The following is a 56810-nucleotide window of genomic DNA, read 5'->3' as shown; positions in this document are numbered from 1 at the left end:
CGCCTCCTCGTACCGCGAGGTGTGCACCAGCATGCGCGTCCAGGCGCTGCATGTCTGGCCCGAGTTGGACATGGCGTTGGCGACGCCGACGTTGACCGCCTTGGCGAGGTCGGCGCTCGGCAGGATGACGTTGGCGGACTTGCCGCCCAGTTCGAGGGTGACCTTTTTGACGGCCGCGCCCGCCGTCGCGCCGATCTGCCGGCCGACGGCGGTGGAGCCGGTGAAGGAGACCAGGTCGACGCCGGGGTGCTCGGCCAGGGCCTGTCCGGCGATCGGGCCGAGGCCGGTGACCAGGTTGAACACACCGGCGGGCAGGCCCGCCTCGTGGACCGCCTCGGCGAAGAGCTGGGCGACGAGCGGAGTGTCCTCGGCCGGCTTCACCACGATCGTGCAGCCCGCGGCGAGCGCCGGGGCGACCTTCGCGACGATCTGGTGGAGCGGGTAGTTCCACGGCGTGATCGCGCCGACCACGCCGATCGGCTCGTGCAGGACGGTGGAGTTGCCGACCTTCTCCTCGAACGCGTGCGTCGCCGCCAGTTCGGCGTACGAACCGGCGACCGCGATCGGCAGGCCCGCGTGCACCGCCTGCGCGAACGGCAGTGGTGCGCCCAGCTCGGCGGTGACGGTCTCGGCGATCTCGTCCTTGCGGGCCACGAGGACGTCCCGCAGGGCGGTCAGCCGCGCGGCCCGTTCGGCGGGCGGGGTCGCCGCCCAGCCTGGGAGGGCGGCGCGGGCGGCCCCTACGGCGGTGTCGACGTCCTGGGGTGTGCCGGCCGGGACCGTGGCGATCACCTGCTCGTCGACCGGGTTCACGACCTCGATGACGTCCGGGCCGGCGGCGGGCCGCCAGTCGCCGTCGATGTACATGCCGTCGTGTGCCTTCATCGCGTTCCTTCCGGCGTGACTCGTCGTCCGGCACACAAACTAACGGTGATAGTTTTCGGGCGCCAGACACTTCGGGGCAGCCTCACCCGGTCGTGGTGTGCCTCACTCCCCCAGGTCCGGCAGGTGGGTGGGGGCGGGGCAGATGCGTTCGCCGTGCTGGTCGAAGACGTAGAGGTGCGCGAGGTCGACCAGCAGCGGGACCTGCATGCCCTGGCGGAGCTCCATGTCGGGGGTGGTGCGCACGACGAGGTCGCCGGGCAGGCGGACCTCGGTGGACGTGGGTCCGCGGTCACCGCCGACGGGCTCGTCCAGCACCGCGACCGGGCCCCCGCGCAGCGCCCCGGCCCGTTCCCGGAGGCGGTCGATGACCGTGCCCTCGCGACGCCCGCGCCGGACGGCACGGGCCCCCGGCCGCGCGGCCTCCAGCTCGGGTACGACGGCGGGGCTGGACCCGGTGTTGAAGTGCACGATGACCTCGTGGCCCTGGAACTCCAGGTGTTCCACCAGGCCGGTGATCGCCACCTCGCCGGGCCGCGCGGAAGAGGGCCTGGCGATGCGCACGGCCTCCGAGCGCAGCCCGACGATGATCTCGCGGCCCTGCTGGACGCGCAGCAACTGGTGGTCCAGGGAGAGGGGCTCGGGCAGGCGCAGGAACTGCTTGCCGAGGCTGATGGTCATCGCTCCGTCCAGCGGCGCGCGGACCATGCCCCGGAGCAGGTTGATGCGCGGGGTGCCGATGAAGGCGGCGACGAAGACGTTGCGCGGGAGAGCGTAGACGGTGCGCGGGGTGTCGACCTGCTGGAGGACACCACCGCGCATGACGGCGACCCGGTCGCCCAGTGACATCGCCTCGGCCTGGTCGTGGGTGACGTAGACCGTGGTGACGCCCAGTTCGCGGGTGAGGCGGCCGATCTCGGCGCGCAGGTGGCCGCGGAGTTTGGCGTCGAGGTTGGACAGCGGCTCGTCCATCAGGAAGGCGGAGGGGTGGCGGGCGATGGCCCGGCCCATGGCGACGCGCTGGCGTTCGCCGCCGGAGAGCTGGGCGGGGAAGCGGTCCAGAAGGTCCTCGATGCCCAGCATGCGGGCGGTGGTGTCCACGCGCGGGCTCGGATCCTCGCCGGGGGCCTCGATGCGCAGGGGGAAGCTGATGTTGTCGCGGCTGGTCATGTTCGGATAGAGGGCGAAGTTCTGGAACACCATCGCGATGTCCCGGCCCGACGGGGGCAGATGGTTGGCGTACTCGCCGTCGAGCAGCAACTGGCCCTCGTCGATCTCCTCCAGGCCGGCGATCATCCGGAGCACGGTGGACTTGCCGCAGCCGGAGGGGCCGAGGAGGACCAGGAACTCCCCGGGCGTGATGTCCAACGACAGCCTGTCCACCACGCGGATGCCTCGCGTATAGGACTTGGTCACGTCGTGCAGGGAGATGGCGCGTGTCATGGCAGGTGCCCCCGGGGGCTCACTCGGCGCTTTGATGCTCCGCGGTTCGGAAGTCCCGTGCGGGTCGTACGGGACTCATGGGGTCACGGAAGTTAACGGACGGTGTGCGGCCGGGGGAAGAGATCGGGCAGGATAGGGCGCTCCGGTCCACCTGGTGAGAAAGGGGACGGTCGGATTCAGCGGGCGCGGGAGTGTTTGTCCGGTTCGCGGATCTCCTTCAGGTGAGCGAAGACGACGAGGTTCCCGGAGTAGCCGGTTCTGCGGTTGTAGTCGCCGCCGCAGGTGATGAGCCGCAGCTCGGGGCGGCCGCGGGCGCCGTAGACCTCCTTGTTGGGGAAGTGCGCCTTCTCGAACTTCTTGATCGCGTCGACGGTGTAGACGGCGGTCCGGCCGTCGGCCCTCCGCACCTCCACGAGGACGCCCCGCTTGAGCTCGGTGAGCCCCGCGAAGACGGCGGGCCCGGAATTCGTGTCCAGGTGCCCGACCGCCACCGCCGTCCCCCGCTCCCCCGGCGCCGGCCCGTCCGCGTTCCACCCCACGCGGTCCGCCTTGTCGTCGGGCGGCGCGGGCAGCCGACGCTGCCGGTCCAGCCGGAGGTCCATGACGGGTGCTTTGAGGCTCAGATAGGGAATGGTGAGCATGGTCGCCCGGGACCGCGGCAGGGTGCGGGGGTCGGGATTCGCGGGCGGACGGCGGTGGGTGGCCGGGGGCGTGGGTCGGGGCCGCTGCGCGCCGTTCCCTGGCCCGGGAGCGGGCCGCCGAGGCTGCGCCTTGCCGAGGTGCGCACCTGGCTGCTGGTGCCCCTTGTCAACGCCGACGCCGCCGCCCGCCTGCTGCGGCCGAGCCGCGCCGGCTCCTGGGCCCTGCTGCCGGGGGGGTGCACCGCCGGGGCCGGGGGGAGCATCGGGGGCCTGCGCGCCGCCGGCACCGGCACCGGACCTCGCGGCCCCGGGGCCCGTACCGGGTACGGCCCCGGGGCCCGTACCGGGCCCCGGCGGGCGGGAGTCGGGGCCTGGCGGGCGGGTGCCAAGTCCCGGGGGGCGGGGGTCGGGCCCCAGTGGGCGGGTGCCAGGCCCCGGCGGGCGTGGGTCGGGCCCCAGTGGGCGGGTGCCAGGCCCCGACGGGCGGGTGCCAGACCCCGACGGGCGGGTGCCAGACCCCGACGGGCGGGTGCCAGACCCCGACGGGCGGGTGCCAGGCCCCGACGGGCGGGTGCCAGGCCCCGACGGGCGGGTGTCAGGCCCGGTCTCGCCCGCACCGACTCCGGGCCGCTCCTGCCGAGCCACGCCCGGCGCCACACCGGGCTCCTGCCGCTGTGCGTCAGCGCCGGTCCGGCCCGCACCGACTCCGGGTCTCGGTGGCTGACCTCCGTGCACGTCGGCACGGGCCCCGGGCCGGTCAGGACGCGCGGCGCCCGCACCCGGCCGCACACCGCCCGGCTGCTGCGGCCGGACCGCGCCGGAGCAGGTCCCGGGCCGCCCCGACCCCGCGTCTCCCGACCGCGCCGACACCGCGGTTGCCGACCGCCCCGACCCCGCGTCTCCCGACCGCGCCGACACCGCGGTTGCCGACCGCCCTGGCACCGCGTCTCCCGTCCGCCCTGGCACCGCGCTGCCGCTCTGGACAGCGGGGGCGCCAGGCCCACGAGAGCGGGCCCCGGCCGTCACAGGGGAGGCGCCGGCCCCGCCTGCTACGGCGCGGGCACCAGGCCCACCGGGTCCAGCCCCGCCCTCACCCGCCCGGACGCCAGGCCCACTAGGCCCACCCCCGCCCTCACCCACGCGGACGCCAGGCCCAGCCTTGCCCGCCACGACGGAGGCGTCAGCTCCGCCCGCCACGACCGAGGCGCGGGCTCCGCCCGCCCGTACGCCTCGGGCCTCGCCCCGCCCGCCGGGGCATCCCGGCTCCGCGTTCCCCGTCCTCCCCGTGGCGGCCCCGGCCCGCGCGGTCTGCTCTTGTTCCCCGGTCCCGTCCGCCACCCGCTCCGACACCGCCCCCCGTGCGTCGAGGCGAGCGCCTGCGGTGGCCGGGGCGGGGGGCTCGTCGGTGTCGGCGCACCAGACGCCGCCTGCCGTCAGGGAGGCGGCCAGGACGGCCGTTCTCGTGAGGCGGTAGGCGCGCGTCCGGTACCAGGGCCTGCGGGTTCGCCTACGCGGCGCCATGCGGACGGCGCCGGAGCCGGAACCAGACCGCTCCGCCGACCGCGGCCACACCCACCGCGGCCGCGCCGGTGACCGGCGTGAACGCCTCGGCACGGGCGAGGCCGCCGCCGCCCGCGGGAGGACCGCCGTTGGGCACGCCGATCAAGTCCGGGCACTCGGACGTGAACGCCTTCTCCCTGGGCGCGCCCGTGCCGCCGACGACCGTCCACTCGAGCGTGTACTGCCCGGCGGGCAGGATCATGTTCTCGGTGACCCCTTCGCCGTTGGCGAGCGTGATGACGCCCGTGAGCGTGGCCCCGGCGCCCGCCTGTGCGGACCGTGGCTGGATGGTCCAGTTGACGCCCTGGGCGACGTCGAAGTTGAACGCGTCGAGGTAGAGCCGGCAAGCCTTGGGCTGGGTGGCCCGGGCCTCCGCGGCGGTGCCCGCCATGTGGATCCTGATGTCTCCGTTGTCCCCGGGGGCGGCCACCGCGGCCGGGGTTCCGAGGAGCAGGGCTCCGCCGACGGTGAGTGCCGTGAGTGCGGCGGCTCTGCGCGGACGGGACGAGGTCGGCATACGAGACCCTCCAAATCAGGTGATTTTCATACAAATCAGACTGCACCTGATTCGATGTCACATTCCGCGCGCGGAGTGTGGGAGGAGCGCCCCACACCCCGTCAGATATCGCTCTTCCGGCGCAACGGCGGCCGGGACCGCCGCTCACCCCCCGTCTCCCGAGAGCCATCGCCGGCGTCCGCGGGCTCCCCCGGTGACCGCAGCGCGATCCCGGACGACAGCAGCAACAGCGCACCGAGCATCACGAACGGAGCCGCCACCCCCGCGACCCCGGCGATCAGCCCCGCCGCGGCCGGCGCGGCGACCTGCCCGAGGCGGTTGCCGGTCAGCCGCAGCGCGAGCGCCGTCGAACGGGCCCCGTCGGGAGCCGCCTGGACCACCGTCGTCATGGACAGCGGCTGGCCGACCCCGAGACAGAAGCCGAGCATCGCGAGGATCACACCGAGCGCCCACACCGGCACCGGCACCGCGACGCCCGCGCACAGCAGCGCCGCCAGCAGACACGTCACCGTCAGCAGCCACGCCCGCCCCAGCAGCCGCAGCAGTGGCGTGAGCACCAGCCGGCAGGCGATGGTGGCCGCGGCCCGCAGGCTGAGCAGAAGGCCGATCACGGACGGCGCGATGCCGCGGTGTTCGCCGACCACCGGCAGGTAGGCGGTGAGGATGTCGGTCGCGGACAGTACGGCGAGGCTGATGAAGATGCCCGCCGGCACACCCCGGGCCCGCAGGATCCGCCGCACGGGGACCGGGGCGCCGCGCTCCGTACGGGACATGGACGCCGTACGGCTCTCTATGCGCCACAACGACGTGAACGCGACCGCCGCGCCCGCTCCCGCGACGACGAGGGCCAGTTCGCTGGTGCCCGCCATGTCGGGGCCGCCGATCAGGGCGCCGGCCGCGATCGGTCCGACCAGCTGGCCCAGGGAGGCGCCGATGGTGAAGTGGCCGAAGTTGCGGTCCTGTTCGTGCGGGGCGGACTGGCGGGCGACCAGCGACTGGGCGCCGATCACGAAGCAGAGGTGGCCGAGGCCCATCACTCCGCTCCACAGGGCCATCGCCCACAGGGACCCCGCCAGGCCGCTGAGCGCGCAGCCGCCGGATATCAGCACGACCCCGATGGGCAGCAGGGGCGCGCAGCGGCCGTGGTCGGTGCGGCGGCCCAGCGGGACGGCAGCGAAGAGGGGCAGCAGCGCGTACACGCCCGCGATGACACCGATCGCCCGCTCGTCCGCGCCCAGCGCGAGGGCCCGGTAGGAGACGGCGGGCCGGGCCATCGACACCGCCCCCTGCGCGAAGCCGAAGGCGATGACGAGGCGGAGCAGCCAGCCGCGGTTCCCACCGGGCCTCACGATGTTGTCCTCCACTGAGTTGTCAGGTTCGGGTTCAGATGATCCCGAAGAGCATGCCCGCGGCGAGGATCACCAGGCAGGTGAGCGCCGCCCACTTGACGACGAACTTGGTGTGGTCACCGAACTCGACCTTGGCCATGCCGACCAGGACGTACACGGCCGGGACGAGCGGGCTGGACATGTGCAGCGGCTGGCCGACCAGCGAGGCGCGGGCGATCTCCAGCGAAGAAACGCCGTGCGCCTGACCGGCCTCGGCGAGGACCGGCAGGATGCCGAAGTAGAAGCCGTCGTTGGACATGAAGTAGGTGAGCGGCAGGCTCAGCAGGCCGGTCACGAACGCCATGTGCGGGCCCATGGAGTTGGGGATGACGTCGACCAGCCACTTGGCCATGTGGTCGACCATGCCGGTGCCCTGGAGGACGCCGGTGAAGACCGCGGCGGCGAAGACCATGCCGGAGACGTTCAGGACGTTGTCGGCGTGGGCGGCGAGACGGGCCTTCTGGTCCGGGATGCGCGGGAAGTTGACGGTCAGCGCGAGCGCGGCACCGAGCAGGAAGAGCACCGGGATCGGCAGGTATTCCATGATCATCGCGGTGAGCAGGACCACCGTGAGCAGCGCGTTGAACCAGTAAAGCTTGGGCCGCAGCGTGGCGCGGTTCTGGTCCAGGCCCCGCATGTCGTCGTCGGACTCGTCGTCGCCGAGGGCGGCGTCGGTGCCGGCGCCGGAACCACCGGTGCGGGCGGCGCGCTGGTCGGAACCGGATCCGGCGCCGCCGGCGCCCACGAGCACCGTCTCGGTCTCCTTCTCCTCGACCTTCTCCTTGACCTCGGCGACGTGGCCCTCGACGAGCGCCTCGTCCAGCGTCAGCACGCCGAGCCGCTTGCGCTCTCGGCGGCCGAGGACGTACGACAGGGCGATCACGAACGCCAGGCCGACGGCGAGCGCCGGGATCATCGGGACGAAGATGTCGCTGGCGTCGAGCTTCAGCGCGGTGGCGGCGCGGGCGGTCGGGCCGCCCCACGGCAGGGTGTTCATCACGCCGTTGGCCATGGCGGCGACACCGGTCATCACGACCAGGCTCATCTTCAGGCGCTTGTACAGCGGGTACATCGCCGAGACCGTGATCATGAAGGTGGTCGAGCCGTCGCCGTCGAGCGAGACGATCGCCGCGAGCAGGGCCGTGCCGACGACGATGCGCATCGGGTCGGCCTTGCAGAACTTGAGGATGGCCCGGACGATCGGATCGAAGAGGCCGACGTCGATCATCACACCGAAGTAGACGATCGCGAACATGAGCATCGCCGCGGTGGGGGCGAGGCTGGTGACGCCGTCGATGACGTAGTCACCGAGCTTGGCGCCCTTGCCGACGAACACGCAGAAGAGCGCGGGGATCAGCACGAGCGCCGCGATCGGCGACATCTTCTTCATCATGATCAGGACCAGGAAGGTCGCGATCATGGCGAAGCCGAGGATGGTCAACATGAGTGGATACCTAACGTTCGCCCTTGAACTCCCACCAGGGCCGGCGGTGGCGACGACGTTAGGTCCGTTCGTTTGGCGTTAACAAGACGTTGACCTGCGAGCAATAAGCGCAAAACTGCTGGTCACAGCTTTGCGCCGGTCAGAGGCATGACCATTTCGGCCATCGGGGCCATCTTTTTCACGTCACCGGGGCCAGTTCGACGGGTACGCCGTTGAGCACCGCGTTGCCCGACAGCGGATCGAGCAGGCTGCCGTCGAGGAGCTGGTTGACGTTGACGCCGGGGTCGGTGGCCGCATGGCTCATCCGGGTGCCGGGCCGGTCGTGACCCCAGCCGTGCGGCAGGCTGACCACGCCCCTGCGCACGCCGTCGGTGACCTCGGCGGGGGCGGTCACCTCTCCCCCGGCTCCCTTCACCCGCACCGGCGCCCCGTCCCGCACACCGAGCCGTTCGGCGTCCTCGGGATGGATGTGCACGGTGCAGCGGTTGCTGCCGCCGGTGAGGGCGGGGACGTTGTGCATCCAGCTGTTGTTGGACCGCAGATGCCGGCGGCCGACGAGCACGAGCCCGTCCGGTCGCTGCGCCAACGCCTCACGCAGTCGCGGGAGATCGTCCGCGATCGGCCGCGGCAGCAGTTCCACCCTGCCGCTGCGGGTCTTGAGCGGCTGCGGCAGTCGGGGCCGCAGCGGTCCCAGGTCGATGCCGTGCGGGTGCGCGAGCAGCTTCCGCAGGCTCAGCCCGTCCGGTCGTACGCCGAACCCGTCGCCGTAGGGGCCGAGGCGCAGCATCATGTCGAGCCGCCGCTCGGGGCCGTTGTCGCCGGTGAGCAGGGTCGCCAGCTCACGGGGGTCGCGGCCGTGCACGGGCGAGTGGGGTTCCTTGACCGCCTTGCCGAGGGTCTGGTCGAGGACCAGGGTGTCGACGGCGGACGGGTCGGCGCCGTGCATGCCGGTCGCCGCGAGGACGAGCCGGGCGAAGATCTCGCTCTCGGCCATCCTGCCCGGCTCCAGCGGGACCGCGGGGCGGGTGTAGCGGACCTGGTTGCGTACGGCGAGGGTGTTGAAGGCGAAGTCGTGGTGCGGGCTCTGCGAGGGCGGGGGCGGCGGCAGGACGACGTCCGCGTGGCGCGAGGTCTCGTTGAGGTAGGGGTCGAGGCTGACCATGAAGTCCAGGGAGTCCAGCGCCTTGTCGAGGCGGTCGCCGTCGGGGGCGGACAGCACGGGGTTGGCGGCGACCGCGATCAGCGCCCGGATCGGCTCGCCCTCCTCGGTGGCGGTGTCGATCTCCTCGGCGAGCGCGGACAGCGGCAACTCACCCTTCGCCTCGGGATGTTCGCTCACCCTGGAGTGCCAGCGCGCGAGCGCGAAACCACGGCCGGGCCCCGCCGGGCGGGGCGTCTTGTCCGTCGCGGCCAGCGGGAAGAGGGCACCGCCGGGCCGGTCGAGGTTGCCGGTGAGGATGTTGAGGACGTCGACGAGCCAGCTGGCGAGGGTGCCGTGCGGGACGGTGCAGCTGCCGATGCGGCCGTATACGGCCGCGGTGGGGGCGGCGGCCAGTTCGCGGGCCAGGGCGCGGATCACCGGGGCCTCGACGTCACAGGCCTCGGCGACGGCATCCGGGGTGAAGTCCCGCAGCGCGGCGCGTACCTCCTCGACGCCCTCGACGTGCGGGCCGAGGTCGCCGAGGTCGACCAGGCCCTCCTCGAACAGGACGGACGTCATCGCCGCGAGCAGCAGCGCGTCGGTGCCGGGCCGGATCGAGACGTGCCGGTCGGCGAGCCGGGCCGTCCGGGTGCGGCGCGGGTCGATGACGGTGAGGGTGCCGCCGCGGGCCTTGAGCGCCTTGAGCTTGCCGGGGAAGTCGGGCGCGGTGCACAGACTCCCGTTGGACTCCAGGGGGTTGGCGCCGATGAGGAGGAGGTGGTCGGTGTGGTCCAGGTCCGGCACCGGGATGGCGTTGGCGTCGCCGAACAGCAGCCCGCTGGAAACGTGCTTGGGCATCTGGTCGACCGTGGAGGCGGTGAACAGGCTGCGGGTGCCGAGGCCGGCGACGAGGACCGCCGGGTAGAGGCCGCCGGCCACGGTGTGCACGTTGGGGTTGCCCAGGACGACGCCGACGGAGTGCGGCCCGTACCGCTCGACCACGGGCCGCAGGCCGGCCGCGACCGCGTCGAACGCCTCCTGCCAGCTCGCCTCCCGCAGCTCGCCGTCCTTGCGCACGAGCGGCGCGCGCAGCCGGTCGGGGTCACCGTCGACAGCGCCGAAGGAGGCCCCCTTGGGGCAGATGAAGCCCTTGCTGAACACGTCGTCCCGGTCGCCGCGGGCGCCGGTGACCTTGGTGCCCTCGACGGTGAGCGTCAGCCCGCAGGTGGCCTCGCACAGCGGACAGATACGGAGAGCGGTGCGGGACACGGGTCCTCCCGGAGGATGGCGGCGACGATGACGCACGGGCTGGGGCGAGCATACCGACCGGTACGGACGGAGGGGAGACCTTGTCGGACCCGGAGCCCCGGGGGCCCGGAGCCCGGGGACCCAGAGCCCGGAGCCCCTGGAGCCCGAAGCCCCTGGAGCTTGCGCCGCCCGAATTCAGTCCAGCACCCGCGCCAGATAAGCCCGCAGCAGCTCGCGTGTCTCGGCGATGATCTTCTCGTCGCCCTCAGGGGCCACCCGGAAGGACAGGTGCACGAGGGTGTCTGCGGTCTCGACGGCGATGAGGAAGGTGCGTCGCATGTCGTCGTCGGGGTCCCGGTCGAGATAGGCGGAGAGCAGGTCGGTCAGGCGGTCGGCGACGCGGTGGTTGGGTTCGCCGTCCCGGGCGCCGACCGGAATCTGGTTGCCGAAGTCGACGAGCGAGAACCCGGGCGCGGTGCGCTTCATCGCCAGGTACTCGTCGAGCACGGCGTCCACGGCCGCCCGCCAGTCCCCCGGCCGGGCCCCTCCCAGACGCTCGTTGACGCGCTCGGTGTAGCGCTCCAGGTTGCGCTGGGCCAGCGCGTCGGCCATCGCGCGCTTGTTGCCGAAGAAGCGGTACACCGAGCCGATGGGGACACCGGCCCGCAACGCCACCGCGCGGGTGCTCAGGGCGTCGTAGCCGACCTCGTCGAGGAGGTCCGCGCAGGCGTCGAGGATTCTGGTCAGGCGTTCGGCGCTGCGCCGCTGCACGGGCGCGCGGCGTAGCGATGTCGCGTGGGGCACGGGCTTCATGATGCCTCTCCGCCGCGGTCCGGGGAACCTCGCCCCCCAGTACGCGGCGAAGCGGCCTCGGTACTCACCGTGGGCGTCGGCTCGGGTGCCGACGCGGTGATGTCCGCCGTGCACTCGACGGGTTCGCCGTCCACGGCCCACGCCGTGTCGTCGTCGGCGTACAGGCGCACGGTGACGTGGTGGGTGCCGTGCGGGAGGTAGCCGGCCGCGAGGCGGTGGTCCGGTCCGCGCAGGGTGGCGACGGGGCGGCCGTCCACGAAGAGACCGACGACTCCCCGTCCGGCCACGGCCTCGGCCGCCGTACCGGCCGGTGAGAAGCGGAAGTCGGTGACGGTCAGCCGCACGTCCCAGCTGCCGTCGTTGTCGGGCTGGACCTCCATGGCCACGCGCGGGGCGCCCTTCTCGTCCACCTCCCGCAGCCGGTGCCCGTCCTGGTCGGTGTCGTCGAGCAGCTTGCCCGCCGGCACCGATGACTGCCCGTTGCCACTCTGCCCGTAGGCATCACTGGAAGCGCAGCCCGCGGATCCGGTCACCATCAGGACACAGACCGCGAGCGCGGCGACGAACCCCCGCGTCCTCGACATGCGGGGAGCCTAGAACACCTCTTCGGCCGCCCGGATCCCCCTGTGGTCGGGTTCTCACCGCGTCCCCGTCGTCCTCGGTGAGGAGATCACCCGCGCCTCTTGCGCCCGGGAAACCGCAATCCTACGGTGATGCATAGGAATCGGGACGGCAAGGGAGCCATCATGGGCAGCGGGGACGCGCGGAAGACGGCCGAGGGGCTGACGTACCTCTCCGGTTTCGGCAACGAGCACAGTTCCGAAGCCGTCCCGGGCGCCCTCCCCGAGAGCCGCAACTCACCCCAGCGCGCCCCCCTCGGCCTGTACGCGGAGCAGCTCAGCGGAACGGCGTTCACCGAGCCCCGCGCCCACAACCGCCGCTCCTGGCTGTACCGGATCCGCCCGTCGGCCGCGCACCCCGCGTTCACGCACACGCACCACGGCCGGGTCCGCACGGCGCCCTTCACGGAGTCGGTCCCGGACCCGAACCGGCTGCGCTGGAACCCCCTGCCCGAGCCGACGGCCGGCACGGACTTCCTCGCCGGGCTGTGGACCCTCGGCGGCAACGGCGACGCCACCCAGCGCACCGGGATGGCCGTGCACCTGTACCACGCCGACGCCTCCATGGACCGGGTCTTCAGCGACGCCGACGGCGAGCTGCTGATCGTGCCCGAACGCGGCGGACTGCTGCTGCGCACGGAGTTCGGCCTGCTGCACGCGGAGCCGGGCGAGGTGGCCCTCATCCCGCGCGGGGTCCGCTTCCGCGTCGACCTCCTGGACCGAACGGCCCGCGGCTACGTCTGCGAGAACTACGGCGCCCCCTTCCGCCTCCCCGACCTCGGCCCGATCGGCGCCAACGGTCTCGCGAGCGCCCGCGACTTCCGCGCGCCGGTCGCCGCGTACGAGGACGTGGAGGGGCCGGTGGAGGTGGTGAACAAGTTCTGCGGCAACCTTTGGTCGGCCCACTACGACCACTCCCCGCTGGACGTCGTCGCCTGGCACGGCAACCACGTCCCCTATGTGTACGACCTGCGCCGCTTCAACGTGATCGGGTCCATCTCCTACGACCATCCCGACCCGTCGATCTTCACGGTACTGACGTCGCCGTCGGACACTCCCGGTCTCGCGGGCGTGGACTTCGTGGTCTTCGCGCCGCGCTGGCTGGTGGGCGAGGACACCTTCCGGCCGCCGTACTTCCACCGGAACGTGATGAGTGAGTACATGGGCCTGATCGAGGGCGCCTACGACGCCAAGACGGCCGGAGAGGGCGGCTTCGTGCCGGGCGGCGGCTCGCTGCACAACATGATGTCGGCGCACGGCCCGGACCGGGAGACGTTCGACCGGGCGAGCGCCGCCGAGCTGAGGCCCCAGAAGGTCGACGACGGCCTGGCGTTCATGTTCGAGACCCGCTGGCCCATCGCCCTCACCCCGCACGCGGCCCGCGCGGACCACCTGCAACAGCACTACGACGACGTGTGGCAGGGCCTCGAACGGCACTTCCGCCTCTTGCCCTGAGGTATCCCTGCCGGTACGGATGGCCCGTGACCTCCTTCGCCCCGGACTCCATCGTCCTCAACCGCAAGCTGCCGCTCTGGTACCAGGTGTCGCAGTCGCTGCGCGCGTCGATACTCGGCCGCTCGCCCCGGGACCCGCTGCGGCTGCCCACCGAGGAGCAGTTGGCGGGTCACTACGGGGTGAGCGTGCTGACCATGCGGCAGGCCCTGAAGGAGTTGGAGGACGAGGGGCTGATCAGCCGGCACCGCAGGCGCGGCACGTTCATCGAGCCGGGGGTCCGGCGCGGGGCCCCGGTCCGCCTCCTGGGCTCGGTGGACGCGATCGTCGCCCAGCAGTCCGGCATGACGACGCGCCTCCTCGATCACGCCACGGCCCCCGTCCCGTCCGAACTCGCCGAGTACTTCCCGGACCTCGGCGAGGTGGCGACGTACCACCGGCTGCGCAGCGACGAGAAGACCGGCGAGCCGACCAACCACGCCCGCAACTACGTCCGCCCCGAGATCGCCGCCCGCGTCGACCTGGACGACCTGGCCCGCTGGCCGATGACGAAGGTGCTGCGGGACGTCGTCGGGGTGGACATCAGCCGCATCACGGACACGGTCGAGGCCCGTCTCGCCGACCCGGAGACGGCCCGGTTGCTCCAGGTCCCCCTGCTGAGCCCGATCCTGCACTACACGGGCGTCACGTACGACGCCGACGGGCGCCCGTTGGACGTGGCCGTCATCCACTACCGGGGCGACCGTTTCTCCTTCACGGTCACGCTCGACGCCACGTGACCCGCCGCTCCGGACCCCGTCGTACGATGCCCAGCGTGACGCACGACGACGCTCCGCCGCTGGCGGACCTCATGCCGTGGTCCGTCGCACCCCCACGGCTCGGCCGGGGCTGGCCGACGGGCCCCGAGCCGGCCTCCCTCAAGGCCCGCTGGGACGCCCTGTTGAAGGCCGAGGGCCCAGACCGCGAGACTCTCTTCGAGCCCTCACGCGCACGCACCCTGCACACCGCCGTGGCACAGCTGCCGGGCCGGTCCGCCGGCACGGAACGGCTGGCCCGCGCCTCGGGCCCCTGCCCCGACCCGGTACGGGTCCTGGCCGCCCCCTTCGACGAACAGTGGCTCATCCCCGACCACCGTCTGATCGACGCGGCCCGGCCCGAGCTGTGGCGGGTGGCGGACGAGCACCAGATCTTCGTACTGGAGGCGCCGGACGCGCCCCTCCTCGTCACCTCCCTGGTCCCCCTCCTGCGCCCGGCCCGTATCCGCCCCCTGTACCGCCGCCCCGGCGGCCAGGAACCGAACCTGGCCCCGGGTCTTCTGGAGCACCTGGGCCACTCCCCCGATCCGGTGGACTTCCTGGCCTGGACCCTGGCCGCCGCCCGCCCCGACACCACCGTGCCCCTCACCCGGGACCCCGGCCTGTGGGCGCGGGGGGTGGAGAGGGGCCGCCGCATCCTCTGGCTGCTGCGCCGCGACGGCGCCCGCCCCAAACTCCCCGGCGGCCGCCGCCCGTACGTCCGCGCTCCCCTGCCCGCCTTTCCCCACACCCTCCACTACGACCCCGAGGAGGAGGCCCTGCACCTCGACGAGGGCCGGATCTCGCCGGTGCCGCCTCAGGCGTGGGACTTCGCGGTGGGCGGTGCAAAAGTGCTGGAACAGTGGTTCGCGACCAGGACGGCCCCGGCGGAACCGGGCACGCTCCGGGCGATCCGGCCGACGACCTGGCCGCAGGCGTGGACGTCGGAACTCCTTGAGCTGATCACGGTGCTGGCCCTGCTGTCGGAACTGCGCCCGCAGCAGGAGGAGACGCCGCTGACCGACCCCGTCACGGCGGCGGACCTGCGCGAGGCGGGTGTGCTGCCGCCCCCGGACTCGGCGCGCCACCCTGCCACCGTCCTGGACCACCACGAGGAGGGCCCGGAGGGGCAGTTCGCCTTGCTCTAGGTGTACTCGGCCGTCACGCCCGTGGCTCGAACCCGTCGAGCACCCGCCCCAGCATCCGCTCGAAGACCGCCTCCAGATCGATGGGCCCCGCGTCCTCCATGAAGGCGGCGGCCAGCCTCGGGTACGCCCCCGAGGCGATCTGGGATCCCAGGTAGGCGATCCGCACCGCCTGCTCCTCCTCGTCCGACCACGGCAGTGACCGGGTGCGCTCGGCGACGGCCAGTTCGTTCGAGACGTACACCGTCACGCACCCGTTGACCATCGCCAGCAGCTCCATCTTCGTGCCGTGGGGCGCCTCCAACGGGTCGAGGCAGGCCATGCAGTGTTCGAGATAGCGCAGGGCGTTCGGGCTGAAGCCGTAGAGCGAGGACATCAGTCGGGACATCCAGGTGTGGCGGTGCATCAGCGCGCGTGTCTGGTGGGCGATCCGCATGACGTCAGCGCGCCAGTCCCCGCTCGGCTCCCACAGCTCGTGCTCGCCGCTGACGGCGTCCACCATCAGCTCGTACAGGTCCTCCTTGCGGGGGACGTAGTTGTACAGGGACATCGTTCCGCAGCCCAGTTCCGCCGCGACGTGCCGCATCGACACCGCGTCCAGGCCCTCCGCGTCGGCGATCCGCACGGCCGCCGCCGCGATGTCCGCCCGCGTGTACGCGGGCTTCGGCCCCCGGCCCGTCCGCTCGCGACGGGCCCAGATCACTTCGGGTACGGCCGCTCGGCCCGCCATCGATCATCACCTCGGCCTCCATCCTAGTTACGTACAGCGTACGTAGTGCGCTATGGTCGACCCATGACTTCTACGTACGCTGTACTTAGTGAAGGCCTGGAGAAGCGTTTCGGGGAGGTTCGCGCCCTGCGCGGCCTGGATCTCGCGGTTCAGCGGGGCACCGTCTGCGGGCTCCTCGGGCCGAACGGGGCGGGCAAGACCACGGCCGTACGCCTGCTGACGACACTGCTGCGGCCCGACGCGGGGTCGGCTCGGATCGCCGGGTACGACCTCGTCCGGGAGGCGGCAGCCGTCCGCGGGGCCATCGCTGTGACCGGGCAGTACGCATCGGTCGACGGCGACCTCACCGGCCGCCAGAACCTGCGCCTGTTCGCCCGTCTGCACCGGACCCGCGACCCCGGCGGGCGGGCCACGGAGCTGCTGGCGCGCTTCGGGCTCACCGAGGCCGCCGACCGGCCGGCATCCACCTACTCGGGCGGTATGCGGCGCCGCCTCGACCTCGCGGCGAGCCTGATCCGCCGCCCCGAGGTGCTCTTCCTCGACGAGCCCACGACCGGCCTCGACCCGGCCAGCCGCAGCGACATCTGGGACGCCGTCCGGGAGCTCAAGCAGGACGGCACCACGGTCCTGCTGACCACCCAGTACCTGGAGGAGGCCGACCAGCTCGCCGACGACATCGCCCTGGTGGACTCCGGCCGAGTCGCGCACACCGGATCGCCCCGTGAACTCAAGGCGCTCATCGGCTCCTACGCCGAGGTGGTCGTAGCGGACCCGGACGTCCTCACCCAGGCGGCGGGCGTGCTCGACCAGCTCACCGGCACCGAGCCGACGTTCGACCACGAGCGGGCGGCCGTCGGCGCGGTCACCCGGGACTCCACGCTCACCCTCCCCCGTCTGGTGCGCGAACTCGACGCCGCGGGCGTGCCGTTGCTGGACGCGACCCTGCGTCCCCCGACCCTCGACGAGGTGTTCCTGCGCCTCACCGCCGACCAGGAGGTCGCCGTATGAGCACCCTCGCCTTCGACGGCACGGCCATGCTGGGCCGCCAGCTGCTGCGCGTCCGCAACAACCCGGCCCTGGTGATCCTCACCCAGACCATGCCGATCACCATGCTGCTGTTCTTCGGCTACGTCTTCGGCAGCGCCCTCGCGATGCCCGGCGCCGAGTACCGCGCGTTCCTCGTCCCGGGGCTGCTGGTCGCGACCGCGGCCAACGGGATCATGACCGGGATGTTCCAGTCGGCGCAGGACGTCCACCGCGGGGTGACGGACCGGCTGCGCACCCTGCCGGTGAGCCGGGCGGCCGTGCCGCTCGGGCAGGCGGTCGCCGACACCATCGTCACGGCGGCCGGGATCGTGCCGTTCCTGCTGGTGGGGCTCGCGGTGGGCTGGCGCGTCGAAGGGTCGGCGACGGCGGCCCTGGGTGCCGTGGCCCTGCTGCTGCTGTTCCGGTTCGCCTGCACCTGGATCGGAATCTTCCTCGGCCTGCTGACGAAGAGCGAGGAGGCGGCCGGCCAGCTCGGCAGCGCGACCTTCATGCTGCCGCTGCTGTCCAACGCCTACATCCCCACGGACAACCTGCCCGGCTGGCTGCGCACGCTGGCGGAGTGGAACCCGCTCAGCGCGGTGGCCACGGCCCTGCGCGACCTCTTCGGCAACGCGCCGGTACCCGACGGCGCCTCCTGGCCGGTCGCGCACCCCGTCGCCGGTTCGCTGGCCTGGTGCGCCGTACTACTGGCGGTGTTCGCACCGCTCGCCGTACGCCGGTACGCCCGCGCATGACAGACCGGTACGCACGCCCTTGACCCATCGGTACACACGCCCATGACAGACGGGGGCGGCTCGGGTCATGATCCACCCCATGGATCTGCTCCCGCCGCCCCTCGAGGGCATCACCGTCGTCGCCGTCGAACAGGCCGTAGCGGCCCCCTTCGCCACCCGACAGCTCGCCGATCTCGGCGCCCGGGTCATCAAGGTGGAGCGGATCGACGGCGGCGACTTCGCGCGTGGCTACGACACCGCGGCCGGGGGCCTGGCCTCGCACTTCGTGTGGTGCAACCGGGGCAAGGAGTCCATCGCCCTCGACCTGAAGGACCCGCGCGGCCTGGACGTCGTGCGGCGGCTGGTCGCCGAGGCGGACGTGTTCGTGCAGAACCTGGCGCAGGGGGCCGCCGCCCGGCTCGGCCTGGACGCGGCCACCCTGTGCGCGACGCATCCGCGGCTGGTCGCCGTGGACGTCTCCGGCTACGGGGCGACGGGGCCGTACGCGGACAAGCGGGCGTACGACATGCTCGTGCAGTGCGAGGCGGGCCTGGTGTCGGTCACCGGGACGCCCGAACAGCCCGTCAAGGCGGGGATCCCGGCGGCCGACATCGCGGCCGGCATGTACGCGTTCTCCGGTGTGCTGGCGGCGTTGGTGCGGCGGGGCACGACGGGGCGGGGCGGGCCGGTGGAGGTGTCCATGCTGGACGCGCTGGCGGAGTGGATGGGACATCCGCTGCACCACACCCTGCACGGCGGGACCGCCCCGGCCCGTACCGGTCTTGCGCACGCGGTCATCGCGCCCTACGACGCCTACGCGACGGCGGACGGCGGGCGGGTGCTGCTGTCGGTGCAGAACGACCGGGAGTGGCGACGGCTGGCGGAACAGGTCGTGGGACGGCCCGAGCTGGGGACGGACCCGGCGTTCGCGACGAATGCCGCACGGGTGGCCAACCGGGAGCGCACGGACGCGTATGTGGCCGGGACGCTGGGTGCGCTGGACACCGAGGAGGCGCTGGCCCGACTGGAGGGCGCGGGGCTCGCCTGCGCACGGCTGCGGGACCTGCACGAGGTGGCGGAGCATCCGCAGCTGGCGGCTCGGGAGCGGTGGCGGGAGGTGGGGACGCCGGTCGGACCACTGCGGGCGCTCCTGCCGCCGATCACTCTGCCGGGCGGGGAGGAAGCGCGTATGGGGGACGTGCCCGCGCTCGGGGAGCACACCGAAGCCTTGCTGCGCGCCGTGGGGATGACGGACGGCGAGGTCGCAGCACTGCGCCGGGACGGTGTGGTCGCCTGAGCGCGGACGTCAGTTCCCGCCGAACAGCGAACGGCGCAGTCGGCGCAGAGGCGCGAAGAGGGAGACACGGCGGACCCGCGCACCCCTGTCACTGCGCCGCTGAGTGGTGTCACGAGCGGTGAGCTCGCGCATCAATGACGTCGCCTCGGCCGTCTCCCGCTGTGGCACGGCGGGACCCCCCAGCACCGAGAGGTGGCGGTCGAGGCGCGAACTGGTCGCGCTGCTGCCGCAGGTGATCGCAGGGACCCTCGCCCTGCGCGCTGTTATCTGTTCCATGTCACTCCCCACCCGTACGAGTCCACCCGGCCCGGGCAGGTTAACCCTATCGTCCCGCTCGGGCACCCGTGTATCCCGGTCACAGGATTCACCTTCCCCGTAAGGGGGTTGACGATTACTCTCCGAATCCAACAGTTTTTAGGGCGAGTTGGACAATTGGCTGCGTAGTGGGCTGGGCTGATCCCCCATCCGGTTCGACGGTCACGGCGAGTGACGTCCCCGCGGTGTCGAGACCGGTCGCGACCAGGGGCGTGTCGCCGTCGAAAAGCCCGAGGGAGCGTGGTTGCACGTCAGGGCGCATGAGCCACAGCTGGTGCACCCGTCCGCCGGGCAGGTCGTCGTATCCGCTCAGGGTCACGATCGCCTCCTTCTCCGAGGCGGAGGCGACCACTCCGATACTTCTGCCCTCGGCGTCCTTGCCGGTGGTCGCGCGCGCGTCCGGAGCTGACAGAACGTGGGCGATCTCACGTGACTGGGCCCGCTCGGCGTTCAACCGGTCCTGGGCTCGGTTGGCCTGGACGGCGAAGAGCGAGGCGATGACGAGGGCCGCGGCGGCCGTGGCGGTGGCGAACGGCACGAACAGCGGGCGGCGCGCGCGGGGAGCACGGGCGCGCGCCGGTGGCGGCTGGGCGCCCCAGACGTGCGGCGGCAGTTGCGGGGAGTGCTCCCGCACCGGCGCCCGCTCCTGCGGCGTGGCCCGTACGGCGGCCAGCACCCGGTCGCGCATCGCGGCCGGCGCCGGGACGGCCGTCGACCAGGCCAGCCGGACGGCGTCCTCGGACAGTGCCCGCACCTCGGCGGCGCAGCGGTCGCAGCCCTTGAGGTGTTTCTCGAAGCGGCGGCGCTCCTCGGGGTCGAGGGCGTCGAGTGCGTAGGGGGCGGCGAGCGAGTGCGGGTCGTCGCGGCCGAAGAGGCGGTCGAGGAGACTCATGCGGCACCTCCCAGGCATTCGCGCAGCCGCGTGAGTCCGTCGCGCATCCGCGTCTTGACGGTGCCGAGCGGCAGGGAGAGCCGTTGGGCCACTTCACGGTACGTGTAGCCGTCGTAGTAGGCGAGTGTGACGGACTGGCGTTGCAGGGTGGTGAGCCGGTCCAGGCAGCGGCGCACGTACTCGCGCTCAAGGCCGGCCTCGACCTCCTCGGACACCTGGTCGAAGGCGGGGTGGTGGGCACGCAGGGCCTCGCGCTGCTCGCGTTCGCCGGCCGCGCGGGCGCTGCGCACCCGGTCGACGGCGCGGCGGTGGGCGAGGGTCAGGATCCAGGACAGCGCGCTGCCGCGCCCGGGGTCGAAGCGGGCGGCGGAGCGCCAGAGTTCGAGCAGCACCTCCTGCGCCACCTCCTCCGACTGCGCCGGATCACGCACGACCCGCCTCACGAGTCCGAACACCGGCCCTGACACCAGTCCGTACAACCTCTCGAACGCCCTCTGGTCGCCACCGGCCACGAGCACCAGTAGCTCGTCCGCCTCCACGCGGTCCCCCTCTCCGCGGCCGCACCCGCCCCGTCCTCCCGTCACACCAGGCATCCGCAACAGACACACCTCCGGACGGGGTTACGGATCAGCGTGCCCCAAACGCGGGTGGGGCAACGAAAAAAAGTTTTTCGTCTCGGACCAATCCGAAAGGCGTTCTGCTGCGTATCACTGTCCGTCAGGCAAGTTGGCACTGAGGACGGACGGCATGACACCTACTTCCAAGCGCGGCCCGGGACGCCGGAGCGTCGCGACTCTCATCTCCGGAGCACTGGCCGCCGGAGGGCTCGCGGCCGCCGGCGTCTCCGCGCTGGAACCGCAGGCGGCCTCCGCCTCCAGCCACCGCGAGGCGCCGCTGATCTCGGGAACCCCCCAGTACGACAACACGGACGTGTACGCGTTCGTGAGCCCGGACAAGCCGGACTCGACGACGATCGTCGCGAACTGGATCCCCTTCGAGGAGCCGGCCGGCGGTCCGAACTTCTTCCCGTTCGCCGAGGACGCGCAGTACGACATCCACATCGACAACAACGGGGACGCCAAGGGCGACCTGCTGTTCCGGTACACCTTCAAGACGCACGTCAAGAACAAGAAGACGTTCCTGTACAACACGGGCGCGGTCGAGAGCCTGGACGACCCCGACCTGAACGTGACGCAGACGTACGACCTCGAGCTGATCAAGTTGAGGAAGGGGTACGAGGTCGCGAAGACGAAGGTCGCCTCCGACGTCCCGGTGGCGCCGTCGAACGTCGGCAAGGCGTCGATGCCGGACTACAAGAAGCTGCGCGACCAGGCGATCTACAAGCTGCACAACGGCACGCAGACCTTCGCCGGACAGGCCGACGACCCGTTCTTCCTGGACCTGCGCGTCTTCGACCTGCTGTACGGCGGGAACCTCTCCGAGGTCGGCAACGACACGCTCAAGGGCTACAACGTCAACTCGATCGCGCTGCAGATCCCGACCCAGCTGATCACCGAGTCGATGCACCAGCCGATCGTGGGCATCTGGTCGACGACGCAGCGGCAGAACGCCCGCGGTGAGTACAAGCAGGTCTCCCGCCTGGGCAACCCGCTGGTCAACGAGGTCGTCAACCCCATCAAGGACAAGGACAAGTTCAACGCGTCCGAGCCGAAGGACGACGGCCAGTTCCTGAAGAACGTCACCAACCCCGAGCTGCCCAAGCTCATCGAGGCGATCTACAAGATCAAGGCGCCGGCCGAGCCGCGCAACGACCTCGTCGACGTGTTCCTGAAGGGCGTCAAGGGCCTCAACCAGCCGCCGTACGTGACGCCGTCGGAGCAACTGCGCCTCAACACCTCGATCAAGCCGAGCGCCAGCCCCAAGCGGCTCGGCGTCCTCGACGGCGACAACGCGGGCTTCCCGAACGGCCGTCGCCTCACCGACGACGTGATCGACGCCTCGCTCCAGGTCGTCGAGGGTGAGCTGCTGGGCACCAAGAACGACCTGGGTGACGCGGTCGACAAGAACGACAAGGACTTCGAGAAGTACTTCCCGTACGTCGCCCTGCCGACGGAGGGTTCGCGTGGTCCGGTCGCCAAGGGCGCCGGCGGCAACGACGTCCGCAGCCAGCTCGGCGACGCGCTGACCCCGGCCGGCGAGGGCAACACCACGCTGATCGCCGCCTCGGCGGGCGCCGGCGCGGCCGGTGTGCTGCTGATCGGCACGGGCCTCATGTGGTGGCGCCGCCGGAACCGCGCGTACTGAGCCGGTTCCGCACGCCTCTCGACTGGCGCGGCCCGCACATCCCATCCCCCACGGTGCGGGCCGCGCCGCAGATCCCCCCACGCACACCGCAACCCAGCTCGTTGATCCACCCCAGGCGACCGAGGAGAGGGCATGCCCCCGCGCACCGACGACGACGCACAGAAGAGGCCGGACGGCACACAGCCGCCTGCCGCGGAGAGCGTCGACATGCCGTCTCCGGAAGACGCCCGTGAACACGACACCGAGCCCGCCCGGGAGGGGGCCGCCGCCAACCCTGCCGCGCAGGTCGACGAGCCCCCTGCCGGGCAGCCCGCCACGCCCCCGGGAACCACCGACGAGCGGGTCGTCGCCGTACGGCGGGTCGCCGCCGCCGGGCGGCGTTGGCGGCGGGCTCAACTGTTCGGGTGTGCGGCCATGCTGGCGGTGGGGCTCACCGCGGGGGCCATCGCTTTCGGGGCAGCGCGGGACGGCGGGAGCGCCGTACCGGTGTCCGCGGCCGGGGCCGTGTCGCCGGCGTTGCTGGGCAGCGGCGACCTGGACGCGAGCATCACCGCCCTGCAGAAGCACCTCAAGGGCCAGCCGAGGGACTTCGGCGGCTGGGCCACCCTCGGTCTCGCCTATGTCGAGCAGGCCCGCACCAAGGGCGACCCCTCCCGCTACCCCCAGGCGGAGAAGGCCCTGAAGCGTTCCCTGGAGCTGCGGCCCGACAACGACCAGGCCCTCGCCGGCCGGGCCGCGCTGGCCGCCGCCCGCCATGACTTCGACGGCGCCCTGAAGTACGCCGACCGAACCCTGAAGCAGAACACCTACAGCGAACGCGCCCTGTCCTCCCGTATCGACGCGCTCGTCGAGCTCGGCCGCTACGACGAGGCCGCGAGGGCCGCCGACACCGCCGACGAACGGCGCCCGGGTGTCCCGGTGTTCACCCGGTACGCGTACGTGCGGGAACTGCGCGGTGACGTGCAGACGGCCGAACGGGTCCTGAAGCAGGCGCTCTCCAGCTCCACCACCCGGGGCGACATCGCGTACGTCGCCGCCCAGCTCGGCCAGCTCGCCTGGAACCAGGGCGACTACGACGACGCGCTCACCTACTACGCGCGTGCCCTCGCCGCCGACGAGAACTACCTCCCCGCCCTGGAGGGCCGCGCCCGCGCACAGGCCGCGAGCGGCGACCGTGCCGCGGCGATCAAGGGCATGGAGCAGGTCGTCGCCCGCTACCCGCTGCCCGGCCCGCTCGTCGTCCTCGGTGAGCTCTACGAGGAGCGCGGCAAGGCCGGCGACAAGGACAGGGCACGCGACCAGTACGCCCTCGTCGACGCCTGGACGGCGCTCGCCCGCGCCAACGGCGTCAACGCCGACCTGGACACCGCGCTCGCCGCCGCCGACCACGGGGACCGGGCGACGGCCCTGCGGGCGGCCCGCGCCGACTGGGCCCGCCGCCACACCGTGCACACGGCGGACGCCCTCGCCTGGGCCCTGCACGTCAACGGCAAGGACAGCGAGGCCCTCCCCTACGCCCGGCAGGCCACGGCCACCGGCTACCGCAACGCCGCGTTCCTCTACCACCGCGGCATCATCGAACGCGCCACCGGTCACCCCGAGGACGCCCGCAGCCACCTCTCGGCGGCCCTGAAGCTGAACCCCGGCTTCTCGCCCCTGGGTGCCCGCGAGGCCCGCGGTGCGCTGAAGACGCTGGAGGTGGGCAAGTGAGCCCCCGTCGTCTGTTCACCTCCTGCGCGGCCGTCCTGACGGCCGGGTGCGCGCTCGTGCTCGTTCCTTCCACGACCGCGAGCGCGCACCCCCTGGGCAACTTCACCGTCAACCGCTACGACGGACTCGTCGCCGCCCCCGGACTGCTCCGCGTCCACCACGTCGAGGATCTCGCCGAGATCCCCGCCACCCAGGCCCAGCCGGACATCGAACGCCTGGGCATGAGCGAGTGGGCGAAGCAGCGGTGCGCGAGCGCCGCCCGAGGCAGCAAGGTCACCGTCGACGGCCGTACGGCCCCCCTCGCCGTCGCGAGCAGCAAGGCGCGGGTGCGTCCGGGCCAGGCCGGCCTCGACACCCTGCGCGTGGAGTGCCGGATGACGGCCCCGCTGCCCGGGAACGACACCGTCACCCTCGGCTTCCACGGCGCGGGCGCGTCCTCGGGGCCGGGGTGGCGGGAGATCACCGCGCGCGGCGACCGGATGACGCTCACCGGGTCGGACGTACCGACGAAGTCGGTCTCCCGCGAACTCACCTCGTATCCCGCGGAGTTGCTCTCCTCCCCCGCCGACACCGCGTCCGCGTCCCTGCGGCTGCGCCCCGGCGGCCCGGCCCTCGCCGAGGACAAGGGCGAGGGCGAGGCACCGGCCGCGTCCGTCCTGCCGCGCGGCGCCGACCGCTGGACCCGGGCCCTCGACGACCTGGTCTCCCGGCAGCGCCTCACCCTCGGCTTCGCCGCGCTGGCCCTGCTCATCGCGGTAGGACTGGGCGCGATGCACGCGCTCGCCCCGGGGCACGGCAAGACCCTCATGGCCGCCTCGGCGGCCGCCCGCGGCGGGCGGGCCCGCCTCAAGGACGTCCTGCCGATGGCCGCGTCGGTGACGGTCACCCACACCCTCGGCGTGGTGGCCCTCGGCGTGCTGGTCACGGCCGGCTCGGCGGCCGCCCCGTCGGTGATCGCGTGGCTGGGCCTCGCGAGCGGCGCGCTCGTCCTCGTGGCGGGCGCGACCCTGACCCGCCGGGCCTGGCGCAACCGTGCGCACGGGCAGGGACACGACCACGGCGACGGGCACGACCACACCCACGGGGACGACGGGCACGGACACGGCCATGGGCACACTCACGGGCACGGGCACACCCACGGGCATGGGCACGGGCATGGGCACGGGCACGGGCACGGGCACGGGCACACTCACGATGACGACCATGACCACCCGCACGACCACGCCCCCGCGCACCACCCCGCCGACGCCCCCGACCGTGACCTGGTCCTGGTAGGGGCCCACTCCCACCCGGCCCCCACCCTCACGGAAGCCCCCGCGCACACCCACGATCACGCGCCCGACCACCACCACGAGCACCCCCACCCCCACCCCCACACCCACACCGTCGAACACACTCACGGCGGCTTCACCCACACCCACGCCACCGCCCCCACCCTCCGCGGCACGATCCTCCTCGGCTTCGCCGGTGGTCTGGTGCCCAGCCCCTCCGCCGTGGTCGTGCTCGTCGGTGCCGCCGCGCTCGGCAAGGCGTGGTTCGGGCTGCTGCTCGTCCTCGCTTACGGCGTCGGTCTCGCCCTCACCCTCACCACGGCCGGAGTCGCGGTGGTGAAGCTGGGGACGGGCCTGAACCGCATGCTGGACCGGGGCTCGCGCTGGACCGCGAACCCGGCGGTGACGCTGTTGCGCAGAACCACACCCCTGGTGTCCGCGTTGGTAGTCGTGGCGCTCGGCGTCGGATTGGTGCTCAAGGGGGCGGCATCCGTACTCGGCTGAGCTACGTTTGTGAAGGTATCCGCCGGGATGCGAAATGGGGGCACCGGTGTCCGAAGAACCGGGCAGTGAACGTCTGATCGCGGGCCGCTACCGTCTCCTCGCGCCGCTCGGCGAGGGCGGCATGGGGACGGTGTGGCGGGCCCGCGACGAGGTGCTGCACCGCGAGGTCGCCGTCAAGGAGGTGCGGGCCCCGGCCGGGCTGCCGACCTCCGACGTGGAGCGGCTGTACGCCCGCCTGGAGCGTGAGGCGTGGGCCGCGGCCCGGGTCGCCAACCGCAACGTGGTGACGGTGTACGACGTGGCGACGGAGGACGGCCGCCCGTGGATCGTCATGGAGCTGGTGCGCGGCATCTCGCTGGCCGACCAGCTGGACGCCGAGGGACCGCTCACCCCGCAGCAGGCGGCGCACGTCGGCGCCGAGGTGCTGGCCGCGCTGCGCACCGCGCACGAGGCCGGGGTGCTGCACCGGGACGTGAAACCGGCCAACGTGCTGATCTCGAACGACGGCCGGGTGGTACTCACCGACTTCGGTATCGCGACCGTCGAGGGCACCTCCGCGCTGACCATGACCGGCGAGGTCATCGGCTCCCCCGAGTTCCTCGCGCCGGAGCGTGCGCTGGGCCGGACGCCGGGGCCGGAGTCGGACCTGTGGTCGCTCGGTGTGCTGCTGTACGCGGCGGTCGAGGGCAACTCGCCGTTCCGTCAGGACACTCCGCTCAGCACCCTGCGCGCGATCGTCGACGAGGAGTTGCCGCCGCCGCGCCTGGCCGGACCGCTGACGCCCGTCATCGAGGGGCTGTTGCGCAAGGATCCGGCCGAGCGCCTGCCCGCCGACCGGGCGGAACAGGAGCTGCGCGTCGTCGCGGCGGGCGGACAGCCGCGCGCGGACACGGCCCGGACGGTACCGGCGTACCCGCCCACGGTCGCGGGTCCCTCCGCGACCACACGGCAGGGGCCGCCGACGCCATCGCGGCCGGTCCCCGCCGTCGGGACCACCACCGGCGGCGGGGGCCGGCGGGGCCGCGAACGCCGTGGCGCCGGCGTGCTGGTCGCGGGGGTGGCCGCCCTGGCGCTGGCGGTCGCGGGTCTGACGTACGCGCTGCTGAACCGCGACGACGGCGGCGACGGCGCTCGCAAGGGCGACACCAACAGCCAGAGCGGCGGGGTCGCGTCGCCCACGCCGAGCAGCAAGGAGAGCACGGCGGACACGGAGAAGCCGAGCCCCACTCCGAGCCCGAGCAAGAGCAGCCAGTCACCGGCGCCGCAGTCGGTGCGGGTGAGTCTCGCGGGGACGCGCACGGACTACTCCGGCCCCTGTCCGCCCCCGAGCGGTGAGGCTCCGTCCTTCACGGCGACCTTCACGGTCGGCCGGCTGCCCGCGGAGGTCGACTACCGCTGGGTGACGAAGGACGGCGAGGTCTCCGCGCCGGGCTGGAAGACGCTGTCGTTCTCGTCGGGCGGCGAGAAGTCGAAGCAGGACACGGTGACCGTGACGACGTCCGCCGAGAGCGGGACCTTCCGTAACGAGATCAGTGTCGAGGTGCGGAACCCGGTGCGCACGACGTCCGAGTCGGTGCCGTTCTCGTTCACGTGTGAGACGGAGACCCCGTCGGGCGGGGCCTCCCCCTCGGTGTCGCCCAGTCCCTGACGGGTCAGGCGGCGTTGTTCAGGACCGGCAGGTAGCCGCCCGACTGCCCCGCGGCGGTCGGGTGGTAGGACTCGCCGACGTTGAGCCAGCTGACGCTGTGCAGCCAGGAGTTGCCCGAGCAGATCTCGTGCCCGGTGAAGGTGGTGCGCACGTCGCCGAAGGTGAAGCCGTGGTCGGCGGCGCGCTTGGCGACGGCGGTGTCGAGGTAGTCGGACGCGTCGTTGATGGCCTTGCGCTTGGTCTCGGACAGGCCGAGACAGGTGGTGCCGAGCTTGTAGAAGCGGGGGTAGCCGATGACGACCACCTCGGCATTGGGGGCTTTGGCGCTGATCGCGGAGTAGACCTTGTCGAGTTTGCCGGGCAGCGTCGGATCGACGTACGCCCGGGCGGTGTTGATGCGGGAGACGCAGGCGCTGTCGGACTGCAGCACGCAGGTCGTCATCACGTCGGCGAAGCCCGCGTCGTTGCCGCCGATGGTGAGGGAGACGAGGCCGGTGGTGGAGTCGAGGCCGCCGAGCTGACTCGCCAGAACATCATCCGTTCGGGCGCCCGAGCATGCGGCGAACGTGAACGAGGAGGGTGAGTGGGCGGCGTTCCAGAGGTAGGGATACGCCTTCGTGCTGCGCTTGCAGTCGCCGCTGGAGCTGATGTAGCCGCCGGCACCGACTCCCGAGGAGTAGGAGTCACCGAGCGCCACATAGCCGCCTGACGCGGCTGGTTGGGATGCCTGCGCCGCGGTGGCCCCGGTGAGGGCGGTGGCGGCGGCGAGGAGGATCGAGCCCAGGAACAGGGCAAGTCGGGAACGTCTCATGGAACCTCCCTTAGCAGGATCTCTGCCACAACTTTCGTACCAACTACGCGTGTTGACGGGAAGTGTCCATGCCAAGAACTTCCTTGCAAACCGGTGACCGGCACCGGGTTGCCGACGGCACAGGGGCGACGGGAAGGCATGCGCCCGGTGAGGGGAACTCGCCCGACACGCCACGCACACCCCGGAAACCGGGTGCACACGGGGCTCGTGTGCCGGATCATGGCCGCATGTCCGCGCACCCACACGACGCCCTGCCGATCCGGCTCAACGTCGACGACTCCGACTCCCCGTCCGATGTCGTCGACGCGCTGTTCCTCGGCCGCTTCGCGACGGGCGAGCAGCCGTTCTCACACGCTGCGAACATCGACCGCGTGCGCTCCGGCGCGACCCTGCTGCCCCCTCAGGCCCGTGTGCTGCGCGTCGCCCGCGACGACGACCGCAGCGCGACCCTGGCGGAGGGCGACGGCTGGACGCTGCTGATCTCCCGCTGGAACCGGGGCGCCGACGTCACGGTGACCGCGACCAGCGCCGAACTGGCGGCCGAGGTTCTCGAGGAGGCTACGGACGGCGCCGTCGACGAGCCCGAACCGCAGCCGGAGAACGTGACGATGGGCTTCTGGTACGTGTCCCCGCGGCGCGGCCCGCACCGTACGACACGTCAGATCTCCGCCGGTACGTGGGACGAGGTGCGGCAGAACTACACCGCCCCCGTCGCCGACGCGATGGACCGCCTGATGGGGACGACCCCGCAGGACATCGCCGGCCGGCTGCTCCTGCTGCACGGCCCGCCCGGCACCGGCAAGACGTCGGCGCTGCGCACCCTCGCCCGCTCCTGGCGGGACTGGTGCCAGGTGGACTGCGTTCTGGACCCCGAGCGGCTGTTCTCCGACGTGGGCTATCTGATGGACATCGCGATCGGCGAGGAGGACTCCACCGGCAAGGGCCGCTGGCAGCTGCTGCTGCTGGAGGACTGCGACGAGCTGATCCGCGGGGAGGCCAAGCACACGGCGGGTCAGGCGCTGTCCCGCTTGCTGAACCTGACCGACGGCCTGCTCGGCCAGGGCCGCAACGTCCTGGTCGGCGTCACCACCAACGAGGACCTCGAGCGCCTCCACCCCGCCGTGGTCCGCCCCGGCCGCTGCCTCGCCCGCATCGAGGTCGGCCCGCTGACCCGCCGGGAGGCGGTGGGCTGGCTGGGCACCGAGGAGGGCGTCGGCCCCGAGGGGGCAACCCTGGCGGAGTTGTACGCGCTGCGCCGGGGCACGTCCCCGACGTCCCTGCCGGAGCCGCGGGGCAGGGCGGACGCGGGGTTGTATCTGTAGGTGGTCACCCGCAGGCGCCGCCGTACGGTGCTTTGATGGACGTATGACCCTGTTCGTCGGTACGTCCGGCTGGCAGTACAAGGACTGGCGGGACGTCCTGTACCCGGCCGGAACGCCCCTGCGGCTGTGGCTGGAGGAGTACACCGGGCACTTCGCCACCGTCGAGATCAACAACGCGTTCTACCGGCTGCCGTCCCGCGAGACGTTCGAGTCCTGGCGAGACCGGGTACCCGGTGACTTCGTGGTCGCGGTCAAGGCGAGCCGCTACCTCACCCACATCAAACGCCTGCGCGACTCCGAGGAACCGGTGCACCGCCTGATGAGCCACGCGGCGGGCCTCGGCGCGCGTCTCGGCCCGGTCCTGCTCCAGCTCCCGCCGAACCTTCAGGTGGACGCGCCGCTGCTCGACACCTGTCTGTCCCACTTCCCCTCCGGCACCCGGATCGCTGTCGAGCCACGCCACGAGTCCTGGTGGACCCCTCAGGTGCGAACCCTCCTGGAGTCCCGTGGCGCGGCCCTGTGCTGGGCCGACGTCCGCGCCCGCCCCGCGACACCCCTGTGGCATACCACCGACTGGGGCTACGTCCGCTTCCACCAGGGCCGCGCCCACTCCTGGCCCCGCTACGGCCGCCGCTCCCTGGAAACCTGGATCGACCGCATCGCCACGACCTGGCCGGACACCTCCGACATCTACACGTACTTCAACAACGACCCCCACGGAGCGGCAGTGGCCGACGCGGTGGTGTTCGGCAGGGCGGCGAGGAAAGCGGGGTTGACGGCGACGAGAACACCGGAGTCGATGCCGGCGGCAAGCTGAACAGTTCCCGAACTCGACCCCACTCGAACGCCCATCACCCCTCCCCATAAGCCGCCCGCAGGGCCTCCCGCACCGCAGCGAGCGCCGCGTCCTCCCCGAGTCCCAGACGCCGGACCCGCTCCGCATACCCCTGTGCGGCCAGCGCGGCTTCTCGCTCCGCCGCCGGCCCCGCCGCCGCCACGAACGTCCCGTTCCGTCCCCGGGTCTCGATCACCCCGTCGCTCTCCAGTGCCCGGTACGCCTTGGCGACCGTGTTCGCCGCCAGCCCGAGCGACTCGGCGAGCCCCCGCACCGTGGGCAACCGGTACCCCACCGGCAGCACCCCCGACCGCGCCTGCTCGGCGATCTGCGCCCGCACCTGCTCGTACGGTGGTGCGCTCTCATTGATATGGATCTTCAAGGTCACGCGCCGATTGTCCCGTACCCACGCGGAAAGCAGCCACGGGAAAATGGGAGGCACTCGCGCACACGCCCCACGTAACGTGCGCCTCCATGACCGTCATCGTGCGCGATCTGCGCCCCGAGGCACCGGCGGACGCCGAGGGTTTCGTCCTGGTCCGGCGGCTGGCCCTGCCCTTCATGGTGGCCACCCCGCAGTCCGTGGTCCATGCCCTCACCCACGCCCACCCCGACGCCCACTTCCGCCAGCTCGTCGCCGAGGCGGACGGTGAGATCATCGGCACGGCCCAGGTCGGCCTCGCCCACGACAGCCCGGAGCCGGGCCAGGGTTTCCTGAATGTGTACACGCATCCCGAGCACCTCGGGCGAGGGGCGGGCGGCCTCCTGACCCGCGTCGGCGAGGAACACCTGGCCAGACTCGGGGCGACCCGCCTGTTCGCCTGGGTCCTGGACGAGCCGGGCAACCGCGTCTTCGCCGAACGGCACGGCTACAAGGCAAGCCGCTCCGCGCACTTCCTCCGCCTCGACCTGGTGAACGGCACGCTTCCGCCGCCGCAGGACCCGCCGTCCGGTGTCGAACTGCGCACCGCCGCCGACTTCGCGGATGATCCGCGCCCCCTGTTCGAGCTGGACGCGGAGACGGTCGCGGACGAACCGAGCGACGTCGGCGCCGAGTTCACGGACTACGAGGCGTGGATCGAGGAGACCTGGAGGCGTCCGCTGCTCGACCTCGACCTGACCACCGTGGCCGTGGCCGAAGGGCGTCCCGTCGCCTTCACCCTGGCCCAGACGGACGGCCTCACCCGCTACTCCACCGGCATGACCGGCACGGCCCGCGCCTTTCGCGGCCGGGGCCTGGCCAAGCTCACCAAGACCCACTCCCTGCATCGGGCCCGCGCCCGGGGGTACACGGACGCCTACACCGGCAACGACACAGGAAACGGACCCATGCTCGCCGTCAACACCTGGCTGGGCTACGAGATCTGCGCGACCGAGGTGCGCCATGCCCGTGAACTCGTCTGACAGCGCCCGGCTCATCGACGTCGTCCTCGTCAAGGCCGGCCGTACGAAGATCCGTTACCCCGCGGAGCTGCTGAGGGACGACGGCACGCGGATCGTCGTCCGCGCACCGTTCGCGGGCGGCGCCGTCCGCGACTTCGGCTTCGTCCGCTTCGAGCCCGGCGACGTCTTCACGGAGTACTACTGGCGGGACCGCTGGTACGCGGTCATGGAGGTGCGTGACCCCGCCGGTGCGCTCAAGGGCTGGTACTGCGACATCGCCCGCCCCGCCACCCTCTCCGGCACGGAGCTGGTCGTCGAGGATCTCGACCTGGACCTCTGGCGCTCCGCCGACGGCACGGACGTACGACGGCTGGACGAGGACGAGTTCGAGGAGAGCGGCCTCGTGGAGAAGGACCCGGAGGCGGCGGCCGCGGCGGTGGCGGCGCTCGACGAGCTGGAGGCGCTGGCGCGCGGCGGCGACTTCGAGGCGCTGCTGGTGTAGCCCCTGGTCCGGGCCCCGTGTGGGGCCCCTGCCATGGAGGGGGCCGCCTCACACCAGGGCCACCACCGCATACCGCTCGTCCTCCACCGCCCTGCCCCACAACCGCGCGTCGTCCGTCAGAGGCTCCACGCGCACGTCCGTGGCGAGCGGGGTGAGCAGTGCGGTGAGCCGGTCGGCGGGTATGCCGACCGGGCTGACCGTCCCCCACACCCCCTCGACCAGGACGAGCCGTCCTCCCGGCCTCAGCAGCCCGGCCCAGCGCCGCAGCACGCGGCCCGGGTCGGGCAGGGTCCACAGCACATGCCGTACCAGCACCACGTCGAAGCGCTGCTCACCCACCGGAGGACGCGCGGCGTCACCGCGCAGGAACACCGCGTCGCGACCGGCGAGTTTGGCCCTCGCGAGATCCACCATGGCCGGCGAGAGATCCACTCCCGTCACTCGGTGTCCCCGCTCGGCGGCGAGGAGCGACAGGCTGCCCGTGCCGCAGCCGAGGTCGAGGAGGTCGCAGGGGCGCTCGGGCAACCAGCCGCGGAGCCGGTCGGCCCAGGCCGCGCGCACGATCGGGTCGCGCAGACCGTGGTCCGGTTCGTCGTCGAAGGCGGTGGCCTCGGCGTCCCAGTCCACACGCACCGCACTGGTTCCGTCACTGTCGTCACTCATGCGGCCAAGACTGCCAGCCGCCACTGACAACGCTCACAGCTCTGACACCCGAATCCACAGCCTAATCGTGACAACCGCCACTGACAGAACAGTGGTGGATGAGGAACCCTCCCGGAAAGGGTCTACCTCCGTGAAAGCGCGGAACCCGGTAGCCCCTGAAGGAGGCAGCCATGCGCCGCATGACAGTGCAGAAGCCCCTGAAGAAGACGGAGAGCCGCCGGGTCCGCGAGGAGGCCGACGAGCGCCCTGCCGGGCGCCCCGAGGTGCGCAAGGACATCGCGCGCACATGGTGGCCGGACGGCTGACCCATGAGACGGGTCAGTCCAGTCGTTTGCGGTAGTGGATCCGGTCGTACGGCCCGTCCACGCGACGCTCCACGACCTCGTAGCCGTACTTCGGGTAGATCTTCTGGTTTTCCCACATCATCGCGTTCGTATAGAGCCTGACCTCGGGCACCCCCGACGCACGCGCCCGCTCGTCCACGAATCCCAACAGCCGCCGCCCGACACCCTTCCCGTGGGCGTCGGGCCGGACGGCGATGCTGTCGAGGAACAGATGGTCCTCGTGCACCTCGACCACGACGAGCCCGATCACGCGCCCGGTCCCGGCCTCCTGCGCCACGAACACCTTTCCCGCGGCCACGTTCGCCGCGTGGTCCGCCTCCATGGGCACCGGCACGCGCCCGATGCGCTCGATGTAGTGCCGGTAGGCGGTGTCGGTGATGTCCTTGACGGTCCGCACGTCGGCGGCGACAGCCGCCCTGATCTCCAGGAACGGTCCCTCGTCTGTGTCGGTCATGGTCAGCACCGTACCTACCTGAGCGCAGCCTGAGCCCTTCCTTAACGTGAGCATAAGGATCTCCTCCACCCGCCCTCAACAGGCGATTTCACGGTTCCCCGGGGCTAGTTTCGTCTCGCCCCTCCCGTCTCGGAACCGTCGAGGAGTCCCCGCATGTCCGCATCCCGCAAGGTCGCCGCCGTCACCGTGCTCGGTGCTGTCCCGCTCACGCTCGGGACGCTGGCCGCCGGGCCCGCGGTCGCGCACGGGTCGATGGCCGATCCGGTGAGCCGGGTGTCACAGTGCTACGGGGAGGGCCCGGAGAGCCCGAAGTCGGCGGCGTGCGAGGCGGCCGTCGCGGTCGGCGGCACCCAGGCGCTGTACGACTGGAACGGGATCCGGATCGGCGACGCGAACGGGCGGCATCAGCGGCTGATCCCGGACGGCAAGCTGTGCAGCGCGGACACCGCGGAGTTCAAGGGGCTCGACCTGGCCCGCGCCGACTGGCCCACGACCGCTGTGCGCAAGGGTTCGTACACCTTCAAGTACCGCGTGACCGCACCGCACAAGGGCACCTTCAAGGTCTACATCACCAAGGCCGGTTACGACCCGGCCCGGCCGCCGGCCTGGGGCGACCTGGATCTGGCGCACCCGGTGGCGACGGCCACCGACCCGGTCGCGTCGGGTGGCTTCTACACGTTCTCCGGCACGCTGCCCGAGCGCTCCGGCAAGCAACTGCTGTACGCGGTCTGGCAGCGCTCGGACAGCCCGGAGGCGTTCTACTCCTGCTCCGACGTGATCTTCGGCGGGAACAGCCCGGCGGGCAGCGGCTCCGCACCGACCAGCACCGCGTCCGCGCCGTCCGAGGAGCAGATCGAGGACGGTGCCGACAAGTCGACCGTCGAGCACGGCGGTCACGGTGACGACGACGCCCTCACCTCGACCGAGCCGACCCCGGCCGCGACCGACACGACCGACACGACCGACGCGACCGACGCGACCGACGCGACCGACATGCCTGGCACGGCCGACGAGCCCAGGGCGGCCGTCACGCACATCGGCCTCGCCGAGACCGGCGGCGACGGCAGCACTCCGGTCGCCCTGGTCGGGGCCACCGTGCTCGCGCTCGGCTCCGCGGTGCTGTTCGCGTCGGTGCGCCGGCGCGGTCGCTGAAAGGAACTCCGGGGCCTGACCGGCGGCTCAGGTCGGTCAGGCCCCGGTGACACCTGCGCGTCGGTCAGTCGAACACCGACGCGCAGGTGGTGGGGGTGGCGTGCGCCGGGTCGAGGGCGTTGGCCACCTCGTGGAAGGCGATCCGGTCGGTCAGCCCGATCAGCACGTGCTCCGACAGGTCGAGCGGGCAGAGGTCCTGGAGCAGGACGTTCCGCACGTCCGCCCCGCTGAGGAACTGCGTCCGGTACGGCGTGACCACTTCGTCATGCTTGGTGGCGATGACCGTGTAGTGGACGCCGGGCACGGTGTCTCCGCCCGCGTTGAGCCGGGTCATGAAGTCGGATCCGACGATCTGCTCGGCGAGGGCGGGGGTGGCGGTGGTGAGCAGGTCCTCGGCGCCGGGGAAGTACGGCAGCAGCTTGGTGAGGCCGGACAGGGTGGTGCCGTGGTTGCTGGGGGCGATGCCGACCAGCGCGTTCACCTTGGCGGCGCCGCCGAGGAACTTGAGGTAGTAGCGGGGCATCATGCCGCCCTGCGAGTGGCCGACGAGGTCGGCCTTGGCGGCGCCGGTGGCGGCGAGCACCTTGTCGACGAAGGCGGACAGCTGCTCGGCCGACGCGTCGATGGGGCCGAGGCCGTGGAAGAACGGGACGCCGGGGAGCCGGCCGTAGTCGAGGGAGAAGACGCAGTAGCCGCGGTGCTCCAGGTACGGCGCGAGGGACAGCCAGTTGTCGACGGAGTTGGCGAGGGTGCCGTGGACCAGGACGACGGGGCGGGGGTGGGCTGCGGAGGGCTTGCAGGTGTAGTCGTTCCAGCCGCTGTTCTCAACGGTGGCCGCGTGGGCGGCAGCGGCGGGGACGGTGACGAGGGCGGCGGCGGTCAGCAGTAGCGCGGCCAGGGATCTGAGCGCTCTTTTCCAGGGCAGCATCGGGTGATCTCCTTGCGGCTCAAGGGGAGTACGACGGCTCTACGCCCTGTGATCCGGATCACGAGGATGCTGTTCTCTCGTCAAGTTACGGACGAGTAGCTGACATTGGGAAGTTGCACGTCAGTAAAACTTGCCCTACCAGATGGGCCGAATCGGCCCATAGGGCGCGATGCGCAGCAACTGCTCACGCAGCACCCGCACTTCACTCTCCCCCAGCAGCTCACCCCACCCGCGCACCACCTCCGCGGCCGCCTCCTCCGCGGCCCGCGTGCAGGCCCAGCCGCGCTCGGTCAGCACGATCAGCCGGGCCCGTGCGTCCCCGGGATGCGGCCGCCGCTCCACGTACCCCTTGCGCACGAGCTCGTCCACGAGCTGACTCGCCGCCTGCTTGGTCACCCCGAGATGAGTGGCGAGCTCGGTGACCGTCGCACCGTCCGGGGCCAACCGCGTGAAGGCGAACCCGTACGCGGGCCGCCCCTCGAAACCACGGGCCTCGACCCCCTCGTGGATGCGTTGCGTGAGCTCACCGGCGACGGCGAGCAGGGCGGCGGTCAGGGACAGGGCCTCGGAGTTCTGCACGCCTGCATTGAAACACCCTTGACGTATCGGTCAAGCACCTTGACCATATAGTCAACTTGCTTGACCATCTGCTCGCAGAAAGGCCCCACCGTGCCCGTCATCCGCGCGTCCGAAGCCGTCGTCCACGAGATCCACGGCGCCCGCTTCGTCTCGTACGCCTCTCCCCTCACCGGCAGCAAGGAACTGTGCGCCTGGCGCGGGGAGATCCCCCCGGGGACGAAAGCCCCGGTGCACACCGTCAACCGGGAGGAGATCTTCCATCTGCTCGTCGGCGAACTGGTCCTCACGCTCGACGGCCGCCCCGAGCGGATCAGAGCGGGCGACACGGTGATCGTCAACCCCGGGACGTCCCTCGGCGTCGAGAACCCCACCGATCACACGGCGCTGTCCTGGGTCACCACGTCCATCGGCCTGGAGGCGGAACTGGCCGACGGAACCCGGATCACTCCCCCGTGGGCCAACTGATCCCGGCGGCGAGGAGTTCGGCGCGGGTCAGTTCCAGCAGCCGGCCCGTCCAGTTGCGGCCGCGGTCGTCGCGAGTGTCCCGCCAGTACGGGGACTCCGTGTAGCCGGTGTAGCCGATCCTCGCGTCGCCGGTGGCGAGGAGGATCTCCGCGAGCTCGGGATGCTGGGTGAACTTGGCGCGCAGCAGACCGGCCATGACGGCGAGGCGCACGGACGGCCAGTCGTCGCGCCGGGTGGCCCGGCCGCCCCTTTCGTGGGCCTCGTCGGCGGTCGGGGCGTCGCGGACGGCGGTGCGGTCGCTCTCGTCGGCCGTGGACAGGGCCCAGTAGCCGTGCAGAACGGAGGGGTAGGTGTCGCCGGCGTAGCGGACCGGGGCGGGGAAGTCGTTGCGCAGGGCGGAGAGGCCGGGGTCGGCCGGGCGGCCGCCCGGGAAGTACGTCTCGTGCAGGACGACGGTCGGATGTCCCGCCGTCGTCGGGTCGTCCGCGTGCCGGACGGACAGTTCTTCCTGCTCGCGGGCGACGGCCTCGTCCCCGTCCCTGAAGTAGTCCAGCGCTTCCCGGTGCATCCCGGCGGTCACCGTCGGCCCGTCCCCCTCGACCCGTTGGCCGATCTCGGTGAGCAGGATGCGCAGGGGGCGGTCCTGGAGGTCCATGTCGCCGAGGCAGTAGACGCGTCGGTGCGGCGGAATGGCCAGGTAGGCGTCCCGCAGCAGGGCCCGGTTGGCCTCGGTGGGCGCCTGCTGGAAGCGGCGGACCGCCTCCCAGCAGCGTTCGTCGGTCCTGGGGCGGCCCGCCAGCTCCTCCACCAGATCGGCGACTTCGAGGAGGAAGCCCTCCGGGGTCAGGGGTTCCGGGTAACGGGCGCCCCATCGGTTCTCGGGCGCCTCGGGGGCAGGCGCCCCCGGATCCGTGACCGCGATCCGGCCCGACTCCAGCATCCGCTCCAGACCGGCCAGGTCGGTCAACCGCCCGCAGGCGATCGCGCCGTCGGCGAAGACGATCAGATCTTCGACGGAGTACGCGTCGGACAGCAGCTCGTGCCGCCGCCAGACATGGCACCACTTGCCGCTGATCTTCTCCCCGTCGACCGTCCGATGAGTGGGCCCCCGCCATGTCATGGGGGCACCCTATGGCACTGACGAACGGTCACTCCCGAACGGCCACTCACGAGCGATGACATGCGCCCGGCGAAACCCTCACGCCGCCAACGCCCCCGGCTTCACCGCCCCCGGACCGAACCTCGCCCGGGCGCGGTCCGCGGCCTCCTCCAGGCGGCGGAGCTTGTCGTCGACAGGGTCGAAGGTGAGCTGGTGGGCGGCCTGTTCGGCGGGGGCGAGGCCCTCCGCGCGCAGGGCGATCGCGCGGACGCGGGCGCGCTGGAGGCCGAGTGCCTCGTACATGCCGTACGCCGTCCTGGTCAGCGCGGCGGAGTGGGCGGTCGGTTCCCTGAGGGTGCGAGTGCGGGTGGTGGTGGAGCGGTCGGCGTAGCGCACGGTGAGGGTGAGGGTGCGGCAGACCTTCTCCAGGGCACGCAGCCGGGTGCCCAATTCCTCGGCGGCGGAGAGCAGCGCGCGGCGGTGCCGGTCGGGGTCCAGCTCGTCGCGGGCGAAGGTGCGTTCGGCGGCCAGGGATCGCGAGACGGCGTTCGGTACGACCCGGCCGCGGTCGATGCCGTTCGCCTTCTCGTGCAGCTCGCGGCCGGCCTTCGCGCCGACCAGGCGCTGGAGCGTGGACAGGGGCGCGGCGGCGACCCGGCCGAGGGTGTCGAGTCCGTACTCCTCCAGTGTGCGGGCGGTCGCGGCGCCGACACCGGGCAGCGCGGCGACGGGCTTGTCGGCGAGGAACTCCGCGACGGCGTCCTCGGGGACCGTGCGGGTCGTCCCGGGCCGCGCGTCGCGCAGTGCCACACGGGCCAGCATCGGTCCGGGTCCCGCGCCGATCAGGCAGTCGACGCCGTACAGCGCGAGGGACCGTACCCGGATCATGGCGGCCAGCTCCAGGGCGTCGCGCCCGAAGTAGCGCTCGGCGCCGCGCAGATCGGCCAGTGCCCCGTCCGGTGGCAGCGCCTGGACGACGGGGGTGAAGTCCTCCAGGAGCCCGAGCAGTCTGGGCAGGGCGGCCTCGTACATCGGAGGCAGCTGGAAACGTACGCAGAGGATGGTCATCCCGCACTCCCCGGACTCTGGTGCCACAACTTCCGTACCTTGGCGGGCTCTTCGCCCGCCGGACGCAGATCGGCCCAGGGGTGCATCTCGTACCCCGTGGGCATGCGGATCGTTCGGGCCGCCGCCGGTTCGCCGTCCGCGGGGGCCCGGTCCGGGGCGGGCTCGGCCAGCCGTGCCGCCACCTCGTCGAGCCCGCCCTCGACGCGCAGTTCGACCAGTTCGGCGAGGTTCCAGGCGGCGGATCCCACCACGCTGAGGCTGCGCGGGCCCCGGCGCTGCACCACCCCGCGCACCAGCAGCAGCCAGGAGTGGAAGACGGTGTGGGCACAGGCGTCGTGGGAGTCGTCGAAGAAGGCGAGGTCGACCAGGCCGGTGCCGTCGTCCAGGGTGGTGAAGATGACCCGCTTGCCGGAGCGGATCGGCGGGGTCTGGGTGGCCGCCTTGGCGCCCGCGACCAGCACCGTCTCTCCGTGCCTGGCCTCGCGCAGCCGCCGCGCCGAGACCACGCCGAGCTCGTCGAGGAAGCCGCGGTGGTCGTCCATCAGGTTGCGGGAGGCGTCCATGGACAGCACGCCCAGTTCGGCGCTGAGCCGCTCGGCGGAAGTGAGGTCGGGCAGCCCGGCGGGGGCGGTCTTCCGGCCGCCGGCCAGCGGGAGCTGCCCGCCGCCCGCGCCCCGGGCGCCCCGGTGCAGTTCGGTCAGGTGCAGTTGCAGGTCACGCCGGTTGGCGCCGAAGGCGTCCAGCGCGCCCACCTGGGCCAGCCGCCCGGCGATCGGGCGGCTGGGCCGCGCCCGTTCCCAGAAGTCGAGCAGTGAGGCGTAGGGCTGTCCGTCGGCGATCCGCGCGGCCTCGGCCTCGCTGATGCCGTGCACGTCGGAGAGGGCCAACCGGAGTCCCCACACCCCTGATTCAGACACCAGTTCGATACGATGAGCGACGCCCGACTCGTTCACGTCCAACGGCAGCACCGGCACCCCGCGCCGCCGCGCGTCCGCCAGCAGCAGCCGCTTCGGATACATCCCGGGGTCGTGCGTGAGCAGGCCCGCGTAGAAGGCGGCCGGGTGATGCGCCTTCAGCCACGCCGACTGGTACGTCGGTACGGCGAAGGCGACGGCGTGCGCCTTGCAGAAGCCGTAGCTGCCGAACGCCTCGACGATCTCCCAGGTCCGCCGAATCGTTTCTGCGTCATATCCGTTGGCCTCCGCGCGCTGCGCGAACCACACCTGGATCCGCCTCTGGGACTCCGGGTCGGAAAGACCGCGCCGCACCCGGTCCGCCTCACCGCGCCCGCAGCCGGTCAGGACGGCGACGATGTCGATGACCTGCTCGTGGAAGACGACGACCCCGTACGTCCCCTTCAGCGACTCCTCCAGGTCCGGGTGCGGATACCGCACGGGCGCCCGCCCGTGCCGCGCCTCGATGAAGGGCCGCACCATGTCGGCGGCGACCGGCCCCGGCCGGAACAGGGAGATGTCGACGACCAGGTCGTGGAAGGTGGCCGGCTGGAGCCGTCCGACCAGGTCGCGCTGGCCCGGCGACTCGATCTGGAAGCACCCCAGCGTCTCGGTGGAGCGGATCAGCTGGTACGTCGCCGGATCCCCCTCCGCGACCGAGTCCAGGTCGATCCGCTCCCCCGTGACCCGCTCCACCTCCGCGACCGCGTGCGCCATCGCCGACTGCATCCGCACCCCGAGCACGTCCAGCTTGAGCAGCCCGAGGTCCTCCACGTCGTCCTTGTCGAACTGGGACATGGGCAGGCCCTCGCCGCTGGTCGGCACGACCGGGGTGCGGGCCAGGAGCGAGGCGTCGGAGAGCAGGACCCCGCAGGGGTGCATGGCGACCCCGCGCGGGAGGGCGTCGAGGGCCTCGACCAGCTCCCACAACCTGCCGTACCTCTCCTGCTCCGCCGCCAGTTCCCTGAGTTCGGGCAGCTCGGCCAGCGCCGCGCGGGCGTCGCGGGCGCGGATGTGCGGGAAGGCCTTGGCGAGGCGGTCGATGTCGGCCGGGTCCAGGGACAGGGCCGCGCCGACGTCCCGGATCGCGTGCCGCACCCGGTACGTCTCCGGCATCGAGACCGTCGCGACCCGCTCGGTGCCGAACCGGTCGATGATCGCCCGGTAGACCTCCAGGCGCCGCGCGGACTCCACGTCGATGTCGATGTCGGGCAGGACGACCCGCTCCTTGGACAGGAAGCGCTCCATCAGCAGCCCGTGCTCCACGGGGTCGGCGTGCGCGATGCCGAGGAGGTGGTTGACGAGGGAGCCCGCGCCGGAGCCGCGCGCCGCGACCCGGATACCCATCTCCCGTACGTCGTCCACGACATGGGCGACCGTCAGGAAGTAGGAGGCGAAGCCGTGGTGAGCGATGATGTCCAGCTCGCGGTGCATCCGCTCCCAGTAGTCGCGCCGCCCGGCGTAGCCGTGCAGCACCATCCCCGCCGCGGCCCGCGAGGCCAGCGTCCGCTGGGCGGTGCGCCGGCCGGCGCCGACGAGGTGCGGCTCGGGGAAGTGGACGGTGCCGATGCCGAGGTCGTCCTCGGGGTCGACCAGGCACACGGCGGCCGTCGCCCGGGTCTGCTCCAGCAGCCGGTGGGCGGTGTCGCCCCGGTAGCCGGCCGCCTCGACGATCCGCTCGGCGACGTGCAGCATGGCGCCCGCGTCCTTCAGCCAGGCCTCACCGGAGTCCAGCTCCTTGGTGGGGTCGACGGGAACCAGACGGCGGGCGGCGTCCAGCACGTCGGCGACCGGGCCGAGGCCGGGGTCGGCGTACCGGACGGCGTTGCTGAGCACCGGCGGGATCCGCTGCTCGGCGGCGAAGCCGACGGTGCGGGCGGCCAGGCGCAGGGAGCCGGGTCCGGTGCCCTCCCGGCCGTGCCAGACGGCCTCCAGGCGCAGGGCGTCGCCGTACACCTCGCGCCAGGGGACGAGGAGCTTCGCGGCGCGGTCCGGACGGCCCGCGGCCAGGGCCCGGCCGACGTCGGAGTCGGGGCCGAGCAGGACGGTCAGGCCGTCGCCCCGGTTCTCCGTCCAGGGCAGCAGCGGGGTGCCCTCGCTCTCGTGCGCCGCCGTGACGAGCCGGCACAGGTCGGCCCAGCCGCGGGCGCCGTCCCGGGCGAGGAAGGTGGCGCGGGGTGTCGACTCGTCGATGAAGGCGCCGCCGCGCACAGGGGTGCGGCGCTTCTCCCGCCGCAGGTCGCCCTCCCGGCGTACCGGCCCGGCGACCGCGAGGTCCACTCCGAACAGCGGACGGACGCCCGACTTGGCGCAGGCCTTGGCGAAGCGGACCGTGCCGGCGAGGGTGTCGCGGTCGGTGAGGGTGAGGGCGTCCATACCCCGCTCGGAGGCGCGCTCGGCGAGGCGCTCCGGGTGCGAGGCCCCGTACCGCAGGGAGAACCCGGAGACGGTGTGCAGATGCGTGAATCCCGGCACACGCACCTCCCGTACCCATGAGCCCCGCCGGGCTCTCGAACATCAGTTCCCTACACTCCGACCCCCACCATACCCCTATCCCCGAACATGTGTACGACATCCGTTCAGGCGCTTCCCACCTGCGCAAACACCCGACTACCCAGACCGTGAGGGCATGACCCAGAGCACCGGTACCGGTACGTCCCGTACGTCCTTCCTCGACGAGGTCAAGGACGCCGTGACGCCCCGGGCCACGCTGCTGGTGCTCGGTGCGGTCGCGCTCAGTCTGCTGTTCATCGCCTCCTACGTGGGGGCGCTGCACGACCCGCGGCCGAAGGACGTGCCCTTCGGGGTGGTCGCGCCCGCCGCCATCGCCCAGCAGGCGGTGACCCGGCTCGAGAAGCTGCCGGGCGAGCCGCTGGACACGCGCGCGGTGGCCGACGCGGCGACGGCACGGCGGCAGATCCTGGACCGGAAGATCGACGGTGCCCTGATCATCGCCCCGGCCGCCACCACCGACACCCTCCTGGTCGCCACCGGCGGCGGACGGGCCCTGGCCGCAACCGTCGAGACGCTCACCACCAGCCTGGAGAAGAGCCAGGGACGCACGGTACGGACCGTCGACGTGGCCCCGGCCGAACGGGAGGACGCCAACGGACTGACGTCCTTCTACATGACCGTCGGCTGGTGCGTGGGCGGCTACCTGTGCGCGTCGATCATGGCGATCAGCTCGGGCTCCGCCCACCACCCCGAAGCGGGCTGCGATCCGGCTGCTCGCCCTGCTTCTGGTCGGGATCGTCGGCGGACTCGGCGGCGCCCTCATCGTGGGGCCGGTCCTGGGTGCCCTGCCCGGCTCCTTCGCGGCCCTCTGGTGGCTCGGCGCGCTGATCGTCTTCGCCGTCGGCGCCACCACCCTCGCGTTCCAGGGCGCCTTCGGGCTCGCCGGCATCGGCCTGGTCATCCTGCTCGTGGTGATCCTCGGCAATCCCAGCGCGGGCGGGGCCCTGCCGCCTCCCCTGCTCCCGCCGTTCTGGAAGGACATCGGCCCCGCGCTGCCGCCGGGCGCGGGGACGTGGTCGGCGCGCTCGATCGCCTACTTCGAGGGGAACGGCATGACCGCCTCACTGCTGGTGCTGTCGGCGTGGGCGATGGGCGGGGTGGCGGTCACACTGCTGGTGGCGGCGCTGCGCGACCGACGGCGGACGGAGCGGACAGGACAGGCAGGGCAGACAGGGCAGACAGAACAGACAGGGCAGACAGCCTGAAGTCCCGCCCCTCGCGCGCGGGGCGGGACTTCACACCGTGGGGGGAAGGATCAGTCAGCCGATCTGCGTGCCCGTCGCCGACAACGCCTCCGTCACCGGCTGGAAGAAGGTCTCCCCGCCGGAGGTGCAGTCACCGCTGCCGCCGGAGGTGAGGCCGATGGCGTTGCTTCCGGAGAACAGCGAGCCGCCGCTGTCACCGGGTTCGGCGCAGACGTCGGTCTGGATGAGGCCGTTGACGATGTCGCCGTTGCCGTAGTTCACGGTGGCGTCCAGACCGGTGACCTTGCCCGAGTGCACCTGGGTCGTGGAGCCGCTGCGGGTGACCTGTTGGCCGACGGTGGCCGCGGCCGCGCCCGTGATCTTCTGGGTGGAGCCGTTGTAGAGGTTGACCTCGCTCGGGTGGGCCACGTCCGCGGTGTACTTGACGAGGCCGTAGTCGTTGTCCGGGAAGCTGGACGTCTCGTTGGTGCCCAGCTGCTTGCCGGACGAGTCCGTCCAGGTGGAGATGGCGTCGGTGCAGTGACCGGCGGTCAGGAAGAACGGCTGGCCGCCCTTGACCACGTTGAAGCCCAGCGAGCAGCGTCCGCCGGAGCCGTTGATGGCGTCACCGCCGGCGATGAAGGGTTTGAACTCCCCCTTCGTGCGCTGGACTTCAGCGACGGAGCCGAGGCCGTCGACGACCTTGCTGAGCTTGGCCCACTCGGCCTTGGAGACGGTGCGGTCGGCGGTGACGACGACCTTGTTGGTCGTGGGGTCGGTCACCCATGAGGTGCCGGGGATGGTGGCGTCGCCCTTGAGCGTCGTACGGGCGCTCTTCAGCTGGGCGAGGGAGTGCTCGACGACTCTCGCCTTGGCGCCGGCCGCCTCGACGGTACGGGCGGCGGCCTCGTCGAGCACGTTCACGACGAGGGCCTTGGTCTTTGCGTCGTAGTACGTTCCCGCCGCGTCCGTACCGAGGTCCTTGCCGAGCGTGGAAGCGAGCTTTCCGGCCGCCGCGATCGACAGGGTCCGAGGCGCCGTGGGCTTCGTTGGCTCACTGGCGTTCGCAGTCTGGAAGGTGATTCCCGCGGCGACCAGTGCGGCGATACCCGCACCTGCCATGGCCGCACGGCGCCTGGGTATGCGTCGGTGCTTCAACTCTCGTCCTCCTGTGGGGGGTCGGCCCGGGAGATTGTGGGGATCTCGCGAACCGGAAGGGTGGTTGACGAGCGCCTACTCTTCCGAACCCCGCAGGGAGCACACAAGGGTGACTTCAGGACGCGCGTAGAACGGGAGTTGAGCGCCCTCTCCGCTTTGACTGTCCACGGTCACACCAGGAGTCTTCACACTGCAAACACTACGTGTGGGTAACTCTTCACCCCTCCATGAGGATCGGAGAGGACTGGTCCTGTCCTGAAATCGCCTATCCGGAATCCTGAGGCACCAGGGGCGCGTCGGACGGACGTTGCTCCCGCAGACAAGGAGAAGCCCCCGCACGGAGATTCCGTGCGGGGGCTGACGTCCGCGGTCGGCGGTTGCGTGGGCCGGGCGGAGTCCGGTGGTGGCCGGTGGTGCGGACCGGTTCAGAAGACGACCGGTCCACAGGACGACCGGTCTAGAAGACGCTGACGCCGTAGGCGTTCAGGGCCTCCACCACAGGCTGGAAGAAGGTCGTGCCGCCGGAGGTGCAGTTGCCGCTGCCGCCGGAGGTCAGGCCGTAGGCGACACCGTTGGTGCCGTACAGCGAGCCGCCGGAGTCGCCGGGCTCGGCGCAGACCGTGGTCTGGATCATGCCGTAGACGACATCGCCGCCGCCGTAGTTGACGGTCGCGTTCAGGGCGGTGACGCGGCCGCTGTGGATGCCGGTGGTCGAGCCGTCACGGGTGACCGTGGTGCCGACGCTGGGCGTGCCCGCGCTGGTGATGTCGGTGTTGCCGGCGGTGCCCGCCTTGCTGACCGACGAGTTGGTGTACCGGACGATGCCGTAGTCGTTCGTCGGGAAGCTGGAGCCCGCCGTGGTGCCGAGCGTGGTGGTGTGCCCCGAGTTGGACCACCAGGTGCCCGCGCCGTCGGTGCAGTGACCGGCGGTCAGGAAGTAGTAGTTCCCGGAGCTGTCGCGGACGTTGAAGCCCAGCGAGCAGCGCCAGCTACTCGCATAGATGGCGTCGCCGCCGCCGATGTACTTCTGGAACTTGCCCGGGGCGCGCTTGATGGTGATCGCGTCGGCGTTGACGCCCGCCTGCTCCTTGATCTTGGCGATCTCGGCCTTGGAGACCGTGCTGTCGGCGGTGACGACGACACGGTTGGTCTTGGCGTCGACGGCCCAGGCGGTGCCCGGGATGTCGGCCTTGAGCACCGAGTCACTGGCGCTCTTGAGCTGGGGCGTGCTGAAAGTGGCTGCCTCGTTCGCGCTCGCGTTGGGGATCGCGATCGCGGCCGCGGCCACGAGTCCGGTGGATACGGCGATCAGCCGGGTCCGTCTCGTGATGCCGCTGGTGGGGGTGGTGCGCTTGATCCTCACGTTTCGTTCCCTCCTAGGGGAAGTCGGGGGCCCCGCGTGGGGTGGGGGCCCGTGAGGCGCAGTCGAGGGGCACGGGTGCCCGGATTCCGGACACGCCGTGCCCCTGACAAGCGCTGTGGGGAGTATTCGGCCGACCGGACAGCCGGCACAAGGGCGCCTTTCGGCCGTCACCCCTTGAACGAAGTGTCAGAATTGGCCACTGCGAGCCGGTCGCGGAGCGGATTCCGTTCCCCTGCCCCGATCGCGACGCCGAGCCTGTTCCCCGGCGGCGGGAAGGGGCAGAGGAAGTGGTCGGCGAAGGCACACGGCGGCAGCACGACCCGGTTGAGGTCGACCGTCGTAAGGCCCTCGGCGTCGGGCGCCGCCGTGTACAGGAACCGGAACCGGTAACTGCCGTTCCCGCTGGTCGCGTCGGCGAACACCGCCCACAGCGAGCCGTCGCCCCGCACCGTGACCTGAAGGGTGTGCTCTCGTCCGTCGAGCACGAACGCCAGCTCCCCGCCGAGGGCCAGACCCCGCTCGCGGCCGTCCGCGTTCTCCACCCGCACGGTGCGCCGCGCGTCATAGGGGGTGAAGCGCCCCGGTACCGACCAGCGCGGATCGTACGGTGTGGCGTCGATGCCCCCGAACGCCCGGCGCGCCGGTGCGGCGGGGTCGTGGTCGCGGACGCCCCAACTCCCCTCGCGCACCAGGACGACCAGCCGTCGCTCGCCGAAGGCGACCCGGGCCGACTCGACAAGGCCCTGGTCGGGGCCGATACGGACCGTGCCCTCCAGGGGCCGGCCGTCCACGCTCAGGCCGTCCGCCGCGGTGGCCGTGAGCGTCACGGCGGCCCCGTCCGCCACCCAGGTCCCGGGGGTGTCCGGAAGTCGCCCCTCCGGATGGTCCTCGATCCAGTGTGTGCCGAGGAGCGAGAGCGGCCCGTAAGGACCCGCCACCGACTCGACACGGTCTTCGTGCCACCGCTTCCACGCGTCGGACGCGTCCGTGGTCATCCGGTCATTCCTTCCCTGCGGGGGCCGGGAGCCCCAGGTGTGAGCGCAACGTGGTCCCCTCGTACTCCGTCCGGAACGCGCCACGCTCCTGGAGCAGCGGCACCACCCGGTCCACGAACTCGTCGAGCCCGCCGGGCGTGAGGTGCGGTACGAGGATGAAACCGTCGGCGGCGTCGTGCCGGACGAAGGCGTGCAGTTCGGCCGCGACCGCCTCCGGGGTGCCGACGAAGGACTGCCGGCCGCTCGCCTCGATCACGGTCTCCCGGATCGACAGCCCCTTCTCCTTCGACAGCGCGCGCCACTTCTCGGCGATCGCGACGTTGTCACCGCGCCGGGTGCGCCCCTGGGTGATCGTCGAGTCGGCCACCGGATCGGTCTCGGGCAGCGGTCCGTCGGGGTCGTAGGAGGACAGGTCGACGCCCCAGATCTGTTCCAGCGTGAGGATCGCGTTCTGCGGCGAGACTTGTTGCCGCCGGATCTCCGCCGCTTTCTCCTGCGCCTCGGCCGGGCTGTCGCCGAGGACGACGGTGACGCCGGGCATGATCCTCAGCTCGTCGGGGGTACGGCCGTACTTGGCGAGGCGCCTTTTCACATCGGCGTAGAAGGACCGGCCCGCCTCCAGCGAACCGTGTCTGGTGAAGATGACGTCCGCCGTGGAGGCGGCGAACTCCCGCCCCTCCTCCGAGTCCCCGGCCTGGATCACGACCGGGTGCCCCTGCGGGGAGCGCGGCAGGGTGAACTCGCCCGCGATGTCGAAGTGGTGCCCCCGGTGCGCGAACGGCCGGGGCACCCCGTCCGGGGTCCAGGAGTTCCACAGCTCCCGCGCGGTGGCGACGAACTCGCCGGCCCGGGTGTAGCGGTCGGCCCGGTCCAGGAAGCCGCCGCGCCGGAAGTTCTCCCTGGTGAAGGCGTCGGAGGAGGTCACCACGTTCCAGGCCGCCCGGCCGCCGCTCAGGTGGTCCAGCGTGGCGAATCTGCGGGCGACCTCGTACGGCTCGTTGAAGGTGGCGTTGACCGTGGCGGCGAGACCGAGCCGCTCGGTGACGGCGGCGAGCGCGTTCAGCACGGTGATCGACTCGGGCCGCCCGGCCACGTCCAGATCATGGATACGGCCCTTGTGCTCGCGCAGCCGCAGCCCCTCGGCGAGGAAGAAGAAGTCGAACAGTCCGCGCTCGGCGGTGCGGGCGAGATGCTCGAAGGAGGAGAACTCGATCTGCGAACGCGACTCCGGATCGGCCCACACCGTGGTGTTGTTGACGCCGGGGAAGTACGCGGCGAGATGGATCTCCTTGCGCGGTCGTGCGGTCATGACGTGCCCCCTGCCTGGGCGTACTGGTTGGCGGGCTTGGCGAGGCCCAGGTGGCCGCGGAGCGTGCTGCCCGGGTAGAAGGTGCGGAACAGCCCGCGGTGCTGGAGCAGCGCCACCGTCCCGTTGACCAGTCGCTCCAGGTCGCGGCGGGGCTCGACGGGCCGGAGGTGGAAGCCGTCGGTGGTGCCGTCCGTGTGCCAGGTGGCGATCAGCTCGGCGAGGTCGACGGGGCCGCCCCGGTACAGCGGGCCCTGCGGGGTCTGCCGCGGGCCGCCTCCGCCGTGGCCGGGCTCGGCCGCGTGCTCGCCGCCGCCGAGGTCCACGAGAAGGCTCACCAGCACCCGCAGGGTGTCCGGGTCCCGCCCCGACTCGGCCGCGAGGGACCGCAGTTGTTCCCGTACGGCGCGGGCCTGCGCGGCACTCGTGGCGCTGACGAGCGCGACGTCGGCGTACCGGGCGGCGGTGTGCCGGACGTGTCCCTCGGTGGCGTCGACGACCCGCACCGGGTGGCCCTGCGGAGGGCGGGGCACGATCGACGGACCGCGGACCGAGAAGGCCGAGCCGGTGAAGTCGACGTGGTGCAGCTTGTCGCGGTCGAGGAAACGTCCGCTCGCCACGTCCCGTATCTCGGCGTCGTCCTCCCAGCTGTCCCACAACTTCGCTGCCACGTCGGCGACTTCACCGGCCTCCTGCCACAGCGCGTCCAGGGGTGCGGCGTGCCGGCGCCCGAAGAGGCGGGCCTCTCCCTCGGTGGAGGACACCTCGACACGCCAGCCGGCCCGGCCCCGGCTGACCCAGTCGAGGGTCGCGACGGCCGCCTGGACGTGGAAGGGCTCGGTGTGGGTGGTGGTGACGGTCGGGACGAGACCGACGCGTCGCGTGGCGGGCGCCACGCGGGACAGCACGGCGAGCGCGTCGGGCCCGGGACGGGCGAAGGTGTCGTCAAGGGTCACGAAGTCGAGGCCACCGCGTTCGGCGAGCCGTGCCGCCTCGACATAGGGTTCGGCGTCGAAGACCGACGGCTGATCGAGTGCGGCGGCCAGGTGCAACAGGCCCCGGCCGTGCGATGAGGGCATGCGGAAACCTTTCTACGGTGGACCGTTCAGAGGACCTTGGATCAGAGGACCTTGGATCAGAGGACCTTGGAGAGGAACGCCCGCGTTCGCGCCTCCCGCGGGGCGTCCAGAACCTCACCGGGCGTGCCCTGCTCGACGATCCGCCCTTCGTCCATGAAGACGACCGTGTCCGCGACCTCGCGCGCGAACCCGATCTCGTGGGTGACGACGATCATCGTGGTGCCCTGCCGGGCCAGGTCCTTGATGACGTCGAGGACCTCGCCGACCAGCTCAGGATCGAGCGCGGAGGTCGGCTCGTCGAACAGCAGCAGCTTCGGTTCGAGGGCGAGCGCGCGGGCGATGGCGACCCGCTGCTGCTGCCCGCCGGACAGCTGCCGCGGGTAGGCGTCCGCCTTGTCTGCGAGCCCCACCCGGGCCAGCAGCCGGCGTGCGCCGTCCACCGCTTCCGCGCGGGGCCGCCGCAGCGCGGACACCGGCGCCTCGATGATGTTGTCCAGCACGGTGAGGTGCGGGAACAGGTTGAAGTTCTGGAAGACGAAGCCGATCCGGGTGCGCTGCTTCAGTACCTCGCGCTCGCGCAGCTCGTGCAGCTTGTCCCCGGCACGCCGGTAGCCGACCAGGGCTCCGTCCACCGTGATCGCGCCCCGGTCCACCTTCTCCAGGTGGTTGATGGTGCGCAGCAGCGTGGACTTGCCGGAGCCGGAGGGCCCCAGGATCACGGTGACCTCCCCGGCCCCCACCGCGAGGTCGATGCCCTTGAGGACCTCCAGCGGCCCGAAGCTCTTGTGGACGGACCTGATGTCGACCATGACGCTCATCGCGTGCATCCCTCGCTGACGATGGAGAAGGTGAGAGAAAAAGGGGTGGAGTGGGGGCGGTTCACGCGGCGGCGCGCCAGGCCAGGTCCCGCAGGAACTCCAGCGCGGCCCGCGCGGTGGCGTCGTTCTGCCGGAACGCCGGGCCACCGGTGCGCGGCCGGGTGAAGGCGCCCGGCGTACGGCCGTCGGTGAAGGGCCCGAGCGCGAAGCGCCGGGGGTGCGGCCGTCCGTCCCGGTCCAGGATCCGACCGTCGGCGGGGTCCACGCGCAGCAGTCCGTCCGGGGTCTCGGCGGCCCCGTCGGCGTGCAGCCGGCGCAGCAGCGGATCGCGGGCGTGACGGACCGTGGGCTCGGGCAGCCGCGCCTCGACCAGCGCCCGGGCCTGAACGACATGGCCGGGCACGGTCGGGCTCGACGCCCGGAAGACCCCGTCCTGCGCGGTGACGGTCATGTCGGCGCCGACGAACTTCAGCAGGCCGGCCCGGGACAGTGCGAGCATCTGCCGCAGCCGGGGCCCGGGCGGCCCGGAGGCGACGTAGCTGAAGAAGCCGTGCCACCAGGAGCCGATGGCGCCGAGCCGGACCAGTTGCCCGTAGACGGACAGCAGCGCGAAGAACACCGACAGGTCGGCACTGTGCGCGGGGTCGTGCCGGCGGTTCAGGTCGTCCTCGACATGACCGCGCAGCCCGTCCTGGAACTCCTCGTGCGTCGCGTACCGCACCCCGTCCAGCGGACGGTCGAGCGCGGCGAGGTCGAGCCGGTCACGCGGATCCGGCACGGCCGCCGCCACCAGTACCTCGCGCTCGGCGGGCGCGGCGGCCGCGTACTTCTCCTCGAAGGCGGCCCGGTCCATGGAGGTCCGCTCGGGATGGGCGGTGAACAGCCGATGGTAGTGCGCGAACCCCAGCTCCTTCTCCACCAGCGGCCACACGTCCCGCCGGAAGTCGAGCCCGTCCGGCCGGGCGAGCAGCGCGTCGACCTCGGCGGGCCCGAAGAACCTGGGCAGCGGCGGCCGTTCGCCGCTGAGGTCGTAGCCGATCTTCGAGTGGTACGGCACCCCGCGCCGCGACCCGACGTGGAGGACCGGCTCGCGTCCCGAGGGAACGTAGGTGTCGCCCTCGTACCGCCCGCCCCGGCCCTCGGTGAGCAGCACCATCAGGTCGACGAAGGCGAGCCCGAAGCCGCGTACCAGGACGGGTTCGCCGGCGCCGAGCGCGGACAGGTCGCTGTCGGCGGTGAAGTCCGGCGGGAGGTGGACCAGGTCGTGACCACGCGCGTACGCGGCCAGCTCACGTTGCTCGTCGTCGAGTTCGGCGTCCAGGTGTCCGAGCGCGAGGACGACCAGGTCGGCGTGGAGCGGACGGGGGCGGCCCTCCAGCCACACCTGTTGCCGGCCCTCGCTCGCTCCGCTGACGCGCAGGGCGCGCCGGGGATGGTGGTGGACGGTGACGCCCTCGGGCAGGGCCGCCACGGCCTGTTCGTGGACCCAGCGCAGATACGCGCCCTGTGTCTGCCGGTCGGCGAAGAGGCGTCCGTCGACGCCGGCCCACTCGTGCAGCGAGGGCCCCTCGCGCACGGGCCCGGTCATGTTCACCGACGTGTCGGTGAACATGGTGATGTCCTCGGCGTGCGAGTTCATCCACAGCAGCGGCGACTGCGCCGCGCGCCAGATCCGTCCGGCGCCCGGCGGATAGGGGTCGACCAGATGGATGTCGAGGCCCGGACCCGCGTACAGCTCGGGGGCGTTGGCGGCGATCCGCTCGATGAGTCCGGTCCCCCGCGGCCCGGCTCCGACGATCACCAGCGAGCCCCTCATCGGGTGCGCCCCGCACCGCGCGCGAAGTGCCGCTCCACGTAGTACTGGCCGACGCCGAGCACCGAGGTGACGACGGTGTACCAGATCGTGGCGACCATCAGCAGCGGGATGACCTGGTAGGTGCGGTGGTAGATCAGCTGCGCGGAGAAGAGCAGGTCGCTCACGGCGATGACGCTGACGATGGAGGTGCCCTTGAGGGTGCCGATCAGCATGTTCGCGGCGGGCGGCACGATGGAGCGCATCGCCTGCGGAAGAACGATGCGCCACCAGCGGCGCCACCGGCTCAGACCGAGCGCCTGTGCGGCTTCGATCTGGCCCCGGTCGACGGAGAGGATGCCGGCCCGCACGACCTCGGCGGCGTAGGCGGCCTCGTGCAGCGTCAGTCCGATGACGGCGACGGTCACCGGACCGAGCAGGTCGACCGTCTTCACACCGAGGATCTGCGGGTACAGCGCCCCGATGTTGAACCACAGCAGCAGCTGCACCAGGATCGGGATCGAGCGGAACAGCCACACGTATCCCCAACTCACGGCGCGAAGCACGGGGTTGGCGGAGAGCCGGGCCGCCGCGAGCAGCGCGCCGAGAGCGAAGCCGAGGGCCATGACGACGGCGGTCAGCCAGAGGGTGAGCCACAGGCCGCGCAGGACCGAGTCGGTGGTGAGGTACTGGGCGACGACGTCCCACTGGAACGCCTCGTTACGCAGGACGGAGTTGACGGCGAACCCGAGCAGCGCGAGGACGGCGACGGCGGCCGTCCACTGTCCGTAACGGCGCTGGGGAACGATCCGGAGGATGTCCGCGGGTTCCGGCGGTGCCGGAGCGGCGGCTTTGGCGAGGGTGTCGGAGGACATATGAAGGCTCCGTGACGTGTGACGTCGACGTTGTCGAACACGGTGGATGCCTTCACACGGAGCGCGCCGTGGGCGCGGTGCGGCCGAGCCCCTCAGCAGGGCCGCTGCTCGACTCTACGGCGCTGTTCGCCGCCGCTGTCAAGGGTGTCCACGGTGTGAGCGGTACGTCTCAAGTCGGTTGACGCGGAACCGGGGACCTGTTCCACTTGCCCCATGCATCCACAGCAGTGGCTGGTCACGCGCTCCCACATCGACTTCGGTCGTGTGTGGTCCTGTTCCTGTTGAGCCCTTCGAGCTGACCTCCCTGCATGCCCCGCCGTTCCCGGCGGGCGCTTCGCGTTCCTCCCTTCGCCTTCACACGCGCACCCCTCCCCTCATCCCGCGCACCCTTTCAGCCCTCCTCTTCTCAGGAGCCGCCTCACCATGCCTCGCGCGCCCAAGCATGCCCTTTTTGCACCCTTCGCCCTGATCGCCTCGGCGACCCTGCTCCTCACCGCGTGCGGATCCGGCTCGGACGACATGGCCGGCGGCGGCACCGCGCAGGCCGCGGCCGCTTCGGGTGGGATCCCCACCACGGACGTCGTCTCCGGCATCCGGAAGGACGAGGCGGCCGCCGGGTTGCTGCCCGCCGGCACCAAGGGGCTCACGGTCGCCGTCAGCGTGGGCGGCACCCCGCCCGGCACCAGCTACCTCGACGACGGCAGGACCCTCACAGGCCAGGACGTCGACTTCACCAAGGCGGTCGCCAAGGTGCTCGGCATCAAGCTCAAGGTGGAGCAGGCCGGTTTCGAAGCGATCCTGCCGGCGCTGGACAGCGGCAAGTACGACTTCGGCGCCAGCAACTTCGGCGTCACGGACGAACGCCGCAAGACCATCGACTTCGTCACCTACATCAACGACGGTCAGGGCTTCGCCACCCGCAAGGACAGCAAGCTGACCAGGGTCACCGACCTCGCCCAGCTGTGCGGCCTGAACATCGCGACCGGGGCGGGCACGACCTTCGAGGCCACGCTGGAGGACAACAAGCACGTCTGCACGGACGCCGGCAAGAAGGAGTACAAGGTGCAGACGTACAACGAGCAGGGCGCCATCTGGTCCTCGATCCAGCAGGGCCGCAGCGATGTCGTGATGTCCACCATCAACGGCCTGCGTTACGCGGTCGCTCAGCAGCCAGGCCTGAAGTTCCTCAACGAGTACCACCGCCTGGACGTCGGCTTCGCCTTCAAGAAGGGCACGAAGCTGGCAGCGGCCTTCCAGGCGGCGGTGAACAAGCTGATCCAGGACGGGACGTACGACGAGATCCTCAAGAAGTGGGGAACGACGGGCTCGGCGATCGAGAAGTCCCAGATCTCGCCGCCGGAGCTGAAGAGCTGACAGGGAGGGAGCGCGAGCGCCCTGACGCCCCCTCAGCAGCCGTCGCAGGGGCAGCAGCAGTCGCAGCCGTCACAATCGCAGTCGCGGCAGCAGCCCTCGCGCTTCTTCCGCGACCACGGCCCCTCGTACTCCTCGGCGCAGCACAGTTTGCAGGTGCAGCACAGCAGCCAGAACATCCCGCAGCCCGCCCAGAAACCGCGCCGGCCCCGCGGCGGCTGGGGCGCGGGGCCGCCGCCGAAACCGCCGGGCCCACCGCCGTCGCCGGAGCCCCCACCGCCGTGCCCATACGGGTTGCCGCCTCCATACGGATTACCGCCCGCGTACGGGTTCCCGCCGGCGTGCGGCTGTTGCGGCTGCCCGTAGGGGCCTTGCTGCGGCGGCTGCCCGTAGGGGCCGGGCTGATGGGAGGCGCACATCGGGATCGTGCCGAAGGCCCGGTCCACCGAGCGGCGCAGTTCGTGCACGAGCAGCAGGTGGGCGAGCTTCGCGTCGGCGAACTCGGTTGCGCGCAGCGCCAGCCGGATCCCGTGCAGGGCGTCGTCGGCGAGCCGTCGGGCCTCGGCGAGCGACGTGCCGGTCGCGGTGAGCGGGTTCCACGCGCCGGACGCGGCGTCGGCGGCCTGGTCCTCCACGGCGTCCAGGAGGTGCGCGAGCCGCCCGAAGAGGCGCCCGGCCTCGGCGAGCGGCTCGGCGTTGTGCGGGCGTCCGGCGAGTACGGCGGTGTGCGCGAAGGCCGCGGCGGTCGCGGTCTCGGTCGGTTCGGTGACGGACAGGATCGGCGTGCCGAGGCCGGCGAGCGTCTCGATGCCGACCTGCCGGTCGACGGCGTCGACGAGGAGGGCGGTGTCGAACCCGACGGCCGAGCCGCCGCGGGCGCCCGCGTCTCCCCAGCCGCGCGCGACCCGGCGGGCCGCTGCCGCGACCGGACGGCGCGCCAGCAGCCCGTCACCGTCGGCGACATGGTCGCGCACCTTGGCGGAGGCGAGCACCAGGGAGACGGCCGCGGCGAGCCGCGCTCCCTCACCGTGCGCGACGGACGCGGTACGCATCCCGCGCAACGGGCACGGTCCGGCCGTCCGCCGCCACCCCTTGTCACCGCCCGCGCCGTCGGCCTGAGCCTCCGTCAGGACGGATATGAGCAGCCCGTCGTAGTTGGTCACGACCCGGGCGAGCTGCCCGTGGTCGGAGCGAAGAGCGAGACACAGGCCGCACAAATGCGCCATCCACTGAGCCTTGAGCCCTTCCCCGAGACGGTGACTGCAGGGCCTGACCATTCCGAACACGACGCCCCCCCGTGGTTCGTGCGACGTTGGACCCGCATCGTATCGGCCAATTGTCCGGTCACACGGGCCGCCCCGTTCACCCGTACGCCCCGCTCGTCACCCTTACGCCACGAGAAATCATATTTCACTCACAGTCAGCAGTTGTGTACGACAAGAGCCTTGGGGCACACGGACTCTCGACGTATCCGCTGTGCACCAGTACCGTCACAAACCCCCCGCGCGGCGTCTATCCACTTGGCGCGCCGTCCGCATCATGGATGACCATAGGGATGCGGAAAGCAAGAATGACCGCTGTGAGAGGAGGCGTCCATGGGATCGGTGCGCAAGGCGAGTGCCTGGCTTGGCCTCGTCGACGACAACGATGACGAGCGTTACTACGACGACGACTACTCCGAGGGGACCGACTCCGGGGACGCCTGGGTCACCGACCCCCGGGTGAAGGTGGCCTCGGACACGGCCGAGGAGAAGGGCCGCCGGATCGGCACGGTCACCCCGGACAGCTTCCGGGACGCCCGTGCGATCGGCGAGATGTTCCGCGAGGGCGTTCCCGTCATCATGAACCTGACGGCCATGGAGGCCGGTGACGCCAAGCGCGTCGTCGACTTCGCGGCCGGGCTGATCTTCGGCCTGCGCGGATCGATCGAGCGCGTCTCCACGCGGGTGTTCCTGCTGACCCCCGCCGACACGGAGATCGTCAACGGCGAGGCGGCCCCGCACCGGACGGACGGCTTCTTCAACCAGAGCTGAGGCAGGGCCGCTCACCGGCCCTGCCTCCGGTGAGCGCCTTGCCCAGCGTGGGTGGGAGAAAAAGGCTCAGGCGGAGACGCGGGACTCCGCGACTTCCCGGGGCGCGGGCAGCTCCACCGTGGCGGACTCGCACTGCATGACCCGCGGCAACCGCAGCGCCATCACCGCCCCCATCAGCAACAACCCCGCGCTCACCAGCAACGTCACATGCAGCCCGTGCACAAAGCACTCCCGAGCCGTCCGACGCAGGACGTCCCCGGCCGAGCCGCCGAGCTGCCCGGCGA

General features: G+C 71.9%; 51 protein-coding genes and 1 pseudogene (2 of these 52 cut by a window edge). 20 read left to right on the top strand and 32 right to left on the bottom strand.

The window, feature by feature from the left end; translation table 11 throughout:
- From IG99_RS05515 to IG99_RS05475, 9 genes are all read right to left on the bottom strand, one after another.
- Positions 1-885 carry the 5' portion of an aldehyde dehydrogenase family protein gene (locus IG99_RS05515; RefSeq protein WP_037670418.1) on the bottom strand. It extends 504 nt beyond the left edge of the window, so only the first 885 of its 1389 coding nucleotides appear in the window; its start codon is at positions 883-885; its stop codon lies beyond the left edge, outside the window.
- Between the two features lie 102 nt (positions 886-987).
- On the bottom strand, positions 988-2325 hold the full coding sequence (locus IG99_RS05510) for an ABC transporter ATP-binding protein (protein ID WP_037670416.1): 1338 nt from the start codon (positions 2323-2325) through the stop codon (positions 988-990).
- 176 nt (positions 2326-2501) lie between these two features.
- Positions 2502-4487, bottom strand: coding sequence for a class F sortase (locus IG99_RS51605; RefSeq protein WP_324606125.1), 1986 nt, complete (start codon positions 4485-4487; stop codon positions 2502-2504).
- On the bottom strand, positions 4474-5043 hold the full coding sequence (locus IG99_RS05500) for a hypothetical protein (RefSeq protein ID WP_037670414.1): 570 nt from the start codon (positions 5041-5043) through the stop codon (positions 4474-4476). The genes IG99_RS51605 and IG99_RS05500 overlap by 14 nt, the downstream gene beginning before the upstream one ends.
- Positions 5044-5144: 101 nt before the next feature.
- A complete protein-coding gene (locus IG99_RS05495) occupies positions 5145-6392 on the bottom strand; it encodes an MFS transporter (RefSeq protein ID WP_037670957.1) in 1248 nt (415 codons plus the stop codon).
- A gap of 34 nt (positions 6393-6426) precedes the next feature.
- The gene (locus tag IG99_RS05490; RefSeq protein ID WP_037670412.1) at positions 6427-7875 is read right to left on the bottom strand and encodes a CitMHS family transporter; all 1449 of its coding nucleotides are present in this window, start codon (positions 7873-7875) and stop codon (positions 6427-6429) included.
- 178 nt (positions 7876-8053) lie between these two features.
- Positions 8054-10285: a molybdopterin oxidoreductase family protein gene (locus IG99_RS05485; RefSeq protein WP_037670411.1), complete on the bottom strand. Its 2232-nt coding sequence runs from the start codon at positions 10283-10285 to the stop codon at positions 8054-8056.
- A 174-nt stretch (positions 10286-10459) separates the two neighbouring features.
- Complete coding sequence (locus tag IG99_RS05480) at positions 10460-11077, bottom strand: TetR/AcrR family transcriptional regulator (protein ID WP_037670409.1); 618 nt, start codon at positions 11075-11077, stop codon at positions 10460-10462.
- On the bottom strand, positions 11074-11661 hold the full coding sequence (locus IG99_RS05475) for a hypothetical protein (protein WP_037670407.1): 588 nt from the start codon (positions 11659-11661) through the stop codon (positions 11074-11076). The genes IG99_RS05480 and IG99_RS05475 overlap by 4 nt, the downstream gene beginning before the upstream one ends.
- 162 nt (positions 11662-11823) lie before the next feature.
- Between IG99_RS05475 and hmgA the strand changes: the two genes are divergently transcribed.
- The 3 genes from hmgA to IG99_RS05460 are packed head-to-tail and all read left to right on the top strand — an operon-like array spanning position 11824 to position 15091.
- Positions 11824-13152 carry a homogentisate 1,2-dioxygenase gene (gene hmgA / locus IG99_RS05470; protein WP_037670405.1) on the top strand — a complete coding sequence of 443 codons (1329 nt, stop codon included), beginning with the start codon at positions 11824-11826 and terminating at the stop codon, positions 13150-13152.
- A gap of 26 nt (positions 13153-13178) precedes the next feature.
- The gene (locus IG99_RS05465; RefSeq protein ID WP_037670403.1) at positions 13179-13928 is read left to right on the top strand and encodes a GntR family transcriptional regulator; all 750 of its coding nucleotides are present in this window, start codon (positions 13179-13181) and stop codon (positions 13926-13928) included.
- 26 nt (positions 13929-13954) lie between these two features.
- Entirely contained in the window at positions 13955-15091 is a 1137-nt protein-coding gene (locus IG99_RS05460; RefSeq protein ID WP_037670400.1) for a type ISP restriction/modification enzyme, read from the top strand.
- Between the two features lie 13 nt (positions 15092-15104).
- Here IG99_RS05460 and IG99_RS05455 read toward each other — a convergent pair whose 3' ends face one another.
- Positions 15105-15818, bottom strand: coding sequence for a TetR/AcrR family transcriptional regulator (locus IG99_RS05455; protein WP_037670398.1), 714 nt, complete (start codon positions 15816-15818; stop codon positions 15105-15107).
- A 63-nt stretch (positions 15819-15881) separates the two neighbouring features.
- Between IG99_RS05455 and IG99_RS05450 the strand changes: the two genes are divergently transcribed.
- From IG99_RS05450 to IG99_RS05440, 3 genes are all read left to right on the top strand, one after another.
- Positions 15882-16826 carry a daunorubicin resistance protein DrrA family ABC transporter ATP-binding protein gene (locus tag IG99_RS05450; RefSeq protein ID WP_037670397.1) on the top strand — a complete coding sequence of 315 codons (945 nt, stop codon included), beginning with the start codon at positions 15882-15884 and terminating at the stop codon, positions 16824-16826.
- Positions 16823-17599, top strand: coding sequence for an ABC transporter permease (locus IG99_RS05445; RefSeq protein ID WP_037670396.1), 777 nt, complete (start codon positions 16823-16825; stop codon positions 17597-17599). The genes IG99_RS05450 and IG99_RS05445 overlap by 4 nt, the downstream gene beginning before the upstream one ends.
- A gap of 79 nt (positions 17600-17678) precedes the next feature.
- A complete protein-coding gene (locus tag IG99_RS05440) occupies positions 17679-18875 on the top strand; it encodes a CaiB/BaiF CoA transferase family protein (protein WP_037670395.1) in 1197 nt (398 codons plus the stop codon).
- A 9-nt stretch (positions 18876-18884) separates the two neighbouring features.
- Here IG99_RS05440 and IG99_RS05435 read toward each other — a convergent pair whose 3' ends face one another.
- The 3 genes from IG99_RS05435 to IG99_RS05425 all read right to left on the bottom strand — a co-directional run bounded on the left by IG99_RS05435 (position 18885) and on the right by IG99_RS05425 (position 20621).
- Complete coding sequence (locus IG99_RS05435; RefSeq protein ID WP_037670393.1) at positions 18885-19151, bottom strand: hypothetical protein; 267 nt, start codon at positions 19149-19151, stop codon at positions 18885-18887.
- Between the two features lie 115 nt (positions 19152-19266).
- Positions 19267-20082, bottom strand: a complete 816-nt coding sequence (locus IG99_RS05430; protein WP_037670391.1) for an anti-sigma factor — start codon at positions 20080-20082, stop codon at positions 19267-19269.
- Complete coding sequence (locus IG99_RS05425; RefSeq protein ID WP_037670389.1) at positions 20079-20621, bottom strand: sigma-70 family RNA polymerase sigma factor; 543 nt, start codon at positions 20619-20621, stop codon at positions 20079-20081. The genes IG99_RS05430 and IG99_RS05425 overlap by 4 nt, the downstream gene beginning before the upstream one ends.
- 208 nt (positions 20622-20829) lie before the next feature.
- Between IG99_RS05425 and IG99_RS05420 the strand changes: the two genes are divergently transcribed.
- The 4 genes from IG99_RS05420 (at position 20830) to IG99_RS05405 (ending at position 27480) form a co-directional block, all read left to right on the top strand.
- Positions 20830-22347: a DUF4331 domain-containing protein gene (locus IG99_RS05420; RefSeq protein WP_037670388.1), complete on the top strand. Its 1518-nt coding sequence runs from the start codon at positions 20830-20832 to the stop codon at positions 22345-22347.
- 132 nt (positions 22348-22479) lie between these two features.
- Complete coding sequence (locus tag IG99_RS05415) at positions 22480-24057, top strand: tetratricopeptide repeat protein (protein ID WP_037670386.1); 1578 nt, start codon at positions 22480-22482, stop codon at positions 24055-24057.
- Entirely contained in the window at positions 24054-25832 is a 1779-nt protein-coding gene (locus tag IG99_RS05410) for an urease accessory protein UreH domain-containing protein (protein WP_037670384.1), read from the top strand. The genes IG99_RS05415 and IG99_RS05410 overlap by 4 nt, the downstream gene beginning before the upstream one ends.
- Positions 25833-25878: 46 nt before the next feature.
- Positions 25879-27480 carry a serine/threonine-protein kinase gene (locus IG99_RS05405; RefSeq protein WP_037670954.1) on the top strand — a complete coding sequence of 534 codons (1602 nt, stop codon included), beginning with the start codon at positions 25879-25881 and terminating at the stop codon, positions 27478-27480.
- Between the two features lie 4 nt (positions 27481-27484).
- On the opposite strand, the gene IG99_RS05400 is transcribed toward IG99_RS05405, so the two are convergent.
- Positions 27485-28291 carry an SGNH/GDSL hydrolase family protein gene (locus tag IG99_RS05400; protein WP_037670382.1) on the bottom strand — a complete coding sequence of 269 codons (807 nt, stop codon included), beginning with the start codon at positions 28289-28291 and terminating at the stop codon, positions 27485-27487.
- Positions 28292-28518: 227 nt separating this feature from the next.
- Here IG99_RS05400 and IG99_RS05395 point away from each other — a divergent pair, with 227 nt between their 5' ends.
- Complete coding sequence (locus tag IG99_RS05395; protein WP_037670380.1) at positions 28519-29613, top strand: DUF5925 domain-containing protein; 1095 nt, start codon at positions 28519-28521, stop codon at positions 29611-29613.
- 43 nt (positions 29614-29656) lie between these two features.
- Entirely contained in the window at positions 29657-30430 is a 774-nt protein-coding gene (locus IG99_RS05390; RefSeq protein WP_037670379.1) for a DUF72 domain-containing protein, read from the top strand.
- A 34-nt stretch (positions 30431-30464) separates the two neighbouring features.
- Here IG99_RS05390 and IG99_RS05385 read toward each other — a convergent pair whose 3' ends face one another.
- Entirely contained in the window at positions 30465-30836 is a 372-nt protein-coding gene (locus IG99_RS05385) for a GntR family transcriptional regulator (RefSeq protein WP_037670377.1), read from the bottom strand.
- Positions 30837-30922: 86 nt separating this feature from the next.
- On the opposite strand from IG99_RS05385, the gene IG99_RS05380 reads away from it, so the two are divergent.
- Entirely contained in the window at positions 30923-31852 is a 930-nt protein-coding gene (locus tag IG99_RS05380) for a GNAT family N-acetyltransferase (protein WP_037670375.1), read from the top strand.
- Entirely contained in the window at positions 31833-32333 is a 501-nt protein-coding gene (locus IG99_RS05375) for a ribonuclease FAU-1 family protein (RefSeq protein WP_037670374.1), read from the top strand. Before IG99_RS05380 ends, IG99_RS05375 begins: the two co-directional genes overlap by 20 nt.
- Positions 32334-32381: 48 nt before the next feature.
- Here the strand turns inward: IG99_RS05375 and IG99_RS05370 are convergent, their stop codons facing one another.
- Entirely contained in the window at positions 32382-32996 is a 615-nt protein-coding gene (locus IG99_RS05370; RefSeq protein ID WP_037670372.1) for a class I SAM-dependent methyltransferase, read from the bottom strand.
- Positions 32997-33166: 170 nt separating this feature from the next.
- Between IG99_RS05370 and IG99_RS51345 the strand changes: the two genes are divergently transcribed.
- Entirely contained in the window at positions 33167-33301 is a 135-nt protein-coding gene (locus IG99_RS51345) for a hypothetical protein (RefSeq protein ID WP_107055830.1), read from the top strand.
- Between the two features lie 13 nt (positions 33302-33314).
- Here IG99_RS51345 and IG99_RS05365 read toward each other — a convergent pair whose 3' ends face one another.
- Entirely contained in the window at positions 33315-33794 is a 480-nt protein-coding gene (locus tag IG99_RS05365) for a GNAT family N-acetyltransferase (protein WP_037670953.1), read from the bottom strand.
- Positions 33795-33947: 153 nt separating this feature from the next.
- Between IG99_RS05365 and IG99_RS05360 the strand changes: the two genes are divergently transcribed.
- Positions 33948-34946 carry a lytic polysaccharide monooxygenase auxiliary activity family 9 protein gene (locus tag IG99_RS05360; protein ID WP_037670371.1) on the top strand — a complete coding sequence of 333 codons (999 nt, stop codon included), beginning with the start codon at positions 33948-33950 and terminating at the stop codon, positions 34944-34946.
- Positions 34947-35010: 64 nt separating this feature from the next.
- Here the strand turns inward: IG99_RS05360 and IG99_RS05355 are convergent, their stop codons facing one another.
- Positions 35011-35874, bottom strand: a complete 864-nt coding sequence (locus IG99_RS05355) for an esterase/lipase family protein (protein ID WP_037670370.1) — start codon at positions 35872-35874, stop codon at positions 35011-35013.
- Between the two features lie 135 nt (positions 35875-36009).
- A complete protein-coding gene (locus IG99_RS05350) occupies positions 36010-36453 on the bottom strand; it encodes a MarR family winged helix-turn-helix transcriptional regulator (protein WP_037670369.1) in 444 nt (147 codons plus the stop codon).
- 90 nt (positions 36454-36543) lie between these two features.
- On the opposite strand from IG99_RS05350, the gene IG99_RS05345 reads away from it, so the two are divergent.
- The gene (locus tag IG99_RS05345) at positions 36544-36918 is read left to right on the top strand and encodes a cupin domain-containing protein (RefSeq protein WP_037670367.1); all 375 of its coding nucleotides are present in this window, start codon (positions 36544-36546) and stop codon (positions 36916-36918) included.
- Here the strand turns inward: IG99_RS05345 and IG99_RS05340 are convergent.
- From IG99_RS05340 to IG99_RS05330, 3 genes are all read right to left on the bottom strand, one after another.
- Positions 36896-38038, bottom strand: coding sequence for an NADAR family protein (locus IG99_RS05340; protein WP_078947544.1), 1143 nt, complete (start codon positions 38036-38038; stop codon positions 36896-36898). The two genes, IG99_RS05345 and IG99_RS05340, sit on opposite strands and share 23 nt — an antisense overlap.
- A gap of 78 nt (positions 38039-38116) precedes the next feature.
- Entirely contained in the window at positions 38117-39085 is a 969-nt protein-coding gene (locus IG99_RS05335; protein WP_037670364.1) for a DNA polymerase Y family protein, read from the bottom strand.
- A complete protein-coding gene (locus tag IG99_RS05330; RefSeq protein WP_037670362.1) occupies positions 39082-42513 on the bottom strand; it encodes a DNA polymerase III subunit alpha in 3432 nt (1143 codons plus the stop codon). The genes IG99_RS05335 and IG99_RS05330 overlap by 4 nt, the downstream gene beginning before the upstream one ends.
- 154 nt (positions 42514-42667) lie before the next feature.
- Here IG99_RS05330 and IG99_RS05325 point away from each other — a divergent pair.
- A pseudogene (locus tag IG99_RS05325) lies at positions 42668-43757 on the top strand (YhgE/Pip domain-containing protein).
- 54 nt (positions 43758-43811) lie between these two features.
- Here the strand turns inward: IG99_RS05325 and IG99_RS05320 are convergent.
- The 8 genes from IG99_RS05320 to IG99_RS05285 all read right to left on the bottom strand — a co-directional run bounded on the left by IG99_RS05320 (position 43812) and on the right by IG99_RS05285 (position 53122).
- On the bottom strand, positions 43812-44894 hold the full coding sequence (locus IG99_RS05320; RefSeq protein ID WP_078947543.1) for a S1 family peptidase: 1083 nt from the start codon (positions 44892-44894) through the stop codon (positions 43812-43814).
- A 457-nt stretch (positions 44895-45351) separates the two neighbouring features.
- On the bottom strand, positions 45352-46257 hold the full coding sequence (locus IG99_RS05315) for a S1 family peptidase (RefSeq protein WP_037670358.1): 906 nt from the start codon (positions 46255-46257) through the stop codon (positions 45352-45354).
- Between the two features lie 167 nt (positions 46258-46424).
- Entirely contained in the window at positions 46425-47252 is an 828-nt protein-coding gene (locus tag IG99_RS05310; RefSeq protein WP_051864946.1) for a DUF1684 domain-containing protein, read from the bottom strand.
- 4 nt (positions 47253-47256) lie between these two features.
- Positions 47257-48561, bottom strand: coding sequence for an NtaA/DmoA family FMN-dependent monooxygenase (locus IG99_RS05305; RefSeq protein ID WP_037670356.1), 1305 nt, complete (start codon positions 48559-48561; stop codon positions 47257-47259).
- Positions 48558-49637 carry an LLM class flavin-dependent oxidoreductase gene (locus tag IG99_RS05300; protein WP_037670354.1) on the bottom strand — a complete coding sequence of 360 codons (1080 nt, stop codon included), beginning with the start codon at positions 49635-49637 and terminating at the stop codon, positions 48558-48560. Before IG99_RS05300 ends, IG99_RS05305 begins: the two co-directional genes overlap by 4 nt.
- Before the next feature lie 56 nt (positions 49638-49693).
- A complete protein-coding gene (locus IG99_RS05295; protein ID WP_037670352.1) occupies positions 49694-50455 on the bottom strand; it encodes an amino acid ABC transporter ATP-binding protein in 762 nt (253 codons plus the stop codon).
- A 61-nt stretch (positions 50456-50516) separates the two neighbouring features.
- Complete coding sequence (locus IG99_RS05290) at positions 50517-52271, bottom strand: FAD/NAD(P)-binding protein (protein WP_037670350.1); 1755 nt, start codon at positions 52269-52271, stop codon at positions 50517-50519.
- The gene (locus tag IG99_RS05285; RefSeq protein ID WP_037670349.1) at positions 52268-53122 is read right to left on the bottom strand and encodes an amino acid ABC transporter permease; all 855 of its coding nucleotides are present in this window, start codon (positions 53120-53122) and stop codon (positions 52268-52270) included. Before IG99_RS05285 ends, IG99_RS05290 begins: the two co-directional genes overlap by 4 nt.
- Before the next feature lie 423 nt (positions 53123-53545).
- Here IG99_RS05285 and IG99_RS05280 point away from each other — a divergent pair, with 423 nt between their 5' ends.
- Positions 53546-54496 carry an ABC transporter substrate-binding protein gene (locus IG99_RS05280; RefSeq protein ID WP_037670347.1) on the top strand — a complete coding sequence of 317 codons (951 nt, stop codon included), beginning with the start codon at positions 53546-53548 and terminating at the stop codon, positions 54494-54496.
- Between the two features lie 32 nt (positions 54497-54528).
- Here the strand turns inward: IG99_RS05280 and IG99_RS05275 are convergent, their stop codons facing one another.
- Positions 54529-55779 carry a DUF5685 family protein gene (locus IG99_RS05275; protein ID WP_199815455.1) on the bottom strand — a complete coding sequence of 417 codons (1251 nt, stop codon included), beginning with the start codon at positions 55777-55779 and terminating at the stop codon, positions 54529-54531.
- 309 nt (positions 55780-56088) lie between these two features.
- Between IG99_RS05275 and IG99_RS05270 the strand changes: the two genes are divergently transcribed.
- Positions 56089-56526 carry a cell division protein SepF gene (locus IG99_RS05270; RefSeq protein ID WP_037670344.1) on the top strand — a complete coding sequence of 146 codons (438 nt, stop codon included), beginning with the start codon at positions 56089-56091 and terminating at the stop codon, positions 56524-56526.
- A gap of 66 nt (positions 56527-56592) precedes the next feature.
- Here IG99_RS05270 and IG99_RS05265 read toward each other — a convergent pair whose 3' ends face one another.
- Positions 56593-56810, bottom strand: the 3' portion of a protein-coding gene (locus IG99_RS05265) for an MFS transporter (RefSeq protein ID WP_037670342.1). The gene runs 1384 nt beyond the window's last position; 218 of the gene's 1602 nt are visible here — the last part of the coding sequence; the start codon falls outside the window, past its right edge; its stop codon occupies positions 56593-56595.

This window comes from Streptomyces griseus subsp. griseus (assembly GCF_000720255.1).
GTDB lineage: Bacteria > Actinomycetota > Actinomycetes > Streptomycetales > Streptomycetaceae > Streptomyces > Streptomyces griseus_I.
This window is presented reverse-complemented; position numbering and strand designations above follow the sequence as displayed.

Excerpts from the sequence above, each read along its gene's own strand:
- IG99_RS05375 (WP_037670374.1), top strand. The coding sequence starts at position 31,833 with ATGCCCGTGAACTCGTCTGACAGCGCCCGGCTCATCGACGTCGTCCTC.
- IG99_RS05480 (WP_037670409.1), bottom strand. The coding sequence starts at position 11,077 with ATGAAGCCCGTGCCCCACGCGACATCGCTACGCCGCGCGCCCGTGCAG.
- IG99_RS05430 (WP_037670391.1), bottom strand. The coding sequence starts at position 20,082 with ATGAGTCTCCTCGACCGCCTCTTCGGCCGCGACGACCCGCACTCGCTC.
- IG99_RS05455 (WP_037670398.1), bottom strand. The coding sequence starts at position 15,818 with ATGGCGGGCCGAGCGGCCGTACCCGAAGTGATCTGGGCCCGTCGCGAG.
- IG99_RS05310 (WP_051864946.1), bottom strand. The coding sequence starts at position 47,252 with ATGACCACGGACGCGTCCGACGCGTGGAAGCGGTGGCACGAAGACCGT.
- IG99_RS05420 (WP_037670388.1), top strand. The coding sequence starts at position 20,830 with ATGACACCTACTTCCAAGCGCGGCCCGGGACGCCGGAGCGTCGCGACT.
- IG99_RS05475 (WP_037670407.1), bottom strand. The coding sequence starts at position 11,661 with ATGTCGAGGACGCGGGGGTTCGTCGCCGCGCTCGCGGTCTGTGTCCTG.
- IG99_RS05490 (WP_037670412.1), bottom strand. The coding sequence starts at position 7,875 with ATGTTGACCATCCTCGGCTTCGCCATGATCGCGACCTTCCTGGTCCTG.
- IG99_RS05510 (WP_037670416.1), bottom strand. The coding sequence starts at position 2,325 with ATGACACGCGCCATCTCCCTGCACGACGTGACCAAGTCCTATACGCGA.
- IG99_RS05435 (WP_037670393.1), bottom strand. The coding sequence starts at position 19,151 with ATGGAACAGATAACAGCGCGCAGGGCGAGGGTCCCTGCGATCACCTGC.
- IG99_RS05285 (WP_037670349.1), bottom strand. The coding sequence starts at position 53,122 with ATGTCCTCCGACACCCTCGCCAAAGCCGCCGCTCCGGCACCGCCGGAA.
- IG99_RS05270 (WP_037670344.1), top strand. The coding sequence starts at position 56,089 with ATGGGATCGGTGCGCAAGGCGAGTGCCTGGCTTGGCCTCGTCGACGAC.
- IG99_RS05460 (WP_037670400.1), top strand. The coding sequence starts at position 13,955 with ATGCCCAGCGTGACGCACGACGACGCTCCGCCGCTGGCGGACCTCATG.
- IG99_RS05335 (WP_037670364.1), bottom strand. The coding sequence starts at position 39,085 with ATGACCATCCTCTGCGTACGTTTCCAGCTGCCTCCGATGTACGAGGCC.
- IG99_RS05360 (WP_037670371.1), top strand. The coding sequence starts at position 33,948 with ATGTCCGCATCCCGCAAGGTCGCCGCCGTCACCGTGCTCGGTGCTGTC.
- IG99_RS05355 (WP_037670370.1), bottom strand. The coding sequence starts at position 35,874 with ATGCTGCCCTGGAAAAGAGCGCTCAGATCCCTGGCCGCGCTACTGCTG.
- hmgA (WP_037670405.1), top strand. The coding sequence starts at position 11,824 with ATGGGCAGCGGGGACGCGCGGAAGACGGCCGAGGGGCTGACGTACCTC.
- IG99_RS05365 (WP_037670953.1), bottom strand. The coding sequence starts at position 33,794 with ATGACCGACACAGACGAGGGACCGTTCCTGGAGATCAGGGCGGCTGTC.
- IG99_RS05290 (WP_037670350.1), bottom strand. The coding sequence starts at position 52,271 with ATGAGGGGCTCGCTGGTGATCGTCGGAGCCGGGCCGCGGGGGACCGGA.
- IG99_RS05395 (WP_037670380.1), top strand. The coding sequence starts at position 28,519 with ATGTCCGCGCACCCACACGACGCCCTGCCGATCCGGCTCAACGTCGAC.
- IG99_RS05400 (WP_037670382.1), bottom strand. The coding sequence starts at position 28,291 with ATGAGACGTTCCCGACTTGCCCTGTTCCTGGGCTCGATCCTCCTCGCC.
- IG99_RS51605 (WP_324606125.1), bottom strand. The coding sequence starts at position 4,487 with ATGGCGCCGCGTAGGCGAACCCGCAGGCCCTGGTACCGGACGCGCGCC.
- IG99_RS05445 (WP_037670396.1), top strand. The coding sequence starts at position 16,823 with ATGAGCACCCTCGCCTTCGACGGCACGGCCATGCTGGGCCGCCAGCTG.
- IG99_RS05415 (WP_037670386.1), top strand. The coding sequence starts at position 22,480 with ATGCCCCCGCGCACCGACGACGACGCACAGAAGAGGCCGGACGGCACA.
- IG99_RS05450 (WP_037670397.1), top strand. The coding sequence starts at position 15,882 with ATGACTTCTACGTACGCTGTACTTAGTGAAGGCCTGGAGAAGCGTTTC.
- IG99_RS05370 (WP_037670372.1), bottom strand. The coding sequence starts at position 32,996 with ATGAGTGACGACAGTGACGGAACCAGTGCGGTGCGTGTGGACTGGGAC.
- IG99_RS05440 (WP_037670395.1), top strand. The coding sequence starts at position 17,679 with ATGGATCTGCTCCCGCCGCCCCTCGAGGGCATCACCGTCGTCGCCGTC.
- IG99_RS05500 (WP_037670414.1), bottom strand. The coding sequence starts at position 5,043 with ATGCCGACCTCGTCCCGTCCGCGCAGAGCCGCCGCACTCACGGCACTC.
- IG99_RS05305 (WP_037670356.1), bottom strand. The coding sequence starts at position 48,561 with ATGACCGCACGACCGCGCAAGGAGATCCATCTCGCCGCGTACTTCCCC.
- IG99_RS05390 (WP_037670379.1), top strand. The coding sequence starts at position 29,657 with ATGACCCTGTTCGTCGGTACGTCCGGCTGGCAGTACAAGGACTGGCGG.
- IG99_RS05300 (WP_037670354.1), bottom strand. The coding sequence starts at position 49,637 with ATGCCCTCATCGCACGGCCGGGGCCTGTTGCACCTGGCCGCCGCACTC.
- IG99_RS05380 (WP_037670375.1), top strand. The coding sequence starts at position 30,923 with ATGACCGTCATCGTGCGCGATCTGCGCCCCGAGGCACCGGCGGACGCC.
- IG99_RS05280 (WP_037670347.1), top strand. The coding sequence starts at position 53,546 with ATGCCTCGCGCGCCCAAGCATGCCCTTTTTGCACCCTTCGCCCTGATC.
- IG99_RS51345 (WP_107055830.1), top strand. The coding sequence starts at position 33,167 with ATGCGCCGCATGACAGTGCAGAAGCCCCTGAAGAAGACGGAGAGCCGC.
- IG99_RS05340 (WP_078947544.1), bottom strand. The coding sequence starts at position 38,038 with ATGACATGGCGGGGGCCCACTCATCGGACGGTCGACGGGGAGAAGATC.
- IG99_RS05295 (WP_037670352.1), bottom strand. The coding sequence starts at position 50,455 with ATGAGCGTCATGGTCGACATCAGGTCCGTCCACAAGAGCTTCGGGCCG.